The organism is Sphingobacterium athyrii (assembly GCF_003071065.1).
GTDB classification, from domain to species: Bacteria; Bacteroidota; Bacteroidia; order Sphingobacteriales; family Sphingobacteriaceae; genus Sphingobacterium; species Sphingobacterium athyrii.
Genome location: NZ_QCXX01000006.1, coordinates 230687 through 288357, shown reverse-complemented (window position 1 = coordinate 288357; position 57671 = coordinate 230687). Strand labels below are relative to the sequence as shown.

48 protein-coding genes and 1 tRNA gene (2 of these 49 running past the window's edge) are annotated in these 57671 nt (G+C 40.4%); 14 read left to right on the top strand and 35 right to left on the bottom strand.

Annotated elements, in window-relative coordinates; all coding sequences use genetic code 11:
- Positions 1–908, bottom strand: the start of a protein-coding gene (locus DCO56_RS21095) for a TonB-dependent receptor (RefSeq protein WP_108635718.1). 1966 nt of this gene lie to the left of the window's left edge; only the first 908 of its 2874 coding nucleotides appear in the window; its start codon is at positions 906–908; its stop codon lies off the left edge, out of view.
- A gap of 373 nt (positions 909–1281) precedes the next feature.
- On the opposite strand from DCO56_RS21095, the gene DCO56_RS21090 reads away from it, so the two are divergent.
- From DCO56_RS21090 to DCO56_RS21080, 3 genes are all read left to right on the top strand, one after another.
- Positions 1282–1923, top strand: a complete 642-nt coding sequence (locus DCO56_RS21090) for an ABC transporter ATP-binding protein (RefSeq protein WP_108635717.1) — start codon at positions 1282–1284, stop codon at positions 1921–1923.
- A 47-nt stretch (positions 1924–1970) separates the two neighbouring features.
- Positions 1971–3368 (top strand): ABC transporter permease, encoded by a 1398-nt coding sequence (locus DCO56_RS21085; RefSeq protein WP_108635716.1) that lies wholly within the window; start codon positions 1971–1973, stop codon positions 3366–3368.
- Between the two features lie 186 nt (positions 3369–3554).
- Positions 3555–4031: a hypothetical protein gene (locus DCO56_RS21080; RefSeq protein ID WP_108635715.1), complete on the top strand. Its 477-nt coding sequence runs from the start codon at positions 3555–3557 to the stop codon at positions 4029–4031.
- Positions 4032–4108: 77 nt separating this feature from the next.
- On the opposite strand, the gene DCO56_RS21075 is transcribed toward DCO56_RS21080, so the two are convergent.
- The 9 genes from DCO56_RS21075 to DCO56_RS21035 all read right to left on the bottom strand — a co-directional run bounded on the left by DCO56_RS21075 (position 4109) and on the right by DCO56_RS21035 (position 13122).
- A complete protein-coding gene (locus DCO56_RS21075) occupies positions 4109–4822 on the bottom strand; it encodes a 16S rRNA (uracil(1498)-N(3))-methyltransferase (protein WP_108635714.1) in 714 nt (237 codons plus the stop codon).
- Between the two features lie 18 nt (positions 4823–4840).
- Positions 4841–6154, bottom strand: coding sequence for a hemolysin family protein (locus DCO56_RS21070; RefSeq protein WP_108635713.1), 1314 nt, complete (start codon positions 6152–6154; stop codon positions 4841–4843).
- Positions 6155–6162: 8 nt separating this feature from the next.
- Positions 6163–6705, bottom strand: a complete 543-nt coding sequence (locus DCO56_RS21065) for an inorganic diphosphatase (protein WP_108635712.1) — start codon at positions 6703–6705, stop codon at positions 6163–6165.
- 8 nt (positions 6706–6713) lie between these two features.
- Positions 6714–7364 carry a DedA family protein gene (locus tag DCO56_RS21060; protein WP_108635711.1) on the bottom strand — a complete coding sequence of 217 codons (651 nt, stop codon included), beginning with the start codon at positions 7362–7364 and terminating at the stop codon, positions 6714–6716.
- A gap of 140 nt (positions 7365–7504) precedes the next feature.
- Entirely contained in the window at positions 7505–7921 is a 417-nt protein-coding gene (locus DCO56_RS21055; protein WP_108635710.1) for an HIT family protein, read from the bottom strand.
- A 284-nt stretch (positions 7922–8205) separates the two neighbouring features.
- Positions 8206–8679 carry a transcription elongation factor GreA gene (gene greA, locus DCO56_RS21050; protein ID WP_108635709.1) on the bottom strand — a complete coding sequence of 158 codons (474 nt, stop codon included), beginning with the start codon at positions 8677–8679 and terminating at the stop codon, positions 8206–8208.
- 132 nt (positions 8680–8811) lie between these two features.
- Positions 8812–9510 (bottom strand): response regulator transcription factor, encoded by a 699-nt coding sequence (locus DCO56_RS21045; RefSeq protein ID WP_077438378.1) that lies wholly within the window; start codon positions 9508–9510, stop codon positions 8812–8814.
- Between the two features lie 102 nt (positions 9511–9612).
- Positions 9613–11271 carry a sensor histidine kinase gene (locus tag DCO56_RS21040; RefSeq protein ID WP_108635708.1) on the bottom strand — a complete coding sequence of 553 codons (1659 nt, stop codon included), beginning with the start codon at positions 11269–11271 and terminating at the stop codon, positions 9613–9615.
- Positions 11272–11280: 9 nt separating this feature from the next.
- Positions 11281–13122: a S9 family peptidase gene (locus DCO56_RS21035; RefSeq protein ID WP_245935888.1), complete on the bottom strand. Its 1842-nt coding sequence runs from the start codon at positions 13120–13122 to the stop codon at positions 11281–11283.
- A 183-nt stretch (positions 13123–13305) separates the two neighbouring features.
- On the opposite strand from DCO56_RS21035, the gene DCO56_RS21030 reads away from it, so the two are divergent.
- Positions 13306–13596, top strand: coding sequence for a DUF4286 family protein (locus tag DCO56_RS21030; protein ID WP_108635706.1), 291 nt, complete (start codon positions 13306–13308; stop codon positions 13594–13596).
- 35 nt (positions 13597–13631) lie between these two features.
- Here DCO56_RS21030 and DCO56_RS21025 read toward each other — a convergent pair whose 3' ends face one another.
- The 6 genes from DCO56_RS21025 to DCO56_RS21000 form a co-directional block, all read right to left on the bottom strand.
- Positions 13632–14039 carry a DUF983 domain-containing protein gene (locus DCO56_RS21025; protein ID WP_241254797.1) on the bottom strand — a complete coding sequence of 136 codons (408 nt, stop codon included), beginning with the start codon at positions 14037–14039 and terminating at the stop codon, positions 13632–13634.
- A gap of 30 nt (positions 14040–14069) precedes the next feature.
- On the bottom strand, positions 14070–14333 hold the full coding sequence (locus DCO56_RS21020) for a hypothetical protein (RefSeq protein ID WP_108635704.1): 264 nt from the start codon (positions 14331–14333) through the stop codon (positions 14070–14072).
- Positions 14334–14360: 27 nt separating this feature from the next.
- Positions 14361–15062, bottom strand: coding sequence for an RluA family pseudouridine synthase (locus tag DCO56_RS21015; RefSeq protein ID WP_108635703.1), 702 nt, complete (start codon positions 15060–15062; stop codon positions 14361–14363).
- Positions 15063–15199: 137 nt separating this feature from the next.
- Positions 15200–16204, bottom strand: a complete 1005-nt coding sequence (locus DCO56_RS21010; protein WP_108635702.1) for an MlaD family protein — start codon at positions 16202–16204, stop codon at positions 15200–15202.
- Between the two features lie 5 nt (positions 16205–16209).
- Entirely contained in the window at positions 16210–16983 is a 774-nt protein-coding gene (locus DCO56_RS21005; protein WP_108635701.1) for an ABC transporter ATP-binding protein, read from the bottom strand.
- Positions 16984–16989: 6 nt separating this feature from the next.
- The gene (locus DCO56_RS21000) at positions 16990–17748 is read right to left on the bottom strand and encodes an MlaE family ABC transporter permease (RefSeq protein ID WP_108635700.1); all 759 of its coding nucleotides are present in this window, start codon (positions 17746–17748) and stop codon (positions 16990–16992) included.
- Positions 17749–18005: 257 nt separating this feature from the next.
- Between DCO56_RS21000 and DCO56_RS20995 the strand changes: the two genes are divergently transcribed.
- The 3 genes from DCO56_RS20995 to DCO56_RS20985 all read left to right on the top strand — a co-directional run bounded on the left by DCO56_RS20995 (position 18006) and on the right by DCO56_RS20985 (position 21663).
- Positions 18006–19529 carry a DUF6600 domain-containing protein gene (locus tag DCO56_RS20995; protein WP_108635699.1) on the top strand — a complete coding sequence of 508 codons (1524 nt, stop codon included), beginning with the start codon at positions 18006–18008 and terminating at the stop codon, positions 19527–19529.
- A gap of 258 nt (positions 19530–19787) precedes the next feature.
- The gene (pncB, locus tag DCO56_RS20990; RefSeq protein WP_108635698.1) at positions 19788–20969 is read left to right on the top strand and encodes a nicotinate phosphoribosyltransferase; all 1182 of its coding nucleotides are present in this window, start codon (positions 19788–19790) and stop codon (positions 20967–20969) included.
- Positions 20962–21663, top strand: coding sequence for a class I SAM-dependent methyltransferase (locus DCO56_RS20985; protein ID WP_108635697.1), 702 nt, complete (start codon positions 20962–20964; stop codon positions 21661–21663). The genes pncB and DCO56_RS20985 overlap by 8 nt, the downstream gene beginning before the upstream one ends.
- A 124-nt stretch (positions 21664–21787) precedes the next feature.
- Here DCO56_RS20985 and DCO56_RS20980 read toward each other — a convergent pair whose 3' ends face one another.
- The 8 genes from DCO56_RS20980 to DCO56_RS20945 all read right to left on the bottom strand — a co-directional run bounded on the left by DCO56_RS20980 (position 21788) and on the right by DCO56_RS20945 (position 31835).
- Complete coding sequence (locus tag DCO56_RS20980) at positions 21788–22669, bottom strand: DUF4097 family beta strand repeat-containing protein (protein ID WP_108635696.1); 882 nt, start codon at positions 22667–22669, stop codon at positions 21788–21790.
- A 104-nt stretch (positions 22670–22773) separates the two neighbouring features.
- The gene (locus DCO56_RS20975) at positions 22774–23592 is read right to left on the bottom strand and encodes a HEAT repeat domain-containing protein (RefSeq protein ID WP_108635695.1); all 819 of its coding nucleotides are present in this window, start codon (positions 23590–23592) and stop codon (positions 22774–22776) included.
- Positions 23582–24139: an RNA polymerase sigma factor gene (locus tag DCO56_RS20970; protein WP_146191107.1), complete on the bottom strand. Its 558-nt coding sequence runs from the start codon at positions 24137–24139 to the stop codon at positions 23582–23584. The genes DCO56_RS20975 and DCO56_RS20970 overlap by 11 nt, the downstream gene beginning before the upstream one ends.
- A gap of 245 nt (positions 24140–24384) precedes the next feature.
- On the bottom strand, positions 24385–24867 hold the full coding sequence (locus tag DCO56_RS20965; protein WP_206531793.1) for a hypothetical protein: 483 nt from the start codon (positions 24865–24867) through the stop codon (positions 24385–24387).
- Positions 24868–24937: 70 nt separating this feature from the next.
- Positions 24938–26533 carry a SusD/RagB family nutrient-binding outer membrane lipoprotein gene (locus tag DCO56_RS20960; RefSeq protein WP_108635693.1) on the bottom strand — a complete coding sequence of 532 codons (1596 nt, stop codon included), beginning with the start codon at positions 26531–26533 and terminating at the stop codon, positions 24938–24940.
- Positions 26534–26545: 12 nt separating this feature from the next.
- Positions 26546–29803 (bottom strand): SusC/RagA family TonB-linked outer membrane protein, encoded by a 3258-nt coding sequence (locus DCO56_RS20955; RefSeq protein ID WP_245935887.1) that lies wholly within the window; start codon positions 29801–29803, stop codon positions 26546–26548.
- Positions 29804–29990: 187 nt separating this feature from the next.
- Positions 29991–31094, bottom strand: coding sequence for a FecR family protein (locus DCO56_RS20950; protein ID WP_108635692.1), 1104 nt, complete (start codon positions 31092–31094; stop codon positions 29991–29993).
- 183 nt (positions 31095–31277) lie between these two features.
- Complete coding sequence (locus DCO56_RS20945) at positions 31278–31835, bottom strand: RNA polymerase sigma factor (protein ID WP_104385537.1); 558 nt, start codon at positions 31833–31835, stop codon at positions 31278–31280.
- Positions 31836–31942: 107 nt separating this feature from the next.
- On the opposite strand from DCO56_RS20945, the gene DCO56_RS20940 reads away from it, so the two are divergent.
- From DCO56_RS20940 to DCO56_RS20925, 4 genes are all read left to right on the top strand, one after another.
- Positions 31943–33091, top strand: a complete 1149-nt coding sequence (locus DCO56_RS20940) for a hypothetical protein (RefSeq protein ID WP_108635691.1) — start codon at positions 31943–31945, stop codon at positions 33089–33091.
- Positions 33092–33198: 107 nt separating this feature from the next.
- On the top strand, positions 33199–33717 hold the full coding sequence (locus tag DCO56_RS20935; RefSeq protein WP_108635690.1) for an NADPH-dependent FMN reductase: 519 nt from the start codon (positions 33199–33201) through the stop codon (positions 33715–33717).
- 86 nt (positions 33718–33803) lie between these two features.
- Positions 33804–34025: a VF530 family protein gene (locus tag DCO56_RS20930; RefSeq protein WP_108635689.1), complete on the top strand. Its 222-nt coding sequence runs from the start codon at positions 33804–33806 to the stop codon at positions 34023–34025.
- Positions 34026–34079: 54 nt separating this feature from the next.
- Complete coding sequence (locus DCO56_RS20925) at positions 34080–34532, top strand: KTSC domain-containing protein (protein ID WP_108635688.1); 453 nt, start codon at positions 34080–34082, stop codon at positions 34530–34532.
- 166 nt (positions 34533–34698) lie between these two features.
- Here DCO56_RS20925 and DCO56_RS20920 read toward each other — a convergent pair whose 3' ends face one another.
- From DCO56_RS20920 to DCO56_RS20910, 3 genes are read right to left on the bottom strand one after another with little or no spacing between them, the layout of a single operon-like run.
- Positions 34699–36393: a peptidase associated/transthyretin-like domain-containing protein gene (locus DCO56_RS20920; protein WP_108635687.1), complete on the bottom strand. Its 1695-nt coding sequence runs from the start codon at positions 36391–36393 to the stop codon at positions 34699–34701.
- 47 nt (positions 36394–36440) lie between these two features.
- The gene (locus DCO56_RS20915) at positions 36441–37556 is read right to left on the bottom strand and encodes a FecR family protein (RefSeq protein WP_108635686.1); all 1116 of its coding nucleotides are present in this window, start codon (positions 37554–37556) and stop codon (positions 36441–36443) included.
- On the bottom strand, positions 37553–38086 hold the full coding sequence (locus DCO56_RS20910; protein ID WP_108635685.1) for an RNA polymerase sigma-70 factor: 534 nt from the start codon (positions 38084–38086) through the stop codon (positions 37553–37555). Before DCO56_RS20910 ends, DCO56_RS20915 begins: the two co-directional genes overlap by 4 nt.
- Positions 38087–38418: 332 nt before the next feature.
- On the opposite strand from DCO56_RS20910, the gene DCO56_RS20905 reads away from it, so the two are divergent.
- Both DCO56_RS20905 and DCO56_RS20900 read left to right on the top strand, forming a co-directional pair.
- Positions 38419–38982 (top strand): porin family protein, encoded by a 564-nt coding sequence (locus tag DCO56_RS20905; protein WP_241254800.1) that lies wholly within the window; start codon positions 38419–38421, stop codon positions 38980–38982.
- A gap of 231 nt (positions 38983–39213) precedes the next feature.
- A tRNA-Pro gene (locus DCO56_RS20900) sits at positions 39214–39287 on the top strand.
- A gap of 95 nt (positions 39288–39382) precedes the next feature.
- Here DCO56_RS20900 and DCO56_RS20895 read toward each other — a convergent pair.
- From DCO56_RS20895 to DCO56_RS20885, 3 genes are all read right to left on the bottom strand, one after another.
- Positions 39383–41254: a hypothetical protein gene (locus tag DCO56_RS20895; protein WP_146191106.1), complete on the bottom strand. Its 1872-nt coding sequence runs from the start codon at positions 41252–41254 to the stop codon at positions 39383–39385.
- Between the two features lie 583 nt (positions 41255–41837).
- On the bottom strand, positions 41838–43403 hold the full coding sequence (locus DCO56_RS20890; RefSeq protein ID WP_108635682.1) for a RagB/SusD family nutrient uptake outer membrane protein: 1566 nt from the start codon (positions 43401–43403) through the stop codon (positions 41838–41840).
- Positions 43404–43444: 41 nt separating this feature from the next.
- Positions 43445–46429 (bottom strand): SusC/RagA family TonB-linked outer membrane protein, encoded by a 2985-nt coding sequence (locus DCO56_RS20885; protein WP_108635681.1) that lies wholly within the window; start codon positions 46427–46429, stop codon positions 43445–43447.
- 436 nt (positions 46430–46865) lie between these two features.
- Between DCO56_RS20885 and DCO56_RS20880 the strand changes: the two genes are divergently transcribed.
- Positions 46866–50822, top strand: coding sequence for a hybrid sensor histidine kinase/response regulator transcription factor (locus DCO56_RS20880; RefSeq protein ID WP_245935886.1), 3957 nt, complete (start codon positions 46866–46868; stop codon positions 50820–50822).
- Between the two features lie 171 nt (positions 50823–50993).
- Here the strand turns inward: DCO56_RS20880 and DCO56_RS20875 are convergent, their stop codons facing one another.
- From DCO56_RS20875 to DCO56_RS20855, 5 genes are all read right to left on the bottom strand, one after another.
- Complete coding sequence (locus DCO56_RS20875) at positions 50994–52319, bottom strand: MFS transporter (protein ID WP_108635680.1); 1326 nt, start codon at positions 52317–52319, stop codon at positions 50994–50996.
- Positions 52320–52417: 98 nt separating this feature from the next.
- A complete protein-coding gene (locus DCO56_RS20870) occupies positions 52418–54727 on the bottom strand; it encodes a family 65 glycosyl hydrolase domain-containing protein (RefSeq protein WP_108635679.1) in 2310 nt (769 codons plus the stop codon).
- Between the two features lie 106 nt (positions 54728–54833).
- Positions 54834–55481 (bottom strand): beta-phosphoglucomutase, encoded by a 648-nt coding sequence (pgmB, locus tag DCO56_RS20865; protein WP_108635678.1) that lies wholly within the window; start codon positions 55479–55481, stop codon positions 54834–54836.
- Positions 55482–55520: 39 nt separating this feature from the next.
- Positions 55521–57380, bottom strand: a complete 1860-nt coding sequence (locus DCO56_RS20860) for a glycoside hydrolase family 13 protein (RefSeq protein ID WP_108635677.1) — start codon at positions 57378–57380, stop codon at positions 55521–55523.
- Positions 57381–57386: 6 nt separating this feature from the next.
- On the bottom strand, positions 57387–57671 hold the 3' end of the coding sequence (locus tag DCO56_RS20855; protein ID WP_146191105.1) for a SusE domain-containing protein. 735 nt of this gene lie beyond the right edge of the window; 285 of the gene's 1020 nt are visible here — the last part of the coding sequence; its start codon lies beyond the right edge, outside the window; its stop codon occupies positions 57387–57389.

Here is a 57671-nt window from a genome sequence, read left to right as displayed (position 1 = left end):
AAACTTGTATATGATTCTTTATTCTTGGGAAAACTTGAAGGTAGATTATTATCTGGATTTTTCAATCCAAAATAATTCCCTACAGTTCTTTTGCTTCCATAAAAGTCTTTAAATGTAGTTTGCGTATTCCCTCCCAAACCTACACTAAACTCTACCGTCTTTTTATCCGGAAAATCTTTCGTTTTGATATTAATAGCTCCCCCCGTTAGGTCACCAGGCAAATCTGGGGAGGCTGTTTTACTGATAACAATATTGTCAACTAGGGAAGAAGGAATAATATCAAATGAAAATGCTTTACGGTCTGGCTCAGTACTCGGTAGTGGGCTATTATTTAATAAGGATGAATTATAGCGATCACTCAAACCACGAATTACAAGAAATTTATTGTCCTGAACACTAGCCCCGCTAACGCGTTTTAATACCTCCCCTGTATTTTTATCTGGTGTCTTTTTTATTATTTCGGCTGAAATACCATCAGAAATAGAAATACTATTCTTTTGTTGTGCATACAATGCACCAATTGATTCTTTTTTAAATGTTCCGGTAATCACAACCTGATCCAATACTGTACCTTCAGAATTGTCAAGAACCACATCTAAATTGGTAACATCCTTATCTTTAATCTCAACATCAGTAATTTGCTTAGTCGCGAAACCCAAGTAGCTAAATTCTAATGTATACTTTCCTGCCGGTACAGCAGGAATATTGTAATTACCTGTTACATCTGAACTTCCTACTCTTGAAGTACCAAGTACCTTTACCGTCACCCCCGCGATGGTTTCTCCTGTTTTAACATTTGTAACTTTACCCGCAACCTTCCCACTCCCTTGTGCATAAACTGTTGTTGACGCAGCTACGACGAACGTAATGGCAGCAGCGATTCTTTTAAGTTGTAATTGTGGTTCCAATTTATTTTGTTTTTTGTTTCTGCAAAGCTATTGGCACAATATTATATTAACATTAACAACCAATTACCATTACGTAAACCACTTGTTAATTTAATGTTACCTTGGAAATTCTAGATTAAATTTTTCGATAAAAACCCGCCTGAAGGAGAATTTGAGCGAATATTTCATCATTTTCAAAGTATAATATTAAAGAAGTGTAATAAAATTATTAAGCCGAAAAGTTATTAACATATTAGGGACGATATTAGGTTTTATCAGAAAAAGTATCACCTCTGTGTGAGACAAAATGCCGAGAATCATCTTATTATTGCAATTATATTGCATATACAAAGCAATTTCTCTAAGTTTGAATAGATTTTCAATTTTTGAGCATATGAGCAACCCGATCGTATCTACTGAACAGCTAACATTCCAATATACGAATGCTAAAAGCATCGCATTTCCGGACATCCACATCGAAAAAGGACAGCACACGCTATTATTGGGCGATTCAGGAACTGGAAAAACAACCTTGCTGAACATGTTGGGCGGCTTATCTAAACCCGAAACAGGTCACGTTAAAATTAATAATCAGGATCTTTCCCTATTATCTAATAGCAAACTAGACAAATTCAGATCTCAATATATCGGTTTTATATTCCAGGAGGCACACCTTCTCAAAAATTTAACTTTGCTGGAAAATATCAAATTGGCACAGTCCCTTGCAGGAAAAAAGGTGGATGTGAATCAGATTCATCAGGTCTTGAAACAACTGCAACTGGATCACAAAACTGCGGCTTATCCAAATGAATTAAGTCGTGGCCAATTACAACGTGCCGCGATTGCTCGTAGTGTGATCAATAAGCCTGCCCTGCTCATCGCGGACGAACCCACAGCTGCTTTGGATGACAGCAATACAAATCGTGTGCTGGAACTACTTTTGGATATTGCAGATACCGCCGGCTCAACCCTCTTGATCACCACACATGACAAACGGATTAGAGATCAGTTCTCAAAAATGTATATCTTAAAATAATTGAATACGTCATATAGTCATTCACCCTTTTAGCTTTAGAATTTGTTATGAATACGATACAGTTGGTTTGGAAAAATTTAAGTAGACAATTTGGCGCTGTCTTTCTTAGTATCTTGCTGACGGCTTTTGGAATTTCCATCTTAGCTGTGCTTTCTATCACAGGTGATACATTTGAAAAACAACTTGACAATAATAGCAGGAACATTGATCTTGTTGTCGGAGCTAAGGGCAGTCCACTTCAATTGATCTTATCCAGCGTATATCATATCGACAACCCAACTGGAAATATACCTTTGGATGAACTCGAACCTCTACGCCAAAACCCGCTTGTTCAACTCGCGGTCCCCCTGTCATTAGGTGATAACTTTAAGGGACATCGAATTGTGGGGACAGACTCTTCTTTTCTGACCATCTATAATACCAAAATAAATGAAGGCCGCATCTGGCAAAAAGACTTTGAAGCCGTTATCGGTGAGCAGGTCGCAAAAAAGCACCATTTGAAAATAGGTGACCAGATCAACAGCTCCCATGGACTCAGCAAGGATGGCCATAGTCACGACGAACATCCTTTTACCATCGTAGGTATTCTAAAACAAAATAACAATGTAACCGATAACCTCATATTGACCAATCTCGAGAGCGTCTGGGATGTTCATGGTATCGCCCATGCTCATGCTGACAACGAAACTGCAGCACAAAAAGAACAACGTGAACGGGAAGAAGACCGTCAGGAAACAGTCAAAGCACATTTACATCACCATGGAGAAGACTTACCGGAAAATTCTACCGGACAAGTGGCAACCAATGAAAAAGAACATCATGATCACGATCATGATGACCACGAACACGAAGAGGAAGGGGTGTTTGTCAAATCCATTGGCGCTGATATGGTAAAACAAAATGGTCTTGAAATAACAGCTATTTTAATAAAATACCAGTCACCGGCAGCTATCGGTATATTGCCTAAAATGATCGACCAACAAACAGATATGCAAGCTGCTTCTCCTGCTATGGAAAGTACACGTCTGTTTTCACTCCTAGGCGTAGGAATAGATTCTTTAGCGATCCTTGCTTATGTCATCATGCTCATTGCTGGACTGAGTGTATTTATTAACCTCTACAATGCGCTGAAACAACGTAAATATGATCTGGCCATTATGCGTACACTCGGTGCGTCTAAAGGAAAATTATTTACCATTGTCCTATTGGAGGGCCTGACCATAACAATCGTGGGCGGACTGGTCGGGCTGTTATTGGCACATCTGGCATTATATTATATCAGTAACCAAACGAGCCAAAGTGCTGACTTTATCGAAGCTTTTAGGCTACATCCAAAAGAATTGGTATTTTTGCTTGTTGCTTGCCTCATCGGCGTGCTAGCAGCGCTGATCCCCGCTGTGAAAGCGTATAGGACAAGTATAGCGGGTACTTTATCAAACAAATAGGACGACTGCGTATTGGAGTTAAAAAACGTAAGAATAGCATATACAAGATAAATTCTGGATTTGCATCGGCAAAATCTCAGTACGCAATACAATATACTCAATACTAAAACAGGTGAAACCATTATGATTTATTCATCATACAGAATAAATCTAATCGCTTCACCGCAACTACAAAAAATTAAACAGATGAAACAAATTATCACAGCATTCGCCTTTATATTTTTCTATATCATGCAAGCACAGGCACAGATCGGCAGCAATCCCGATGTGCCTGATCATACACCCATGATGAACAAAACATGGGATGCCATTGATAAAATGGCTTATAAAGTAACCTATAATGGTGCAAAAAAAGTATATACTCCTTTTTATCCGAAAGAGCTCAAAGCGCTTGAAAACAAAGTGGTCGAATTACCAGGCTATATGGTTCCACTACACAGTGGCCGTAATCATAAGAACTTTATGATGTCTGTGCTACCTGTCATGCAATGTCAATTTTGTGGTTCCAATGGAATACCACCTATGGTAGAAGTGACCTTAAAAGGGGGAGCAATAAAATTTTCCGAAGATCCCATCAAGCTCAAAGGAAAGATGATTTTTACAAAGGACCCACTGAAAGGAAATTCCGAAATTCAGATCGTCGATGCTGAACTTGTAAAATAAACATATCCTCTTCTATGCTGAATCTTATCTATATTATTAGATCGGATTCACATAGAAACACTAAAAGATAGCTTAAATTATCTATTGAGTAGCGAGGTCTCAAGACAAGCCGCCAATGCCGCTGTCTCGGTCCGTAAACGTGCTTCGCCAAGCGATATTGGCCGAAACCCCGCAGCTATTGCCAGATCGATTTCCTCGGCTGAAAAATCTCCTTCTGGACCTATCAAAATGATATAATGTTGTCCGGCTTCAAATACTTCGTTCAAATACTTCTTGTCCGAATCAACGCAATGTGCAATTGCTTTTTGAGCACCTTCCTTTGGAAGGTCTTTTAAAAACTGTTTAAAGGGTATCGCAGGATTAAGTTTTGGCAAATACGCTTTCAAAGATTGTTTCATGGCTGACACAATGACTTTGTTCAAGCGGTCCAACTTCACCTCCTTGCGCTCGGAATGCTCACAAATAATAGGTGTAATCTCCTGAATCCCTACCTCCGTAGCTTTCTCCAAAAACCACTCGATACGATCGATGTTCTTGGTCGGTCCAACAGCAATATGCAAATGATAGTTTGGCTGTTGGTAGTTCTCTTTGACACTTAATATGCGAAGTACAGTACGTTTCGGATGTGGATCTATAATTTCAGCTTCGTACAGGCCGCCACAACCGTCAATTAAATATAAACGATCTCCCGTATTCATACGAAGTACACGGACAGCATGCTTGCTTTCTTCCTCAGAGAGGATAAAATTTTCTAAAGAAGGATTTAATTCCGGTGTGAAAAATAACTGCATGTACTGTTCGTTGTGATCTTATTCCGCTAGATCGTCATCCGTCGACTCGACCAGTTCTAATTTAACAAATTCAATATTCTGCTGCGCCTTGCGGATGATTGTAAATACATAACCGTATTCCTGTTTCCGCTCGCCTACCTCAGGAATTTTATCAAAGATTTCACTGACCAATCCGGCCATTGTATCGTAATCCTGACTTTCAGGTAATTCTATCGGAAGAAACTCATTCACATCATGAATACTAGCCCCCGCATCTACCATATATTCTGTTTCAGATATACGTTCCACAACTGGTGTTTCCTCATCGTACTCATCTTGGATCTCCCCTACCAATTCCTCCACAATATCCTCCAAGGTAGCCATCCCTGCTGTTCCTCCAAATTCATCCAGTACAATGGCCAGTTGCAGGCGTCGCTGCTGAAACTCGGCCATCAGATCATTGATTTTTTTGGTCTCAGGGATAAAGTATGGTTTACGCATGATATTTCTCATCACCACCTCTTTGCCTTTGGCCAATAGCGGAAGGATGTCCTTGGTATGCACAATACCAACAATCTGATCAATGTTATCTTCGTAGATCGGAAGACGTGAATAGCCTTCCTCCGTCATGGTCTCAATCAATTCTGAAGCGTCTGCCGTTATTTCGACCGCGACAATTTTCGTCCTCGGCACCATAATATTCTTGACGATGCGTTCATTAAAATCAAAGACATTTTTAATCAATTCATGTTCAGAAATATCCAATGCTCCGGATTCTTTTCCTTTATCCAAGAGGTATTGTAATTCCTCAGAAGAGTGGGCAGATTCACCTTTAGTGACTTCAAAGCCTAAAATTTTAAGCAGAAAATTAGCAAAACCATTTAATATCCAAATAAAAGGTCTAAAGATAAAGTAGAAAAATTGCAGTGGAACCGCAATCTTCATGGTTGTTGCAACAGGTTTTTGAATGGCAATTGATTTGGGAGCTAGCTCCCCAAAGACAATATGCAATACGGTAATAATTGTAAATGCCAGCACATGTCCTGCGTTGGTCGCTATCGTACCGGTCAATTCAACACCAAAGAAACCTAAAGCCCCCTGCACAATCTGGGTCATTACAGCCTCTCCTACCCAACCTAAGGCCAGTGAAGAAAGTGTAATACCCAATTGTGTAGCGGCCAAATAACCATCCAAATGCTCCGTTATACTTTTGGCTATTGTAGCAACTTTACTACCTGTTTTTGCCTGAACTTCAATTTGGGAGATTCGGACTTTGACAATAGCAAACTCGGCCGCAACGAAAAAACCGTTGGCCAGTACTAAAAACAATGTCCAAAAAATATCGAGCGCCATGCTGGGGGTTATTTGTTAACAAATTCTGTTTTGTACAACTCAATAGCCTCTATCAAGATTCTTTGTGCTTCTTCACGTCCTTTCACCCCTTCAACGATAACATGTTTCTTTTCTAAAGCTTTGTAACTTTCAAAGAATTGTACAATTTCCTTCATGGTATGCGGCGGCAATTGATCGATGTCTTTAATGTAGTTGAATATAGGATCATTTTTGGCAACAGCAATGATTTTATCATCTTGCTCTCCGCCATCAACCATATTCATGACACCGATAACTTGTGCTTCCACCAATGTTAATGGTAAAATATCAACCGAACAAATTACCAAAATATCCAAAGGATCTTTGTCATCGCAATAAGTCTGTGGAATGAAACCATAATTGGCTGGATAGACAACAGAGGAACTCATTACTCTGTCCAAAAGCAACAAACCTGTTTCTTTGTCTAATTCGTACTTTCCTTTGGATCCGTTTGTAATCTCAATGATAGCATTTACGGCATTTGGCACATTCTCACCTGGAGAAACCATGTGCCAAGGGTTTTGTTTACTCATTTTTTATTTTACTGTATATTTTGTTTGTTTCTTTTGTCTTTTATTCGCTTTTTGAGCAAAGTTATTGCAATAGGCAAAAATGCGATCACGATCATCCCAACCACAACGTATTCCACATAATGGATGATCCAAGGGAACTCTATTCCTAGGAAATAACCCGAAAGAGTTAATACCAAGACCCAAATTAAAGCTCCACTGATATTATATAAAACGAATTTTTTGAAGTCTAATTTTACAACACCGGCAAAGATCGGAGCAAAAGTACGAACTATTGGAACAAATCTACCTATAATTAATGCGGTTCCCCCATATTTATGGTAAAATTCTTCCGCCATGACCACATATTTCCGTTTAAAGATAAAACTATCCTTTCGCTTGAATAACATGGGGCCCGCTCGATAACCGAACCAATAACCTGTAAAATTACCCAATATTCCTGCTCCCAATAAGCCCAGACAAAGCGTATAAATGCTCACATCGATCTTATTGAGCGCGCAAAATAGTCCTGCTAAAAATAATAAATAATCGCCCGGTAGAAAAAAACCAAAAAACAGACCCGTTTCGGCAAATACGATTAATATAACTAAATAAAACCCGCCTGAACTCAGGAGCTCTTCGGGGTTCATTAGTTGTTGAAATGACAACAAAAGTTCATGCATAACTTTCAGTAAAAATCAATGTTGTTTTCTCCATTTTAGAATCAAAATCTACTTTTTTCCCTGTATAAATTTAAAACAACAAAGTACAAATATAGTATTCTTCTAAAAAACGAAAGTAAATCAAGTGTAATATAATCTTGTTATTGATTTTGTGCAGTTATGCTGATAATGGACTCCCGGATTGTTTCAGCGATCTGATGTAGTTCATCTTCGCCTAAACTCAACTTAGGCCCAGCAAAATTTAGGTCACTTATTTTATTGATCGGAACAAGATGGATATGTGCATGCGCAACTTCCAATCCCACAACAGCCACGCCAACTTTAACACACGGAATTACTTTTTTTATCCCCTGCGCAACGATTTTTGCAAATACCCAAAGTGCCATGTACTCATCATCTTCAATATCGAAAATGTAATCTGTTTCTTTTTTAGGTATCACCAAAACATGGCCTTTCGCCAAAGGACTGATATCCAAAAAAGCCAGAAAATCATTACTCTCCGCAACTTTGTAAGCTGGAATCTCTCCAGCGACGATTTTTGAAAAAATTGTTGACATATTATTCTATATTGGAATAAACTCTTTTTGTAATAAAGTATTGAGATATGAGTATGGCATGGGAGACTTCGATTCTACCGCCCATCGGCTTGCAGAAAGATAGTCTAACGTCTACCATTTACTATCTAAATACATTTGATAAAAAACGACCATAAGTAACATTAAGTATGATGTTCTCAACAAATATAAACAAAAAAGGTCGCGATTGCTAGAACCCGACCTTCTTAATATAAAGTTAATTTGCGGATGTGCGGTTATGGCGTACCGCACATAACCGACATATGTTATCTCGAAATCTCTACAATTTCAAATTCAATCTTACCTGCAGGCACTTCGATCTCTGCCGTGTCACCTTTCGATTTGCCCAATAATCCCTGAGCAATAGGAGATTTAACGGAAATCTTGCCCAACTTAAGGTCCGCCTCTGATTCGGCAACCAATTGATAAGTCATCACAGCACCATTCTTTTTATTTTTGATCTTAACGATAGACAAAGCTAGCACCTTAGATGTATCCAATTTGGATTCGTCAATCAATCGGGCTGTCGCCAAGGTATTCTCCAAGTTGGCTATTTTAGCTTCATGAAGTCCCTGAGCTTCTTTAGCAGCATCATACTCCGCATTTTCAGACAAATCTCCTTTGTCTCTTGCCTCTGCAATAGCATTGGCAATTTTAGATCTTCCTTCCGTCTTCAGATAAGCTAATTCCTCTTTAAGCTTACGCAATCCTTCTTCCGTAAAATAAGTTACTTCTGCCATAATTTTATCTTTTTCTTATTTTCTACATTTAAAAAAAGAAACAAGACCATATTACCCTCTTCGGGTAACATGGTCTTGCTTTCAATCTATACGAAGATAATAATTGTTTTCAACAAAACAAATTCTTATCCATCAAATCTCTTCTTCATCAACAAATTTATAGCCCAATCCGCGTACTGTCTGCAAATAATGCGGTTTGTCAGGATTTGTCTCTATCTTCTTCCGCAGACGTACGACGTGCATGTCCAGCGTCCGTGTATTCACATTGGAGCTATATCCCCATACCACTTCCATCAACTCCTCACGTGTGATCTCCCGACCTAAGTTTTGAAGAAAATGTAATAAGATTCTATTCTCTAAAATAGTTAATTCGACCTTTTTGCCATCCCGTATCAAGGAATGGATATTCGGATGGTGTTCTGTCTGTCCAAACTTGTAGATTTCGGGGCTGTTCTTAGGCAGGAAAAACTTCACCTTATTATCTATCATTGCAATCAACACGTCCATATTGAACGGCTTGCTAATATAGTCTGTCACACCAAAGCTATACGCTTCAATCTTGTCCACATCCTGGGATTTGGCTGTCATCATAATAATGATATTCTCAAATCCTGCTTTACGTACATCCTCGCAGATCTCGTTACCTTCTTTTCCAGGGAGCATCCAATCTAAGAGGACCACATCTGGTCGTTTCTCCAAGATTAAACTTTCTGCTTCATTCCCATTTCCGCTTTGGATGACTTGATAGCCCTCAGATTCTAATCGATGTTTTACCAAGAAACGTAAGTTCTCATCATCTTCAATAACAGCAACAGTGATGTCTTTATTCATAAGTAAATAATTTGTCTTTTAAATGTCTTATGGAATATCCAGTTTATAACTATAAGTTTTCATGTTTTCTAAACATGGATATTTCATATTTAAATTTATTTTTTAAACCGGAAATACTAACGTGAAGGTAGTGCCTTGCCCCAATTGGCTTTTTACCGTAATCTCTCCACCTATAAACTCGGTGATCTCCTTACAGAAAGCCAAACCTAAACCAATACTTCCTTGCTGATTATATTGACTTTTTATTCTATAAAACTTTTTGAAGATATTGTTAAACTCTGCCTTCTCTATCCCAATTCCTTCATCCTTAAAAGTAATAACAAAATTCTTCTTATTTTGTTGTATTGCAATATCCAAGATTTTATGCCCATTTTTCGAATATTTGTAGGCATTGTCTATCATATTTTGAAATACGCTGCTCAATAACACCGGATCCGCAAGCATCGATGTTCTTACATCAATTTTTGTGCTAATTTTGAAGTCAGCGTATTTTATTCTCGAGGAAGCAACCAAATTTTCGGTAAATTCCTCCAGATCTACCTCCTCCTTATTTAATTTGATGGTTTTATTTTCAATTTGACTAAACGACAATAATTTATTCATCAGATTATTGAGCCGGTCGGCTTCCTGATCCAAAATATTACCATACATCTTTCGCTCCTCATCGGATAAAACTTGTGCACTCTTGATGTTATTTCCAGCAATTTTTATGACACTTACAGGCGTCTTAAACTCGTGGGTCAAATTGTTGATAAAATCATATTGCAATTTAAAAAGTCTCCCGTTAATTTCTAAATTTCTATAAATTAAATATAGAATAGCGATCAAAATAATATAAATCAAGGATATACCGCCCAATACGGGCCAAAAACTGCGGTTTATTTCCTTCGAGAGAAAACTTTTACTTGACCTAAAGAGCAGTTTATAATCCGCCAAAGCTCCAGGCAAAGGCATTTCTGTAGAAATTTCATCATTTTCCGGTGTAATCGGTGCCCCTACCAAGGGGACGATCTCCACTTTTTCATAGAGATTTGCATAACTATTTTTCACCTCCAGATACATTGGGTCGATCTGAAAATTGAACATGTCCTGCTCATAGCCGACAGTATGGTCCAGATTCCCCTCCATAATGGTTTTATAAACGATCAAATCATTGACCCTTGGTATATTTAAATAGGTAATCTGTCCGGGTCTGATCGTATAGAATACCTTTAAAATATCCTTGTCAGAAAGTTTCGCATTCGGCTGCAACTTGTCAATATAAGTAGCGAGCTTAACCCCAATGTTATTGATTTCCTCCGAATGCAGGCCCATCTGACCACGGTCACGGATCGTATTTTTGTTCAGCCCCGAGCGGGATACCGTAAAAAATGTAATGGTCTTAGGCTGAATTCTCAAATTATTGACTATAAAACCGTAATTTAAATTATGATCATTGTTAAATTGTAAATCAAAAAAACCGATTTCGCGCACAAAAGGATAAGAACTTAAAATACTGTAGGCATATTTGCCGGCTTGTACAGAGTCCAAAAAGCCCTGATAAAACGAGACCTCAGGAATTCTATTTTGGAAAAAGTCATTGAAAGGAATTAAGGTTTGATCAAAAATTTCCGATTTCCTATTGGTAAATTCATTCTTTATATGGGACTCGGTATAGCTTCTGGATAGAAAAAGCGCAAAAATATACAAACCACTGATGACGATGAAAAACATCAACAATAGTCCATAATTTTTTCGATAGCTGTATTTCTCTGCTTTCATATAATGCCCCTAGTCCGCTAGATATTTTTCCAAAAATCGCTCCAGTTCATTATAGTAGCCAAATATATTCTCATCTTTTTTAAAAGTTCTATCCTCATCTTCCTTCAGGACATATTGCACAGGAACATGGTTATTCTTCAATTTCTGAACAAATTGGTTTGCATCTGTCACCGAACTAAATCGGTCTTTGCCCCCTTGGACTAATAGTACAGGAATCCGTACCTTATCCGAATGGAAAACAGGAGATATATTTTTAAACAACTCCGCTTCCCGAATAGGATTCCCTACGATCTGATACATTTTCTGTACATAGGACTTAAAATACGGTGGAATATCCCTAAAATAGGTAAATAGATTGGTATATCCGGAATAAGAAACAGCGCATTTATACAGATCTGAATTGAAGCAAGCAGCATGTAGTGCCGAATAGCCCCCAAATCCTTTCCCCACAATGGCCACACGATCTTTATCGGCAATCCCCTCTTTGATCAGCCATTTTACCCCGTCCGTTATATCATCTTGAATTTTCCCACCCCATTCCTTAAATCCAGCAGTCCAAAACTTCTTTCCAAACCCCGTTGAACCTCGATAATTCATCTGAAAAACCAAATATCCCCTGTTCGCTAAAAATTGTGCTTCATTGTCAAATCCCCATACTTCGCGTCCATTGGGACCATCGTGTGGCAGTACCACCATAGGCAGATCTTTCCGGTTGGAATGTATTGGATAGGTCAAATACCCTGAGATCGTCATGCCATCTCTCGCTTTGTAGGTAATAAATTCATTGGGAGACAATTCCTTACTTTTGAGATCCGAGTTATTGTCGGCTAATTTGGTCAATTTTTTGGACGTAAAATCGTAAAAATAAATCCCCCCGGGATTAACATCTGTATAGGTCTTAATAATGACTTTCTCTCCCGAAACATCGGTATTGAGTACCTGGAATTCAAAACCATCAATTTGCTTAGACAGTTCATCATATTTCCGTTTTGTTTGATCGTCAAAAAAATGCCGGCTCTGTCTCGAAGTTGTATAATTAACAAACAACAAGCGGTTTTGCTCCGGAAAGTAACCTCCGGGACTTACATCGACCTCTTTATGGCTATACAGCTCCCCCAATTCTCTTTCATCAACCAGATCATAACTAACGAGAGCCAGCTTGTCACGATTTATATTTGAAAGTGCATAAATAATACGATCTGAACTATCCTTATATCCCAACGGAGTGAAACTACTCTCGACATCACAGCGTATAATCTCCTTAAAAGGTTCTTTCTCAGAAGCCCGGAAAAGAACAGATTGCTGTACCGAATCATTTGCAATTGCTAAACGCACCTGCCCATCGTTGGATGCAATCCAAGAACTCATATTACCGGGGTTTTGTAAAATCCGTTCCCGGGGTCTACCGTCCAAATAAATGCGATAAAGATCAAAAAACGAGGAATCACGGTCATTGATTCCAGCAACAAAACTATCGCCGTTGGAAACCATCGGATGAACCCACCTGAATCTTGCACGGGCAGGTTTAATTAGGGGCCAAATCTTTTCTGTGTTAATATCCACAGCATATAAACGTAAACTGTCCTGGGCAGATTGCTCGGTCAAAAAAGAAATTTTGGAATCGTTATTCCAGACAAAGGATTTTACATTGATATCATTCTGATAAGTGAGCTGCTTGGAGCTGTCCTTGTCCATCAAATCTATCAAATAAATATTTTTGCAATGGTTGTCCATACCGATATAAGCAATGAACCGACCATTGGGAGAAATTTTAAAATTTGATTTTTCAGGTGTGGAAAAGAATTGATTAATGGGTATAGGGTCAACCTTATGTTGTTGGCACCCTAACATAGTCAATGCACAAAAAAATAAAACAGTCCAAAATTGCAACCTCATAATCCCGAATACGTCCTTATCATTTAACCCAAATATTGTAATTAAATACCAAATTGCAGTCAATGCAACCTTATTTTTACAAGATATAGTAATTAAACGTAATATTCAAAAATAGCGTATAAAACCGTATTTTTGTTTATGTTTTTATACAATGTATCTGTTATAGCAGAAGAAACAATCCATCGCGAGATCGTTTCCTGGATTGAGGATAATATCGTACAATCCCAAAAATTCCAAGTGCATTTTCTGGAAATGCTCCAGTCCCCGCACGAAGGAATGACTTATTGTATTCAAGTCGTCCTGCTTTCCGAAGAACATATCACGGATTTTCAGCAGGTGCATTTGATACCATTACAACAACTTATTTCGGAGTCGTACAAGGATAAAGTTTTCCTGTTCGACAGTACAATGAAATATTTAAAAAAATAAAGAGCTATAAAGCTCTTTATTTTTTTTAAATATTGTTAATTCTTTTTATTACCCTGCGCTTCCTTATCTTTCTCCCCTATTTCCAAAGCGAGCTCATAGCGAGGTTCATAGCTTATTTTTGGCGTTAAAAAATGTAATAGGATCAAGCGGGAATACCTAAAATTAAAGGGAGCGAAAACTAAAATGGTCACAGCCAGACCTCCCAAATAGAACCAAGGCGACTCACTTCCCGTCAAAATCGCAATAGCAACAGACACTGACACAATTTCTGCTACAGAAAGCGCATAGCTAACATACATTGCGGCATAAAAATAGCCGGGCTCGACCTCATATTTAACACCACAATGTGGGCACACTTCATTCATATGCTGCTTCCGCAAACTGTATACCTTTCCTTCAAATACATTTCCAACATGACATTTAGGACATTTGGAATGTATCATTGCATGAAATTTAGATGTCGGCATTAGATTCTATTTTATCTCGTTAATAAACTTTTTGGTTGGCGGATTCTTTTTTCGGTATTTTTTATACCATAGATAGCCTAGTCCTGCAGCTGCCAGATAAGGAATTACCAATAGAAATAAGATACCGTCGTTCAACCCCTTTCCCTGCATATTGCCTTCTTTCGTAGCATTTTCGGCATTCAATGTACACATGGCACACTGTGCTCGAGAAATAGACACCATCGAGCAGCTTAAGGTAAATATTAAGAGTAGATATTTAAACCATTTCATAGCCCAAAGTTACTGAAAATTTAACGATTAGCGTACCAATGCTTCAAATTTGTCCCAAAAGCCATCTTGCGGCAATGACGCCACCAATGTCATCTGCTCTTTTTTGATGGGATGCATAAACGCCAACGATCGCGAGTGCAAACAGATACTTCCCAATGAACTTCCTCTTGGATATCCGTATTTGTTATCGCCAACAATGGGGCAACCCATCGCCGCCAGCTGTGCACGAATCTGATGTGTACGGCCTGTAAGCGGTTCAACACGCAACAGGTAAAAACCGTTCAACTCACCTATCACCGCATAATCCAATTCAGCATAGGTACCGCCCTTCACTTCACGTGGGAATGCCTTGGTCACTCGCGTCTGTCTATTTCGAATTAGCCAGTTGATCAATTTACCCTCGGCATTTCGCGGACGTTGGCGCACAATGGCAAAATAAGTTTTCTTTACCGTGCGATCTTGAAAAAACTTATTCATGCGCTCAAGGGCTTTGCTCGTTTTCGCGAAAAGAATCATACCGCTAACCGGTCGATCCAAACGATGGATAACCCCAACATAAGCATCATTGGGTTTATCATACTTCTTTTTCAGGTAGATCTTTACCATATCTTCCAATGAAAGGTCTCCGGTTTCGTCAACTTGTACAATATCCCCTGCCCTTTTATTGATTGCTATCAGATGATTGTCTTCAAAGATCACCTCTTTATCCGTAATTTCAGGTTTATTCATTTCCTCTTAACTAAAAGTCATTCAAACGTTCGCTATAAACCTAAGTTTCGTTTGAAAACCCGTATGATTTGTTATTTATTAAAGAAAAAAAGGCTCTACGCAAGCGTAAAGCCTTTCGATAATATGTTTACGACAATTTACTGTGCACTATCTGCCTTAAGTAATTCGGCTTTCTTCGCATTTTCCTTCATTTTTTTCTTAAAGAAGCCACGTAATAGAAAGTTATGTTGCAAGGCCTCCATATTTTCATCCAACTTTTCGGTACTTGAATTCAAGTTGTTAATTGCCGACTTAATCTGGTCAGCCGAAGCAGGATCATTCAATAAGACACCTACGGCATTATCCTTATCGTTCAATCTGCTTGAGGCGTTATTCAAATTATTGATCAATGCATTTGCGGTCTGCGAAACGCCCTGCAATTGAGCAGCAGATTGACGTAAATTGGAGAATATCGCGGTATCTGTGGTCAGATCATGGATCAAACCTCTGTTGCTGTTCAACGAATTTGTCAACGTCACCAAGTTAGCCGATGCCTTGTTTGCATTGTTCATTGCCGCACTGATGGACAATAAACTCGCACGTAAGGTATTCACCATAGCCGTATCGGTCAACATCGCACCGACCATCCCCTTGCCATCTGCCAATCCACGTGATATCTCGACAAAGTCCGTGGTAATCTTAGCTAAGTTTTCGTTATTCACCTGCAATGTCTCCATCATCGCTTCCATATCCGCAGTTTTGGCCGACCGCAGGAAGTCACCTGTTTCTACGGTAGGTGCGTTTTGAGATCCCCCTGAAATAACAACAATCTTATTACCGATCAGTCCATCGGAACCCAATTTTGTGACTGCATCCTTACGGATATATTCTGCAGATTTCTCTTCAATAGTCAAAACAACTTCGACATCCTGTACACTTTTAAAATGAATATTTTTAATAATGCCCACCTTAACTCCAGAAAACCAGACATTACTTCCTACTTTCAATCCTGCAACATCAGGAAATGAAGTGGTGATCTCGATGTTTCTTGTAAATTTCTTCTGTTGACTGCCTAAAATAAAAATCCCGGCCAAAAGAATCAATACGCCTAAAAAAACAAAAATACCAACAATGATTGCTCTTTTATTTTCTGCCTTACTCATGTATATTATAGAATAAAATTATAATTATAAAACGCCCTTACCCGTGCGTCATCTGTATCAAAAATTTCCTCAAAAGACCCCTGTCTTTCAAATTTACCGTCCAGTAACATCACAATACGATCACCGACTTCTTTTGCACAGGCCAAATCGTGTGTAATAATAATTGACGAAGTCTTATACCGCTCCTGAACCTCATTAATCAACCCATTAATATCCAAACAGGTAATCGGATCCAAACCCGCCGTGGGCTCATCGTACATCATAATCTCCGGCCTAAGGATTAACGTACGCGCTATACCAATCCGCTTACGCTGGCCTCCCGACAGTTCAGATGGCATCTGGTTGATTGCCTGGGATAAGCCTACCCCATCCAACACTTCTTCCACCGCATAATTAATCTCAGATCGTGTCAGCTTCCGTTTGTTTCTCACCAAAGGAAACTCCAAATTCTCACGAACCGTCATACTGTCATAAAGCGCGCTATTCTGGAAAGAAAAACCTATTTTTAACCTTAATTCACGCAGTTGACGATCGTTTAATTCAGTAACAGATTCACCCAATACATCAATTGCCCCCTCATCCGGTTTTAATAAGCCAGAAATCAACTTAATCAGAACCGACTTACCCGTACCTGAACGGCCTAAAACGACAAGGTTTTCTTCTTTATATAAATCCAGATTAACATTCTTCAGTACATGGTTATCTCCAAAAGATTTACTCACATTTCTGATTTCAATAACAGATTGAGAATGATCTATATTTAATTTCGCTTTTTCCATATACCACTATCCAAAGAACGACAAAACCTGAACAATAATTATTTCCTCAATAAATACAAGGAACATTGAAGCGACTACAGCAGCGTTGGCAGCTTTACCTACCCCCTCGGTACCTTTCGAAGAAAAATAGCCGCAATAACAACTAACAGCTCCAATGGTAAAACCAAATATCACCGCACGCAATACCATAGCCCCCAAATCTTTGAAAGCAATGGTTTCAAAAACCTGTGTAAAAAAACTCAAAAAACTCAGGTCATCTTTACTCATCATACTCAGGTAACCGCCCAAGAGACCAATACCGGCCACATAAAAACAGAGGACAGGAATACCGATGGTTGTAGCTAAAATTCTACTTACAATCAAATACTTATAAGGATTCGTACCCGACACCTCCATCGCATCGATCTGCTCGGTCACATTCATCGAACTTAATTCAGCACCGATCTGTGACCCCACTTTACCGGAGGCAATCAAAGCCGTTACCAAAGGGGCCAAAGCCCGAACAATTGCAATGGAGATCAAGGATGGTAACATCGAAGTTGCACCAAATTCTTCCAACGAAGGACGGGACTGTTTTGTAAAAACAAAGCCAACGATAAATCCGGTTAAACTGATCAAAGGCAACGACTTATAGCCTATCTCATAGCATTGGCGTATAATTTCCTTGAATTCGTATGGTGGTGTTACTAATTCGCGCCAAAACCGCAATAAGAAACGGTGAATGTTCGCGAATTCTAGAAAAAAAGTCTGAAGTTTTTTAGCCATTTAAAAATATGTCTATGTCAAATCAATGTGTCATAAAACACCTTATATGCTCAACAAACACGTAACAATTCGAGCGGTAAAGGTAAATAAAAAATATGTATCTAAAATTGTCGTTTATGTAAAAAGATCATCAATTTGACTTTTATATAAAAAAAATCAGATTTATAGTGTACTGATTAAACCATTTAATACGTTATGCTGTCATAATAACAACGACAAGCGCATAGAGTTTTGTCATACTTTAAAATATTACGAAGATGAAAAATTTAAGGAATATAAAATATTGGGCATTGGGTTTGATCGGTGTTGCTTCTTTCACAAGTTGTACAACTTCCATGGCCCAAAGAGGGGGATACAACACAGGGTATAACAATTATAACAATTCCGGTGTTTCATTTCAAACGTTCTATGATGAGCTTTCACCATACGGACAATGGGTCAATGATCCGAACTATGGATATGTGTGGATTCCGGATGCTGGCCCTGATTTCCAACCTTATGCAACCAATGGGTATTGGTCGATGACGGATTATGGTAATACATGGGTCTCCAACTACGATTGGGGCTGGGCTCCTTTCCACTATGGTCGTTGGAATTACAATGACCGCTATGGCTGGGGTTGGGTTCCTGACTATGAATGGGGACCAGCATGGGTAAACTGGCGTCAAAGCAATGATTATTATGGCTGGGCTCCATTAGGTCCCGGCATGAATATCAATGTTTCTGTCAATATCCCCATGAACTTCTGGACCTTTGTTTCAGTCAATCATTTTATGAACCGAAACATGGATAGATATTATGTGAATCGTCGAAATTATAACAGCATCTATAATAGAACTACTGTTATCAACAATACGACTATCATCAACAATAATTACTATGTCGGTGGACCGCGTCGATCTGATATCGAACGTTATACAGGCAGAAGTGTTACGGTCAATCGGATTGCCAATGCGGACAGACCCGGATCTGCGCGCAGCAGCAACAGCCGTACGAGGACAAACGAAATCAGTATGTACCGTCCGACTGTAGACCGCAACACACGGTCATCTGCACGCCCGACCAATGTCGTCGATGCATCGACCCGCACACGTAATAATAATAGTGCGATATCGGACCGCAACAACCGTGTCATTTCCAATCGGGATAACATCAATTCCAGATCTGGAAACCGGGAGTTATATATAGACAATAGTGGTAATGCCTCGGTCAGATCACGTAATGATGCAAACAGCAACGGGTCTACACGTAGCTCTACTGACAATAACAGTAGAACAAGAGACAATGGAGCAACCAACAGAAATAATGTTGGAACAACGCCCAATTCAAATAATTACGATTTCAGAACACGATCCGACAGGCAGTCGAATCCAGCAAATAATAACAACCCTACTTCTACCGGTAGAACCAGACAAGGAAACACTGTTGACGCCATTTCTTCACGCGGTTCGCAGCCAACAACGACACCGCAAAGAAATGGAAACTATGAATCGGGTAACAGCAGAACCCGTTCTAGCCAGCCCGTATACCAACCTGCTCAACCGGCGCAAAATAGGAGTTATGAAACAAGCAACAGTAGAACGCGTTCTAGTCAGCCTGTAAATCAAGCTACCCAGCCAGTACAAAATAGAAGCTATGAGAACACCCGTACAAGGTCCTCGGCTCCTGCGGTGGATAGATCAGGTTCGGCACATGGCGGTAGCTCTTCAGCGCCAAGATCAAGATCATCTGAAGGAGCTAGCCGTTCAAGCGGCGGTTCTGAAAGAACACGTACACGATAATAATAGATTAAATTTAGGATAAAAAGCGGGTCAGTGAATCACTGACCCGCTTTTTTGTCATCCGGCCGCTTGTTGATTCTTCTTTATTCTCTTTAGACTTCGAGAAATTTCCTTTACTCCCCTATTCATTCCATTAAAATTTCCGGCGCTATTCGCGCAGCCATTGAACCGCGAAAGTTTTATTTATGATGAACAATCCGCACAATTTCATGTTAATTAGTAAATTTACAAACTCAAACAAAAATCAGATTAATAAAGATGGCTTCATTCACCTCTATATTAGATAACGACTTTTATAAATTCACGATGCAGAATGCGGTAGTTAAGCTCTTTCCAAAGGCAAAAGCGCGCTACCACTTTATCAATCGGGGCCATCACAAGTTTCCGGAAGGGTTCGATGTCCTTTTGAAGGAGGCTGTAAACGAAATGGCAGACTTACGGCTTACCAAAGCTGAAAAAGCCTTTTTCGCGAGAAACTGCCCCTACATTGATCCAACCTATTTTGATTTTCTGCAAGGTTATCGTTATGATCCCGATGAAGTTAAGATCACACAGGATGGACCTGATCTAGAGGTTATCATCGAAGGGTACTGGTATCGCACTATTCTTTGGGAGGTACCGTTAATGTCACTTATCTGTGAGCTTTTCTATGAATCACAAGGCTTAATCCGTGCATCAGATGAAGGAGTCATCGCCACAGCTAAAGACAAAATTGAAAAATACAAAAAACTCCATATCACCATCGCTGATTTTGGCACCCGCAGAAGGCATTCTTATGAAGTTCACGATTTGGTTGTCCGTACATTAAAGCAATACGGAGAAAGAACCTTTATCGGAACCAGCAACGTTCATCTGGCCATGAAATATGAGACCAAACCCATCGGCACGCATGCACACGAATGGTTTATGTTTCACGCCGCCAAATATGGTTATAAGATGGCTAACCTGCTGGGGCTGGAACACTGGTCTGATGTATATCGAGGCGACCTTGGAATTGCGTTATCCGATACCTATACCACGGAAGTTTTCTTTCAGCAATTCGACAAAAAGCTCACCAAATTATTTGACGGTGTACGACACGACAGCGGCGACCCGTTGGAATTTACGGACAAGGTTATTGCACATTACAAGAAAAATGGCATAGATCCGCTGTCAAAGACAATTATATTTTCCGATGGGCTCGATTACGATAAAGTTGAGCGGATAGCGAATTATTGCGAAGGCAAGATATTACACTCCTTTGGTGTTGGCACCAACTTTACCAATGATGTGGGACTTAAACCTATGAACATCGTCATCAAAATGACCGATGCTCTTCCAGAAGACGACCAATGGACACCTGTCATCAAACTTTCGGATGAGCCAATGAAACACACTGGTGATGAAGATTCCATTTATATCGCAAAAAAAGTATTAATGATCGATAATGACAATGTTTAGAGACGTATATGGTGAGGCATTGGACGATTACTTTGTCCACCAGGAAGAAAAATTCCCATTAATGCTTTATACAAGTTATGGGGAAGAAGAAGAAATGCCCGTAGAAGTTTTTTTTAGGGATGCAGATGATTTTCCAGAACTGGAGTTTATCGCATTATCGCTCTGTGACGGACGGGTATTGGATGTAGGAGCGGGAGTAGGCAGTCATAGCTTGTATTTACAGGATAAGGGATTTGAGGTTGATGCATTGGAAATATCACCAACTGCCTGCCATATTATGCAACAACGCGGCGTACAAAATATCATCTGTCAAAATTTTTATCAATTTAACGGACAAAAGTATGATACGCTTCTGTTTCTTATGAATGGTGTCGGTATTTCTCGTGACATTGCTGGTTTTAAACAGCTATTGCACCATAGTAAAGAACTTCTAACTGAAAAAGGGCAGCTTATTTTCGATTCTTCGGACATCACTTATCTCTACGAAGATTATAATATCAAAAAGCCGCCCTACTATTTTGGAGAGATCCAATATCAATATGAATATAAAGGACAAAGGGGGTTTCCCTTCAAATGGCTGTATTTAGATCAGGATAAACTGATCAACATATCCCATGAACTGGGCTGGGTAGTCCAGATTCTATATGAAGATGAAAATGATCAGTATTTGGTACGCATGGAACCGAAAAAATAACAGACCTATTTCAAAACTTTAGGCACAACTGAAAACACATCAAAAAAACCTTAACTACCTATCGGTAGTTAAGGTTTTTTGCATTTGTATGCTAAATGTGGTCAGCCTATTTCAACTTCATCTACTATTTTTGGGATCTAATATAGATATCACCCATAGAAGTCTTCAGGATCACATCCTGTCCGCCACCATTCATTTTTCCTTTAACAGTATTTGACATGTTGTAAGGACTACTTTTAGGTTCCTCAACAGGCTTTTCAAATTGAAATTCATCTGCCGCATAGATATTGCCCATTGAGGTCTTCATATCTACGTTGGCGCCGAATTTTGCGGGGAAGGCCACATCCACCGCACCCATTGCGGCAATGAGCGAAATAGGCCCTTTGACGGGCTGCACAAATTTGGCAACAACATCACCCTGAGCAACCTTTACATTAATCGGTCCTGTTACATTGATCACCTTGACATCGCCCATCGTGCTGGAAATCTCCACTTCAGCTTTAACATCCTTTATCTCGATACCACCGCCATTAAAAAAACCGCCGCGGCCTTTTACGCTAATAGGAAGATTAAAAGGAACACGCACATGTACCGAATCCTCCATTGGCATGCCGACCATGCTGATTTCGGTCACGCCAGCATTATTCTGGATATTCATCCCCATTCCCGAATTATCGGACAAACCCGAACCGTTGACTACGCGTAAACCTTTAGCACGGTCGTTTTCTTCCTGCTCCTCTACATTCGCTGTAATTAAAACTTCTTTGCCATTATAGCCTTCGATAGCCACATTATCAAATTTTAGCAATAACTTCTCTCCTAAAGCAGGTACTTTAAACTCTTTCCAAACTTTCTTTCCACTATTTTCAACAGCACTTCGAATTGCTCTTGGTGGTCTGGGAGGCTTCGGCGGTACAGCCCCCTCCACATGCTCTGATATCTGAGCCTGCAATGCATGTGCAAAAATCAGCGCCATTCCCATGATGATTATTCTTATCCTTTTCATTTCCTTAATTTTATTGTTTCTTTATCTAATTTTTTTTAATCTCCTCCTGTATTCGCTGGCCCCGCCTATCCCATTTGTTTCATAGTCCTTATCGCTTTGTTCCCTTATTGATGCAGCAGCACGGCATAGGCCTGTTCTTTCACAAACTTCAATGTAAAGGGATCTTCCACGATTGCATTCAGTTTATCCTTTGTGCTGTTTTTCATTTCCAGCTCATCTCGCTGCCCGATCATTTGCATCAGTTCGACCTGCAATGTAGGGTCATTCTGTGCGACAAAAAAATCCTGAACTTTCTGTTGTCTGGCTTCCGGTGTCATTCCTTCCAATAAGGTCTCAATGGCTGCCATACGTACATTGCTGCTTTCATCAGAAACTGCCATTTTCTCCAGCACTCGTGTTGCATCGTCATTCAGATCTCCTTGTTTTTGTAGAGCAAGTATGGCTGCGAGACGTGTACTTGCCCAAGTGGAATCCTGAAGCATTTCCATATAATCCTGTTTTTTGGCCGACCGATTCTTGTCCTGAACTATTTTTTGTCCCTTCACTTTAGCCACACGATTTATTTTTTGAACATTTGACATTGTTTGTATGGTTCGAACCGGCTCCTTCTTTTCAATTTCTACAGAAACTCCCTGCTGTGCAGGTGTCATTGTTTCCGATGCATCCTTTTGGACAGAAACTGGTCTTCTATCTGCTACTTTGGTCGCGTGATCTTCTTGCTCATTAAAAATCAGTAATGTAGCAGTACCAGCCAATAATGTCGCTGCTGCAATGCTTGCCCATCGCCATAATGGTTTAATTTTCTTTTCCTGTACCGGAGGAACTACCTGTGGTTTGATTTTATTCCATAAATCCGCAGAAGGTTCTCTATGGTCAAATGCATCCCGATTCGCATTTACAAAATCTTTCAAATTATCCCGCATAATTATACCTCTCCTTCAATTGTTCGTAAATTTTCTTTTTGGCACGATGGTATTGACTCCTTACCGCTACGGCCGTCATTCCCAAAGACTCAGCAACTTCATCATGGCTCATATCTTCAAAAAGATAAAGATTGATAATCATTTTGGGTATCCCGCTCAACTGATCAATGACCGATTCCAGGTCAGTTAATCGGCATTCCCGCCATTCCTTTTCCAATAACTCATCTTCACCCTCGTCCCGGATTTCCAGATCATCAATCGGTGTGTGATATTGCTTATTCTTCCGTAAAAGAGAGATCGCTTTATTCACCCCCATCCGCCGCAACCAAGCCTCAACATTTAGTACCGCATGCCACTTATCGGATTTTGAGAAAAACTCCACAAAAGTCTCCTGTAAAATATCCTCGCTCTCCTCCTGATTGGACAAAATCCGATAGATCGAGTTAAAAATCTTCTTCGCATAGCGATGATAAAGCTGTGCAAACCCTGATTCGTTACCGGACTGGCACATCGCTAATAAGTCTCTATCGCTAAGTTGATTCTGCACGTGTACTATTTAATACTGTTAATTTTCTATGTTTCTATTCTATAGTCGGAAAGCGTTGAAAAATGTTGCAATATAATTTTATTTTTTTTCTAAAATAAATAACAAAGCACTCGTAAACCGCAATAAACAACTTTTTTCATTGTTTTTAAGCAATAAAAAAAACACCCAAAGAATACCTTGGGTGCTTGCATTAACAAAAAATACTTTATGAAGTTTTATGAGATCTTCAATAAGCCAGTGTTATATTATTTTATTTTTAGATAGGTTTCAATAATGGTATGTTTTACACCAAGTTCAGGCAAGTTCTCCTCCCCCCTTTGAATAAGTGTATCCCCCTTAAATTCCAATTCGAAATCGAACTTATTGCTTTCCCAATCGCGCAGACTACAGTATTGTAGCCGTTCTTGGTAATTTTTACCGTCAAATGAATAAGTCCCCCCACCAGCAAGAAAATGAGGCTCTTTCCCTTTACCTTTTTCCTTGTCGTGGTTGAAAAACGAAAAATGATCTTCATTAAACATTTTAAACATTTCGGTTTTACTGGTATCCGCGAATGCAGTCACTGTATCCTTCCCTTTGATTGTCTTACTTTCCAGGAGTCTGTAAGTCCCGGTCAATGATTTGGCTTTTGCAGCCTTATTTTCCTTCTGTTGTTCACCGGCATTATTGCAGGAAAAGACTATGCATGGCATAACCGCAATTAGCAAAATTTGATTTTTTAGGTTCATAGTAATTTATAAGAGGTTTAAAGAGGCCAAACTACGAAAGTTCAGCCTCAAAAAAAACAAACCATTGTGATTATTTGTCCCACCAAACCCGGCCTGCAAGATTATCACCGCCGGGTACTGCCGCAGCTGCTGCTTTAAAGTTTTCGCCATTGATAGCCTCTTCCGTAGAAGGATATGGAAAACGACGTGGAATAGTTCCTGAAGTGGCGTTTCCAGGGTAGTTTACTGGCGTCAGTTTTGGAAACCCTGTACGTCTCCAGTTGGCCCAAGTTTCATAAAAATCCAGCATGGTAATCGTATGTGCCCAATACTGCATATTGATCTGTTCCAAGCCCTTGCTCGCATCATAAGGATTCGCAACAGCAAATGCCTCTGCTAGTGCATCCGAAACAGCTAGTTCTGGATCATATTGATTCAAATAAGTAATAGAGGCCTTCAGTCCATTTTTGTAATGTTCAGCAGCCGAACCTCCAACCCCCCAACGCTCTGCGGCTTCAGCCTTCAACAACTCTGTCTCGGCATATGTCAGTATAAATGTCACACCATTTCTCTTGATCATCTTCGGATTCGGCGATGAATAATCAGGGAATGTGGTAAAACTTGGATCACTGCTAATTTTATACTTAGGATCAGAACTCAAATCCTTTCCATTAGGCATTCCTTTTTGAACCGCGGGATTACTTACATAATCCGGATTCTGTGCCTTAACATCGTCTTTTAAATATAATTTAGTCACAGCCACTAAACCTAAACGAGGATCATTATTTTTCTTTAGAAAATCAATAAATGTATTTGACCACTTCACATAATAGCATTCTTGTCCTCCATCCCCTAATAGTACCTGTGAATTTCTATTCTGTGTTACACGCGAACCACTTTCATCGTGTGAGATGTAAGCGTTTTCAGTATTATTAGTCAATGTATTTGCTACAGCTTTGGTCGCATATTGTTTTGCTTTGGTCTCATCTACTTTCACTAGGCGCATTGCCAGGCGCAGCAAAAAAGAATTTCCAAAACGTTTCCATTTATCAATATTCCCTTTGTAAATAACATCTCCAAAAACATTGTCCCCATCTGTCTTCAATGCTGCTACAGCTTCATCAACTTCCTTTAGCAAATCATTGTAGATATCCTGTTGTTTATCAAACTTGGGTTTATAAATTTTCTCATAGTACCCAACACCAGCTTCCGAATATGGTACATCGCCATAAAGGTCAGTTAGTCTTGCAAAAATAACAGCGCGCCAAATTCTTGCTATTTGATATAAATTATTTAATTCGGGTTTACCTTTTGTATTCATCACCACATCCTGAATATTCCGCACCTGCTCGATATACGCTCCTACAGTTCCATTTCCCCAATAAGCTGCTGTGTAACCTTCATTTAGCAAATATTTATCGCCTGCCCAATAGCTAATTACTGTAGATAACCCCTGCATCATAGTGGCTGAATAAATCAAATTTCCACGCCAGGTATCATAGGCGAAGTCAAAACTGCCTGTATAGAATAATTGGGATGAAGATAAAGTATAATTAGGATCCCATTTTTCCTTATCATAAGCTATGGGGTCTGTATTTATTTTTTCAAAATCCTTGGTACAGCTACCTGTCAAACAAATAAGACCAACAGCTAACGTAGATATAATTGGTTTAATCATTGCTTTCATTTCAATTTAGATTTAAAATTTAACACTTAGGTTTGCTCCAAATGTGCGTATGGCTGGCACACCTCCCAATTCAAGACCGGGGAATGTTGCATTGTAACTTGATTCTGGATCAATATTATCGGTTTTACGCATCAATGTAAAGAGATTCCGTCCTACAACACTTACATTTAAGGATTTTATTTTATTATTAAACATTGCTGTTGGGAAGGTATAACCGATGATTAGTTGTCTAAATTTTATAAAGTCGGCACTGTTGACAAAGTTTTTCGAAACGTTGTTCGCCGTATTTTCATAATATTTCGCCGCTGCCCTTCCTATCTCTTCGCGTCTTTCCACCGTATTTTGATGTAGTCCCCAGATATATCCATAATAATCGGTTGCTGAGAATAATTTTCCTCCCCATTTACCATCAATAAGGAAAGACAGATTGAAATTTTTATAATTAAATTCGTTGTTCCAACCCGCAAACCATTTATTCATTGCTGATCCATAGGATCTAAGTTCTCCGCGTGCCGGCGACCCGTCTTCCAGTGTTACTATCTTACCTTCACTATCGTATTTATTATCGTAGGCCATCACCTGAAATGCAGACATACCCACTTTGTTCATAATAAATCCAACGTTAGAACGTGAAGTTGCCACGAGTAGGTCTTTTAAGCCATCTGCCAACGATATAATTTTGTTGTCATTGTAAGAACCATTTATCGAAGACACCCATTTGAAACTCTCCGATTTCACGACGGTCGCTGAAATCAGTGCCTCAAAACCCTTGTTTTGCATTTCCCCAGAATTCAATACAGCCGCAACATATCCTGTTGCGGGGGTTGTTGTATTAGATATAATTTCATCTTTTGATTTCTTATTATACCAAGTCAAATCCACATTTAAGCGATCATTCAACAAACGAAGTTCAGCACCTACTTCCAATTCACTCGCAATAGAGGCTTTTAGGGAAGTATTCGGAATCCCTCTGTTGCTAATTGATCCCAAGGGAGCTCCATTTAAATTCTCGCCTCTAAAATTATAAGTTAACATTGTCTGATAGGGATCAGTGGCCTGTCCCACCTGAGCGAAACCCGCTCTCAATTTACCGTAAGACAACCAAGATGGTTTAAAATACTCCGAAAATATGAATGAACCTGAAACTGAAGGATAAACCGAATTCAATTTATTATCGTAACCCGGTGTTGCCAAGGTGGAATACCAATCCGAGCGCAAGCTACCTGTCAGATAAAACACATCTTTATAGGCAAACTCCGCTGTACCATATGCAGACTGAGTTTCCGACTCGCTTTCCAGGTAATTAACAGATTTATTTTTGGCATTTAATATATTATAAACGAACGGGATAATAAAATCGGTTCCTGAGTTCGTTAACTGCGACATTTTTGTATTGCGATAGCTGGCACCGATATTCGGTGTTACTGTATAATCACCAAAACTAAAAGCTTTGCCCACTAAGATATCCGCATTTATATCGGCAAATTTTGTTTGTTGTTCATTTATTTTTCCATACTCATAATAGGCTGTTCCGGTAGGCAAAACATTTCTGTAGTGATCATTATAAGCATCACGACCAGCACGTCCTTGAATAAATAGTCCATTTTCAAGCGTATATTTCGCCGTCAAAGAAGCAATTGAACGATCTCTTTTTGTGTTATTCTGAAACTCGTAAGCCGCAAACCAAGGATTGGTTGCATAGGTATTACCTGTTGTAAACGGAAGTTCAAACCCGTTTTCTTTCTTCCAAGGTTTTAAATCGTTCACATTGATGCTTGTTGGCAAAAACATTGCGTTAAAATTGGCATTACCTGACATGTCGGACACCATGGGTCTGTTTTTCACTTGCTCCAAGATCATATTGTAACGCGCATCAATGGTCAACCTTTTCAATGGTTCAAACAAACCGACTAGATTAAATGATTGTCGATCCAATCCCGAATTAGGAACAACAGATTTATTTTTTACATCCGTACCAGAGAAACGGATTGAACCACCTTCGAATGTTTTATTTAATGCCAAGGTATTTGTCCATGTAGAACCTGTACGATAAAAACGTCCCAGATTACCTGATTGATAGGAATAAGGTCGCGATACACCGTCAAACTGGGGCACTGGACTGCCGTCCAATTTCGCTCCCCAACTAGAGCCCCCAACTTGTGCTGCGGCCTTACCATCGGCAGGTTTTTCACCGTTTGCCCCCTGACCATATACCGTTTGCCAGTTCGTTTGATCGATAATTTTCTCAGCGACATAATTGCTGTTAAAATCTATTGAATTTCCTTTTCCGGATTTGGTCGTAATCAAAATAACACCTGCTTTAGCCCGTGAACCATATAATGCTGAAGCCGCAGCGCCTTTTAATACCGAAATACTTTCGATATCGTCAGGATTGATATTACTGATTGCGTCTCCCAGATCCGGTGCGTTGTCCCATTGGCTACCCGAGTTTCCTCTGGAATTAGCATTTCCAACACCAACAGGCTTGCTTTCCATTGGAATACCATTGATCACGTATAAAGGTTGATTAGACTGTGAGATACTGGAAACCCCGCGTATTGTTACATTCGATGCAGCGCCTGCCCCACCTGAAGTTGAGCTAATATCCAGACCAGCAACTTTTCCGACAAGTGAATTCATCACATTATTTTCACGCGCTGTGGTTAGCGATTCCCCAGCAACCTGTGTAACGGAGTATCCTAGTGAACGTTTTTCCTTTTTCATCCCCAAGGCAGTCACCACCACCTCATTTAACATCCGATTGTCTTCGATTAAGATGATTTTCATATCACCGTCCTTTGTCACGGCCACCTCTTGCGATGCATAGCCCGCAAAAGAAACAATCAACGTATTACCTGTAGTCGCTTCGATGGAAAATCGCCCATTGATATCGGTCGCCCGTCCGACAGCAGTTCCTTTAACACGAACACTGGCTCCTGCCAATGGATTCCCTTTGTCGTCTGTTACTAAACCCGAAACGGAAACCTGTTGCTGCTGACTCACCACAACAAGGCCTTCTTTTGATACCGAATATACCAGTCCACTTTTATTGAAAAGCTTCGCCAGAACGTCCAATACTTTCGTATTATTGACATTGACGGATACTTCTTTATTTAAATTTTCGTTGGTCGAATTATAAACAAAGTAATAATCACTTTGCTCTTCGATCAGCTTAAGTACCTTGCTCAGTTTTGTCTTTTGGACATCCAAGGAAACTTTTTGTTGGGAAAATACAGATGCTGAGACATTGATTACAGCACACGTAGTCATAATTAAGGCTAGTTTCATCCGGATAATGAATCTAAAATGCACAATATATCCATTGCGCATTTGCAATAAGCAATTTTTAATCATATTTTAGTGTTGGTTAAAATTAATATTAAGCAGCACGCCCCAATGTTGCTGCTTTTGGTTAATCATTTTTTCAATGAAGGATGGTGTTGGTCCACCATCCTTTTTATTTTTCTGAGATAGTTATTTTTTTCCCATATATTTCAAATTTAAAAGGTTCGACTTTTTGTAAAGCACTCAGTACCTGAGTAATGTTTTCTTTGCTAAAGGTTGCCGTGAAGCGATATTGCTTTAACTGGTCACTTTGAAGCTGAATATCCACGTCATACCAACGCTCCAGCGTGCGCCGTAAAGTTTCGAAATCTTGGTCCACAATTTCTAATCTATTTTCCTTCCAGGCGATATCAGGTATTTCGGTGGCATCTGACTCCACTACGGGGATATTTTCGATGGCAATTTCCTTAATGGGCAATTTACTTAGGGTTGGTTTATTTCCCTGAGATGAATTAACTAAAAGCGCAGCCTGATTTTTGAATATTGTAATTTTTTGATTTGGCTTAATGACAACGGAATTCTCGCGCTGCCCTTTGCTTTTCATCTCAATAGATCCTTCTACCAATACGGCTTCGGCTGTTGGCTCTTCGGGATAACTTTTCACATTGAAGGTTGTTCCCAAAACTTTGATATCAAAATCAGAAGCCTGCACCATAAATGGTTTTTCTTTATTCTTCGCGACCTGAAAATAGCCTTCACCAACTAATTTCACGAGGCGCAATTCATGGTTAAAATCCGAAGACACCTCCAATTTACTCGCAGAGTTTAAAGTGACAGTACTACCGTCAATTAACTCAAAAGTCTTTTTCTCACCCTTCTTTGTCTGGTAAACCTGACCAATATCGGTAAGCTCCTGGGGGACAATATGTTGTGTCAGAACTGTATAATACCATATTCCGCCCGCCATTAAAGCGACGAATACCGCAGCAATAGCAGCCCATCTTTGCCATGCTATTCGACGGATAGGTGAAGATTCAACCGGAGCATTTTGAAGATCAGTTTTCAATCTTTCCAACTGCTCATGGACGGATTTTCGGTTTCCGACCAATATTTGGTAAAGACGTTTTGCTTTTAAGATCATTTCAGCCTGCTCGGGATGATTTAAGCTGTATTGTTGCCAGTAAAGGATACAGTTTTTATCCTCTCCGGAGCAATACTTCTGAAAAGTATCGTCAATCAAAAAATCCTCTAACTGTTTATAATCTTTTTGGCTCATTCTAATGGGTATTTAACCTATAGTGCCCTGAAAGCAGTTTTTTTCCTAAGAAAAAAATGAAATATTTTATAATAACCTCATTATAAGCATTTTATTTTTCAGAAAAACTACCCTAAAACCAGCAAAATTCAATCCGACAATCCTTTAATGCTTTACATCTGTCAACCCCCGTAGGCGATCGTATTAAATATCCTTTAGTTCCTCCCGCAAGATTTTCAATGCATCATAAAGCGTATTGTAAGCGGTTTTGACAGACATCTGCGTGATTTCTGAGATCTTCTCATAAGAATAGCCTTCAAAAAACTTCAGATTGACCAATTGTTTCTGGCGAAAAGACAGCTTCTCCAATGCTTCTTTTAAACGGATCTGAATAATCTCATTGGTTTGTACTTTGATCACAAACTCTTCGTAAGGCATCTCGATCCATTCATCCTCTGCTTTGACGTTTTGAAGTGCCGTATTAATTTTATGCTGCTTTTCGATCAGACGAAGAATACGTCTTTTTAGAAAGGTAATAAGATAGGACTGTACGTTTTCAACGCGTTCAAGCTGTGCCCTTGTTTCCCAGATCTTGACAAAAACCTGATCAGTTGCTTCACTTGCCAGGTCGCTGTCACCACAGGTGCGGATTCCAAAATTAACAAGCTCCTGATAGAGTGCCGCATACAGATCAAAAAATGCTGCCTCGTCACCCGTACGAATACGCTCCCACAACAGGCGGTACCCCATTTTATTTCTCATAACAAAGCATATAATCCGTATTAAAGCTAATATAAGTCCTTATTTCCAAAAGTATAAACTTAATCCGTAAAAGGAAAAAGTTTTTATCTTTAGGTATAGTTATCTGTATGTGGTCTGAGATTATAATTACCTTATTTATCTGTATTGTATTGAACTTCTATGTGTTGAAGTGGCTTAAAGACCGTCGGAAGATGCGTCCAAAAGGTATTTTAGCTTATTTAATCACACCAATACTTTACTTATGTATCCGTTTATTAATGATAAAATGGGTATTTTTGACGGTCTTTGCTTTGGCATGGATCGCTATCATTATCTTTTTGCTCCGTAAGACTATCATCTATTTTACACCGCAAAAATTTCGTTCCGAAAAAGAAGAGATCATAGATACCGAAATTGTTGATCCCAAAATTGACGAAAACAGTGTGGTTTCGCTGAATCCGAAAGACGCTGAACAACCAGCAGCTCTTTCCAATTTCCAAACAACGTCTTCACAGTCCATAAATAAAACAGACCAAGATCAAGGTTCACGACAACCCAATCTAGTCGCCCCTTCCAATATTTCTGCTGTCGAAATGACGGAAATTCCAGATGAACGCCATAAGAAAGACCGAAAGCTTTTATTGTTACAGCGTATCTCTTTCTATGCGACGATTTATAATCTTATTTACTGTCTTTTTCTTCTGATCCGAAAAGCTTATTTGCAGACAGACCACGATGACAATATTATTGGACTTTTTGGCACCTTTCAAATCAACAGTATTGTTTGCCTCGTTATTACAGCGATCATCTGCAAATTATTTGATACATTAAATAAACTGACCAACCTGATCCAGCTCGAAAAAAAAGGGTACAGACTATTTCTTTTCATTATACTTGGAACGGTATCCTTTTTCTATTTCCGGAAAGATTTTATCGGATTAGAATCGTTAATCATGCAATCTTATACCAATCAGGGTATCTTTTTTCTTATTGGCACAGTAACCTTTCTACTCAGCCAGCTTGCCTTTATGACGATAGATTATCCCAGTTTCATCCAATATCAATTTTCAAGAAAAAGGGACTTAAGGGTCATTATCATACTCAACCTATTTCTGTTAGTTTTAGTGATGATAATTTGTGAGGTTCTATTAAATGGACATGAAAACAGTTTCGATAGTAGTCATCTTTTCACGCTATATCCTACCGTATTGCTATTTTTTCTGGAACGAAAAAATTACATTCAGGCTAAAAACTATGTCAATCGTGTGGATCTATAATCGTAAATTAGCGGTTTCAAAATCTTATAGGGCACAACTGAGCTCCAGTATTGAAAATTATACATTAAACAATCAGGGCCTTAGCGTCCAACAAGTAAATATATTCAATGAAAACCATTTTCGCGATAATAGGTAGTGCAAGTGAACATTCGTCCAATCACCAGCTCATAGGGCATCTTCAACATAAGGTAAATCCAGAGGTGAAGCTGATTGTCTTTGACCGTCTAAAAGAGCTGCCTCATTTCGATCCTGAGGAAAGCACGTCCCGTCCACCAATAGAAATCATTGCCTTACGTCAGGTTATTCAGGATGCAGATCTGGTATTGATCAGCAGTCCAGAGTACATTTTCAGCATTCCCAGTGGGTTAAAAAACCTGCTTGAGTGGTGCGCTGCGACGACTATTTTTACCGACAAGCCTGTCAGCATTATTACCGCGTCAGCGCAAGGAGAGACGGGCCACGCCGAATTGCAACGCATCATGCAGGGACTTGGAGCACAGCTTGACCCCGAGAGAAACCTGCTTGTCCAGGGAATAAAAGGCAAACTCGACGCGACGGGAAATATTTGGGACGAAAAACTTGAGCAACAGCTTGATAAACTTGCCGAACAGCTCAAGAAATTCTAATAAAAAATATTGTTGAATCCATCTACTTGCTATGGAAATGCAATAAAAAGTCATTTAAAATATACAAAGATTGCTAACTTTACAACATGCAAGAACAAGTCAATAATCCATTACATGGAAAACGATTAGATACCATCATTGAGTATCTGGTCGACTATTATGGGTGGGAAGAACTCGGGCAAAGGATAGCCATCCGATGTTTCAATGAAAATCCGAGCATAAAATCCTCATTAACTTTTCTACGGAAAACACCTTGGGCGCGTGAGAAGGTTGAACAACTCTATGTCAAAACCCTGGGTAAAAAATAATCTTATTTCCCTGATAATACAAATAATCTGATTATTAAGCATATCTTTGCCGCCATGAAAAAAATTGCCGACTACCGAAAGTTGTTAAATGTGGATAAATCAGCGGATCTCAAAACGCTCAAATCCACCTATCGGACGATTATGAAAGAATGTCATCCGGATAAATTTGTCAATGACGAAGAAGGTCGTTTGGCTGCTGAAGAAAAGAGTGTAGAAATGATTGAAGCTTATCATTTTTTGGTCAGTATCTGCCCGGAAACTATTGAACAACAATTACCGATCTATACAGAAACTATTACGAATTCGGTTATTCAGGATATCGACTGGAAGGCCCAAATATTGACAATTACCTTCCAGGATGGCAGTCAATATGAATACTTTGGCGTCCAACGAAATGATTATGTAAAATTTGTCAATGCTGATTCTTTAGGACGATTTGCACGTAGACATGTTTTTCATTCTTACCCATACCGGAATGTACTGAAAACAGCCACGGTTGTTGTCTAGTTAAAACATAAATTTCAAACGGTCACTATACATACTCGTATATAGACGATATATCCGTTAAAGCATAAGCGCCCTTTGTTGATACAACAAGGGCGCTTATGTAAAATGTTAAATGTTTAAAAGCTATTTGTATAACACTTGTGTACCCAAAATAGTTTTAATTAAATTATAATTTTAACATTAGCCCGGCGATACCGCCACCGTAGAACGTATTTCTGGTGCGGTCTCTTCCCCAAGTTTTCCAACGGGTGCCGGTCCCAGAAATAGTGTCTTCATCCCGTTCAGCATAGTTGAAACTTGGTGCTACAAAAATGGACAGGGTTTCAGTTAATTTATAGGCTGGTATAATACGGAAAGAAGACTGGTGATTATCCAACAATTTAAATTTATCAGTCAGATGATTACGTGTCGTAATTTCCGTGCGAAGCGCAAACTTAGAAGTGTTCAGCAGAACTGCCCCCAGACCTACTTCAAAAGCATATTTAGAAGGTCCATCATCAACAAGAGCTGCACCGACAGATAACACACTATAAAGCACCCTGCCTCCGGAACGAAACTGCAGTCCAAGGTACCGATTCTCGTCTATTGCCAACGAAAGGCTTTTTTCTCCGTTTTTGATTAGATTTAATAGACCGATCGGGTAATCACTACTATCAGCAATATTAACAATTCCGGCCAGTTGAAATCCCTTTACTTTTTTTGCCTTATTTGCAATCCCCGCTATTTGGATGCCCACATTTCCGCTGCTATTGTTTAATACACCCGCTAATTGGGTTGTTCTGGCAGCTTCCTTTGCGGTATTAGCAACACCAGCGATCTGTACGCCCCTTACCGTATCAACCTTATTCAATACCCCGCCAATCTGGACACCTTTAACGGTTCCAAAAACCCGATTACCTACCCCCGCTAACTGTACTCCACCTACATTACCGCCGACAGTATTAAATACCCCGGCCACCTGGAACCCTTGCATATTATATTGGTTGATATTGAATACTCCGCCGAGCTCAACACCACTCACCCCGGCGGTTGCACCGCCGATGATATTTAATGAAAACTTATTGACAATCTGTGACCGAATAAAACCATGTGAGCTTAATCCGGGTGTCATAGATATTTGATAAGGACTATACAAAAACATACCACCGAGATTCATGCTCTGTATCTGTTGGGCAGGAGACAAAAAGACCCTTCCAAAAAATGAGCGATAAAGGCCATGATCTTCCTCATAGCCTTCAAAATAACCATACTCACGTTTCTTTTTGTCACCTATTTGTGCTTCAATAGGGAAAATAACCATTACACTTGTATCCCGAAACATCTCCTTGCTCACATTAACGGCGATCAGATTACTTTTTTTCTTGACATCCAATTCAAAATAACCATTCTTATCTGTCAACGTAGATAGCAACGCGCTTCTGTCAAAAATACTGGCATTGGAAATCGGGTTATTGGTTCGGATATTTTTGATATACCCCGTGATCACAACCTTATCTTTCCTCGGGGTCTGTACTTCAAAATCAACCGACATCCGTTGCGGCGTATATTGAACGATAATATGTTTGCCTAATTCCTTAAAGCTATATTCTTTACCCAAAATCCCGTCGAGATAATCGTATAAATTTCCCCTATATGCCCTGGGATAGATGACACTATCCATCTGTAATATATTTCCATTAAAGGAAAAGAGCACATCCTGCCGCTCTTTTAGTAGCTGAAAGACTTCGCCGACCGTAGTTTTTGAGAAAGCGGGCATTTGAATTTCCGCAGCGAGCTTTTGCTGTGCTAGCCCCCAATGAAAGGAGCATAACAGAGAGAAGAGGATATAAAACCTGATTCGCTTTATAAAAAATAGTATCATGCTGCTATCTGTACAATTTTGTTTCGAAAACATGTTATCGCTTTTGATTATCTTGTTAAGTGAATTTCTTTATCCCGCACTTCGACCTTTAAGTCGAGGCTTTTTGCCATTACCTTAAGTATTTCTGCCAAGCTATTTTGTTTAAATTCGGCAGTATATGGTATTTTTTCAAGAGCAGGATCATCGATCATAACTTTATAGTCGTATGCTTGACTAAGCACCTCAGTAACCCTTTTTAAAGGTGTATTTTCAAAATTAAACTCACGGTCTACATAATATTTATAGAATTTATCCTGAACAGGCTTCTTTTCAACTTTCATGGTATCTGTATCTCTAATCGTAAGCATCTGATCGGGCCGTAGGAAAATCTCTTTATCTGCATAGGCCACTTTGACCAATCCCGTGGCGACAATGACCTCCGTTGCATTGGGAATGCGACGCACATTAAAACTTGTGCCCAGCACTGTTATATGCGTATTGCCTGTCGCGATCACAAAAGGATGTTTTTTATCTTTTTGCACCCGAAAAAACACCTCTCCTTTTTTTAATTCCACATTTCTGTTTTTATTACTCCATGTGCTGGAATAGGCCAGTTCAGTATTCTTATTGAGCGTGACTATAGATCCGTCAGGCAATGCATCCTGACGTACGGCTTCTTGGCTCGCAAGGTGCATTTCCTTCCGCTGTGAACGATCAAACACATAGAATCCCACCATGCAGACCAACAAAATGCTCGCCGCGGCCCACCAGTTCCATTGGATCACTTTTGTTTTTCTTTTGGGGGTTTCAGTCGATTCCAATGCTCTTCTGTCCCTAACAATTTTAAAATCCATCCAAGCCTTATCCACATCCACTTCTGGAACCTCCAGGGGTTTAGGCAAGCTATCCCATAACTTTTTCATTTGCAAATATGCCTCCCTATTATTAGCATCTTTTTCCAACCATTCCTCTACGATCATACGCTCAGCTTCATTCGTTTCCCCGACCATATGTCTTTCTAGTAATTCCTTATTCATAGCGTATAGATAAGATAGAAATACATTTTTCACTTTTAGGTATTCTGCTCTGTTGTCGGGATCTTCCTCCAACCAGCGCTGTACTAAATTATTCTCTACTTCATTGGTTTCCCCAACGATATATCTTTCCAGTAATTCCTTATTCATAACATATAGATAAGATAGAAAATAATCAATGTCAAATAATCCATAAGTTCGACGCGTAAGTGACGCAAAGCCTTACTCATGTGCCCTTCTACTGTTTTTATGGACAGATCCAATGTTGTTGCAATATCCTTGTATTTCATTTCCTGAAAACGGCTCAATTCGAATACAGTCCTGCTTTTTTCGGGCAGTTCGGCCAAGGCGACCCTTAATTTATCATCCAGATCCTTGCTGCTCTCATCTACAGCCGGCTCCAACTCCTGCCTATGCTGTTCATAAGACTGATATTTAAACTTCCGCTGTTCCTTCTTAAGGACATTCATGCTTTCATTATAGATAGCACGGTATAGGTATGCTTTCAGCGAAGTATGGATCTGCTCTTCCCAATCTTTCTCCCATAATCGTAGAAATACTTGCTGTACGACCTCTTCGGCCCCATCACTATCCCCTAGATATCTAAAAGCATAACGATGCAATTCCTTGTAATGCGCTCGAAAAAGCCGCTCGAAATTCTTTTCTTTATTTTCCGACATTGGTTACTCTACCATATTGATTAAACAATCTACTTTATTACTAAGACAACAGAAGTAGTTATTACCCTTATTATTTTTTTATTTTTTTTTACATAAAATAACGGTCTATTGCACAATCCTATATATGATTGTCATGCCGACTAAATTAAGGGCCTTTGGCCAATTTGTCCTGTCACCTTTTAAATTGCGAAGATGCCCCCTCTATCCCAGATCGGTGCTAAAGTTAATTATCTAAAAATAGAAAAATGTTTTTTTTCTAAGGGTATACTGATTTTCCGTTGTCATAAGATAAAAGTGCATTAGAAAATAGATAACGAAAAATAATATCAAACATGAAAACAACCTTCAAAGCGGCCTTATTGGCATTGACAGTCTTAGGAATAACAGGTACGGCACAAGCACAGGAAGTGACCTATGGTATACAGGTAGGAAGCAACTATCACATGTCATCATTTGGAAACAAATCTGTTAAAGACAATAATGGCAAAGTAGGCGTTTCTGTCGCTGCATTTGCACGTGTCGGGGATCGCATCTTCTTTCAACCCGGCATTGGCGCCAGTTTATTGCGAAAGGAATATACTTTTGAAAATAATCAGAAGACACCTAAATTTTACCAGGTCAATCTTCCCCTGCAAGTTGGCTATAAATTTTTAGAAAACGGTGATTTCAGCCTTCGCGGTTTATTAGGACCACAATTAAACTATGATCTAAAAACCGTCAAATCCAGTGCGGCTACAGATTATAAGAAATTCTCTCTTGACGGCAGAGCCGGAATTGGAATAGATGTCAGTCGCTTTACCGTAGACGCTTATTACAGTCATGGATTTACGAGTGTGGACAAAACTTTAGACGCTAAGAACAAAACTGTTGGCATTATGGTCGGCTATAAGTTTTAGACAATGCTCATTAAACAAAAAAATGCCTCCCCCGACGATTGAATATTTGGAAAGAGCATGCAGGGGGAATACGAATAAAGCTTAAAAAAATGGGATGTCAAAAAGTCGGACATCCCATTTTTTTTCAATTAGATTTTATTTTTTGTCAATAATTATTATTTTAGCGCTACCAAAAAACTATTCTTAAAAAACGAGTTTAGGATTATCCTGCACATTCGTATTGGAATATTTCGGGATGTAGCGTAGCCCGGTATCGCGCCAGCATGGGGTGCTGGAGGTCGTCGGTTCAAATCCGGCCATCCCGACAGAAAAAGAAAGACCACTTCATTTTAAGCATGAAGTGGTCTTTCTTTTTATAGCCTGGGATTCAACCCTAGATTCAAACGGATCCTATTGTAAATCAAATTTCGGCCACAATCAGTTTCTGTTCCAACATAAAAGTAACTATCCATTTCTTTCCGATTTTAAAAGCTCTTAAATTATTGGGCGTATTGTCACTGGATTCCGTTTCCAATGGCACATAAGAATAAACAAGCTCAGCTTCTCCCTCTTGCCTAAATGTAGAACCATTGATTAAAACCGTCTTTATGCCATGCGTGAAAGTGTCTCCATATTCATAAAAGAAACGAAAATTATCCCCATCTGGAAGCATGATATACCGATCAAAAAGATGGTCCTGTAGTTTGATCGATGGTATGGACTCTTTTTGACCGATAGGATAAAACAATAGTTCATTATCGGTTTTATCAAAATAAAACGACCGTTTATCAGCAGACAGATAACTGGGGTGCCATGGTAAATTAGCGGGCAGCTTCACTGTTTCAACAGGTATCAATTTAGCATTGAGCGATAGGTGATAGATGACCTCATTTAATTTAAACAGCAACGGAAAGTCCGGGGAAGTGTTATTCATTGTTGCGAAGGGTAGATACTCGATTGTTCCTTTGGCAATATGTGCTTCAGCCAACAACCTGTCTACTGTTTTTTGCGCTATTATTGTCCCTGTCCTACTATTGATACATAATATTTCATAATTTACGGTCCGGTCCTTATGATAAAGGATATAACTATGCTCCGGAGTCATATAAGTATGATCAATAATCATATCCCGTACCATTGGCAACAACTTTTTGGAAGCCCGTTCTTTATAAAATGTGGTCTTTTCATTGCTTGGTTCCGCGCTATATTGCCCCCATTGAAATAGCTTATTGATGCTGAATAGCGTTCCATTTTCAACCCTAAAATCAACAAATTCCGCTGCATTTGGTTGTTGTAAAGAAGCAATTTTACCGACCTGTATACTATTGTCCGCAGGATTGATAGACAACAGCTGCTGATCCTTAAAATTCAGGTAATCCGGCTGTGGGTGCAAGCGGATGATCTTGCCCTTTGTTTCATCTAAGGCAAATAGCCCATTGGTGTTCTCCTGAAAGGTCTTCGTCCATACTTTTGCCCCCCCTTTTGAGAACTGATCTTTAGGATTAAGACTGATTACCTTATCTAACCAGGTTTTCCATTCATGCTGCGAAGCCTCGGCCCCCGGTACGCCCAAAGATTCCATCTGATTACTGACATCATTCAACCTTTTTCTCGCAAGGTCAGCCACTGTAGTAGGTCTGTAATCATGTATGGCATACCCTCCATTAGTTGTTTCAGCGCAGCCTACATAGTGAACGATAACCTGCTGATTATTGTCTAAATGATCTATCCACTGTGGTACATGGCGCAGGTCGCGATAATCAGAAAAAATCGACCATTCGATAGTATCTTTTAATGTAGGCTGATTAAAAATAGTAGCTGGATAACGGTCGTTTTCTGACGATATCTTGTCTTTATTATGTGCATTGAAAAACGTAACATTCTTTGTATAATAACAATTTTCCATGCCTGGCATAGGGACTATCTCAAACGTAAAATCCTGGTCATAGGTGAAAAATAAGTTTTCTCTATCGGGAAAAAGGGGAATCAATAAAATATATGCTGTCCCCAGCCGTTTGGCGTCTACCTGACTCAAGTGTAAGAAAAAACCGCTTTCAGGAAGATAGATGTCACCTTTATTGAGCACGAAAAGTAATTTTTCCATTGCATCACTTAATTGAATAACCTGATTATTCGACTTGAACTGCCCCGTAACAGATTCCACTTTTTCCAACGTATCCACTCTTGACATAAGTTTTTCACGATTTGCTACCGTATTGCTATTGCCATGGCATTGGCAAAATGCCATGATCAACAATACCAAATAGAGCTGCCTAAAGATCATTCTTACCATTTATTTCATCTCTTGTATAATTAATTCAATTTACACCTTTTTTATTGAATATAAAATACGGCGAAATCTCCCTGCTTTTATAGCAATCAACGACAAAAAGAATTAAAACATACGCTGGTCTTGCTCGAAATAAATGTGCCGGATCAACGCTGGCCAATACGCTGTTACAATAAAACACATACCTGTTTTATAAATGGCTCATATAAACATAGTCCATGTAATACAGCCTTTCGGCATTGATTCGAGTCTGCTTCGGGCCTGCGATACCCCTTCTTCGCCCCATAGTGCAGGTATATGCGGGATAAGACCCTCTTGCTTAAACCATGAGTCCGTGTTTAACTCGGACTCATCACGGACTCAGTACGGATTCATGGCGTTCTCATGGAGAATCAGGGGCGACTATGGCCCGAAGGAGTCCTAACTATAGCACGACGGAATCCCGAACCACACCATGGTGAGCCATTCATCTGTCTATCTAAAGAAAAAAGGTATTTAGATTATAGGGGGAAATTCCTACAATCTAAATACCTTCGATACAAAATCGTTCAAGCTACTTTTTTGCCAGCACCTGAGCTATTCTTTATTAATAACCTGGATTTTGCTTCAGGTTGGGGTTAACTGCTATCTGTTGACTAGGTAATGCATAGACAAGCGTTTTTGGATCCGGATCAGCTTCTTTTTCTTGCCAAGCCTGCAAAAATTTACCAAATCGGATCAAATCCTGTCTTCGCCAGCCCTCCCAATACAGTTCCCGTGCGCGTTCATCCAATAGATTGTCCAAAGTTAGGGCTGTAAACGCTGCAACACCTCGATTTGTGCGGATACTATTAACCAAGTTGAGCGCTTCTGACGCACCTCCGGTTCCCCCTCTGAGCATGGCTTCGGCTTCCATTAACAACACGTCAGAATAGCGGTAAACCACCCAGTCATTATTGCGTTGGCCAGTAACAGCATAATCAAATGCATATTTCATAGGTCTTATACCTGCTGTTTCTAAGGTAGCTCCCGACGTCCGAATGGTTACTTCTGGAGTAAAAACCAGCGGTGCAGTTCCAGGATTTCTGGCCTTCAAAGGTTCATTTGTTTTCCAGTCATATTGCTGTCCCGCAAAAAAACCTACGTTTTGACGATGATAAGACTGGGTTCTATTTTCTGTGGTATCCGAAGGATAGTCATAATATATCCCTCTTCTTTCATCAGACGCCGCAAACTTATTATAATAATCTGACAACGTACACCAGCCATTCCAGCCTCCGGGCCTCATATTATAGTGGGCAATAGTATTCCACGTACGATCAACATTACCACCTCTTTCTCCATTTTTATTAAACAGCGTAAAAATATTCTCCGTTGATTTCAGGTCATTGTCCGGCGCAAAGTTATCAAAGTACTTACCTGCGGGCGACACACTGTATGAGCCGCTTGTTCTGATTTCTTTTGAAAGCGCAATTACCTTGTTCATATCTTCCGCTGCAAAAGTAGGTGTCTGTCTATTCAAAAACGCTCCCTTATTCAGGTAGATTTTCATCAACAAAGTTCTTGCAGCATTTTTATTCGCAATAAAGGCGGGCCCTTTATTAGGCAGGCTTGCCATGATTTCATTTAGATCTTTGATGATATAATCTATGGCCGCCTGCGGCTGTAAAACCTCGGGCGCTATTCTAAAATCATCCATCGCTTCTCCTTCACGGATAGGCACCACACCATATAGATCCAAAATATCAAACATTGCCAACGCACGGATAAATTTCGCTTCAGCAGCTTGCTGGGCACTGGGCTTATAGCGCAAAACATTGCTGGCATTGTAAATTGCTGTTCCCAAGCTCACGTAAGTATCATTCATATAGCCGTTATCAGCATTCCATGTATGGAGGTGAATTGCCCTGTGCATCCCATTGTCATCCCAGTCGCCCCCACGCGTAGGCGCTATTGCAGCATCCGTTGATATCTCCTGCATTACCCAGCGCTGATCTTGCTGATAAGGTGTGTTTAAAGAGGTATAAGCTGTAACAAGTAGGCCCCCTGCTTCGACGTTGGTATTGCCTTCGCCCAGTTCTCCATTAAATTCTTCTTTCAGCTTTGTGCAGGAGAATGTGCTTGTCACAATAGAACCTGCAATTGTTATATATAATAAAGTCTTTAATTTCATCTTTCTTTTTTTTAATGTAGCCCAATAACTTATCTATGTGCTTATAATGAGAAATTGACTCCCAATAGAATATTTCGAGCCGGCGGATAAGGCAAATACTCTATACCTAGTGACGGAATTCCATTTGTTGCACCATCCGTATTTACTTCAGGATCAAATCCCGTATATTTGGTAATGATAAACAAATTCTGTCCGGTCAGTGAAACACTCAGATCTTTAAGTGTTTTCCCAACATTTCCCACTTTATAACTCAATGTGAGGTTAGCCATCTTTAGATAATCACCTTTTTCAAGATACCGGGTAGAAGCTGATGCTGAATTGGATGTGGATTCTTTTACTGAGGTATCAAAGAAGGCCGAACCAATATTTCGCGATGATAAATTACTTAACCCCAATGTGGTCGCAGCCGTATTATTGAATAAATAGTGACCAAAAGCACCATTCATATTAGCCGCCAAAGAGAACTGTTTATAGCTTACATTTGTCGAAATACCTAGTAAAGTTGTTGGATTCGGGCTGTTCATATAAAACTTGTTCATCGCCGGATCATTTTTAGAGGAAATACTACCATCTAAACCACGGTACATACTCATGCCTGTCTGTGGATCAATCCCTTGATAATCGGCTAAATACCAAACATTCAACGGCTGATCATTTACCATCCGTTGTCCCAATACCCCCGAAAAGCCTTGTCCTCTAAGTGCTCCGGTCTGATAATAACCAATCAGGCCACTGACGCTATTTTTTAGAAATGTCGCATTTCCGGTTAAATCCCAATTCCAATTGTCATTTTTAACGATTGTACCCGTCAAAGCTACTTCTACCCCTTTATTAACGATCTCACCGCCTAGATTCACCCAAATCCTACCTGCGGGTGCTGGCTGTGCTAAAGTTTGCTCAAATAGCGCATCCGTGGTCTTCTTATTAAAGTAATCGATCGAGCCATAGAGGCGGTTGCCCAGGATACCAAAATCGATACCCGCATTTATGGTGGTGGAGGTTTCCCATTTCAAATCCGGATTACCATAGTTTGCCTGACTAATGCTTTGGTTTCCAAAAACCAAGCGGTCCTGTGAAGCTCCGGAAGGGAATTCTTGATTACCTGTTTTTCCCCAGCCCAATCTTACTTTTAATTGATCAAAAATGCCGCTGGATTTTAAGAATTGTTCTTCAGCGACATTCCATGCGACTGCAAGAGATGGAAATACTGCATATTTGTTATTGGAACCAAATTTGGTCGATCCATCCCGTCTGACTGTTGCTGTCAATAAATAACGATTCAAATAGTTAAAACCCCCACGTAAAAATAGCGATTGTAATTGGTTGGTCGGGCTTCTGTAAGAAGCTACCTCTCTTAATGCCGCCGTGGAATATTGCATGTAATCGAAATAATCTAGTCCCATGTAACTAAAACCTCGACCGAACATAATATTATTATTGAATTTGTAATCTAGGTACTCATAACCAGCGACTGCATTCACGCTCCAATCTTCGTTAATTTGTTTGTTGTAAGAGAGCATATGCGTCATCTGCAAATTGGTTTCGCCATTATTGGAAATAAAAGCTTGCTCATCTTTATTTGTGGACGGATCGATCAGTCCCGCGCGATACATTCCCTGACGATTACCTGTCTGACGCATCGCACTATAGATGAATCGGTATTCCAGGTCATCGGTAATTTTATAATAGGGTGCCAAGTTTATCACCATGGTATTGGTGGTCGCTATATCTTTGAATGCTTCAATACTTGTCAATGGATTACGTGTCGTTGTACTAACAAAAGTCAGATTACCTTGTTCATCACGTAAAGGTCTGGTCGGGTTCCACTGCAAAGCTTGCGAAATAACATTACCTTCCGAACCAACCATTGCATTGATCGGTGCATATTTATTATCCATTTGAGTCAAGAATACCGCAAAATCAAGTCCCAATCGCTTGTTCTCCAAGAAACGGAAGTTGCCTGTAAAATTAGCCGTATATTTTTTCAATTGTGAACCCCGAATAATACCGTTCTGATTTAGATAACCACCAGATAGGCGATATTTCCCATGCTCGGTTCCTCCGGCCACGTCAGCATAATAATTTTGTGTGATTGCTTTTTGTGTGATCGCCTTAAACGCATCCTCATTGCCTCCAAAATCGGCATTAGTAGCATCAGATGGTGTGTAGTATTTCAATGCTTCTCTAAATCTTGCCGCATTCAGTACATCTGGATATTCACGCATGGAAGATACACCTCCCGATGCACCAACAGAAACTTCTGGAGAGCCTACTTTTCCCTTTTTTGTAGTAATGATGACAACCCCATTTGCTCCACGTGAACCATAGATAGCTGTAGCGGATGCATCTTTTAGAATATCCATGCTCGCAATATCACCCGGATTCAAATAGGTTAATGGATTACCTCTATCCGAAGAGAACCCGCCTCTGCCTTCCGGCAACGGCGAATTACCTGACATTGGCACGCCATCCAGAACAAATAGCGGATTATTGCTTGCACGAATAGACGAATTACCACGGATCCGTACGGTTGTCGATCCGCCGGGTTGCCCAGTGTTGTTAATAACCATTACGCCAGGTGTCTTTCCCTGGATCAATTGATCGGGACTTGTCATAATGCCTTTATTGAAATTCTTTGCTCCGATGGTCACCATAGAGCCGGTCAGATCCTTTTTTCTCGCGGTACCATAACCAATGACAACAACCTCTTCGAGCCCCTGATCTGTACTGGGTTCAAGAGCAATCGTCATGTCATTTCCGGCAATGGGGACTTCTTTCAGTGCGTAACCGATATACGATACTTCAAGGAATTTGGCATCATTTGAAATATTCAACAAAAAGGATCCTTCAGGATCCGTCGTTGTTGCCGTGTTCGTTCCCTTTACTTTGATCGTGGCGCCCGTCAATGGACTTTGGGTCTCATCCACGACCTTTCCTTTCAAGATCCGAGTCTGGGCTGCTGCTACAAAAGTAACAAGCATTAAAGTCGGTATCATGAAACATTGCGCAAGTAGTTTGTTTTTCATACGCGTTTAAATTGATTGGTTTAATTGATTCATTATTTCTGGGCGATCTCTCGCTCAAATAGTGTGAAGTGATTTCAATGTTTACAGTACAAAATATAGACTGAGATCTACGGACACCTTCGTGCGACTGTCGTTGAGTCTGCATACAAATACCTATTCTGAGACCTGAAAACTGTCGTAAAAAACAAACTCCCCGCTGATGCTCGCATCAGGGCAAGAGATGAACAAGTAACGCGCTGAAAAATAAGAATACAGCAATTTGCTGTCATAATTTTAGGGCAAGGCATACGTTTATCTTTGGTTATTTATTGTACTATAAAAATCGCCAAATCCCTACTGTAATTCCAATCACAGCGTCTCAATTTTATATCAAAGCGTATCAACAAAACTCTTTTTTATCTTTTAATTGACTATTTTTATATAGATATTATAAATTTTGCGCGGAATAACCTTTATACCTATCCTATACCTGCTACTCGTATGGACTAACTTACGGGCTCAATCGCTCTATTTCAAAAATTATCAAACCCACGATGGTCTCTCCAATAGTTCTGTTAAGTGTATTACTCAGGATGTACAGGGCTTTCTATGGTTAGGGACAAGGAATGGCCTTAATCGTTTTGACGGCAATCAATTTAAGGTGTTTCGGCACAGCGCTTCGGATTCCACAAGTATCGGGAGTTCATCCATATTAAGCATCCTTACCGACAGCCAAGGTATCCTATGGGTCGGAACGACATGGGGGACCTATTGTTACGATCCCGTTAAAGAAAATTTCAGACCATTTAAGGGTATACCGATAGGTGAAGTAAATGCGATACATGAATACGCCGGTTTTATCTGGTTGCTTTCCAATGGAAAACTCTATCGATATAATCCTTACACGACAGAGATCGTCTCATTCGACCAAAACAAAAACACCTTGGTGGCCATTACCAGCAGCAAAAAAGGCGGCCTGTGGACAACAGACAATAACAGTACGATCGAACGGTATCAAGTCAACACGGGCAAATTTGTTCAAATAGCGCTCAAAAAAACAGATCGGAAAGCACTGTCCAATACCAAGACCGTCTATGCCATTAACGACTCGCTGCTGATGGTAGGCACCATCAATTCAGCTTATTTATTTGATTTTAAAAACGGAACGCTAAAAAATCTATTCGCCAGCCATTACCCCAACAAAGTCATTCAGGCGAATTGCATTATTCAACAAACAGAGTCGGTCTACTGGATCGGAACAGAGACCGGAATATATACGTATGATATTCACACAGGTCGAAGCCAACATATCAAAAAAGATCTGCTCAATCCATTCGCCATATCGGACAACGCTGTTTTGAATTTCTATCGGGACCGCGAAGACAACATCTGGTTCGGAACATTTTTTGGCGGCTTTAATCAATACAGCAACCAATTCGACAATTTCAAAAAATACTTATCCGGATTTGGGAAATCAGCCTTATCGGGAAATATCGTACACGACATTAACAAAGATAAATATGGAAATTTTTGGATAGGCACAGAAGATGGAGGCCTGAACAAAATAGATGCTCAGACGCAGCAAATCCAACATTTTGTTGCCAATGGAAAAAAGGGAAGTATTGCACATAATAATGTTCATGGCTTGGCCACGATCGGCGATGATCTCTGGGTGGGTTCCACAACGCATGGCCTTGATATACTTGACGTAAAGACCGGAAAATTAAAAAAACACTATGACCGCATCGGTAAGGGTTCTTTACAAAGTAGCTTTGCCGTCTGCATCTATAAGTCCAAAGACAACAGTATGTTTGTAGGGACAGACCGCGCATTATACGTCTACAACAAAAAGAGCGACAGTTTTGATCTCCTTCCCATTACGGCTTGGATCCAGGGTATTTATGAAGATGAATATGGCATACTTTGGGTCAATACCTATGGTAGCGGGGTCTATCAATATAACCGCAGCTCGGGACAGATACAGCATTTACTGTCCGAGCAAGGCAAACAAAATACGCTCGTCAATAACTACGTGAATGGCTTATTTGAAGACAGCAAAAAAAACATCTGGTTTTGTACTGAAAGTGGGCTTTCAAAATACCGACGTGATGGACATTTCACCAACTATCTAACCGAATCGGGCTTACCGTCAAACCAAGTATTCAAAGTCCTGGAAGACGACAATAAGAGTATATGGATATCAACCGGTGGTGGATTGGTCAGACTGGATGAGGGTGTTCCCCGGAGGGTCATCTATACATCAAGGGACGGGCTTCCCGCAGATCAGTTTAATTATAATTCAGCTTTTAAAGATAGCGACGGAACCTTATATTTTGGCACCATCAAAGGAATGGTCAGCTTCAACCCCACAAAATCCATTAAGAATAGTTTTATTCCGCCTATATTCATCAGCGGTATTCAGATCAACAATGTGAGCATACCTGTTCGTGAAAAGGGCATACTGAAGCAGTCCATCTCCCTATCAAAGGAGATCCACCTCACCTACGATAACTCCAATATCAGTTTCAATATTGCAGCCTTGAGCTTTGTGTCCCCAAAAAGCAATCCCTATCGTTATATCATGGAAGGCTATGACAAAGACTGGACCGATATTACTGGCAATCAAAAGATCTATTACAATAAACTCCCACCGGGCACTTATACGTTTAAGTTCAGGGGCGCAAATAATAACAGTGTCTGGAATCCGGCCGAAAAAAAACTGCTTATCATCGTTTCACCCCCCTGGTGGTTGTCAGGCTGGGCCTATTTACTTTATTTTATGAGCTTCGGTACGATTGCCCTGCTCGTATTGCGCTATTATTTTTTGCTATTAAAGGCCAACAATACGCAAAAGATGGATAGTTATGAACGAAAAAAAGAACAGGAAATCTATAATCTCAAGCTGGAGTTCTTTACCAACCTGGCCCACGAAATCCGTACACCACTCACGTTGATCAAAATGCCCCTGGAGAAAATAATAAATAATCAAAAATTCACCGACCGCGACACGGTTAAAGATCTCGCACTGATTGAAAAAAATACAGCGCGATTAATTCGCCTGACCAACCAATTACTGGATTTTAGAAAAGCAGAAACCAACAATATGAGTCTTATTTTTACGAAAACGGATATCAACGCCTTGCTATCCGAAGTATTCCACGATCTAAATTATCTGGCGAAAGATAAACAACTGCACTATGACCTCAGCCTTCCACGCATTAGCCTCACTGCTTATGTGGATGAAGAAGCTTTGCGAAAAATTTTTACTAACCTTATTCACAACGCAATCAAATATGCGGATGAAGAAGTCCATGTCAAACTCCTTCCTTTTAATAGCGATGATATTATGTTCAATATTGAGTTTAAGAATGACGGTGAGCCCATTCCCTTTGAGAAAAGAGAAAAAATATTTGAACCATTTTATCGGTTAAACGAATCCGATAAAGATACGGGAACTGGCATTGGTCTTCCTCTATCCCGCTCTTTGGTCGAATTGCACCGAGGAACCTTATCCCTTGTACATCTGGAGGAAAACCGCAATATATTCCTTCTTTCTCTGCCAATTTTTCAGGAGCAATCGCTGGATATCAAATCTTTTCAGGAAGATAGCGATGATAACCTGTTGAATGATAAATTGGATGAACAGGAGGAAGAAAAACCAGTGATTCTGCTCGTCGAGGATAATAAAGAAATACTGGCTTACCTCAATAAAGAATTAAAAACCAGCTATACGATACTACGGGCCAGCAATGGTGCCGAGGCGCTCGAAATATTAGATCAAGAGAATGTTCAACTCGTACTGACAGATATTATGATGCCTATTATGGATGGGCTCGCCTTATGCAAACGCATCAAAACGGACATTCTGTATAGTCATATTCCCGTGATTTTCCTGACGGCAAAAAATGCACTGGATTCAAAAATCCAAGGTTTAAAAAATGGTGCCGATGCCTATATTGAAAAACCTTTTTCGCTTGAATTCCTGATGGTACAAATACGCAATATCCTCAAGAACCGCAAAATTATCAAGAATTACTTCACCAATTCTTCAAGTTCCAATTTAATGGATATCAATGTATCTGCACCGGACAAAGACTTTATCAGCCAGCTCAATTCGGTTATCTACGAAAATATTTCAACGATAGACCTCAATGTCGATGAACTGGCCAAATTGATGCATATGAGCCGTCCAACCCTCTACCGCAAAATCAAAGGGCTCTCTGACCTAACGCCCAATGAATTGATCAATATTTCACGATTAAAAAAGGCGGCAGAACTGCTCACCAAAAAAGAATATAACATTACCCAGGTGTCCACTATGGTCGGTTATACCGTGCAATCCAATTTTTCAAGGGACTTTCATAAGCATTACGGCATGTCACCGAGCAGCTATATTCTTGAAAACAGCAAGTGATGGATACTCGTTTTTAAGATGAATATCCCGATGGCGTAGAAAACTGCCCAAGATAACGAAAGAATGTCAGGATAGATTCAGGAAGCGAATAAAATCCAATTGAGGGACTCGAGCGAAGTGAGAAAAAAATCGTAGACGTAGGCTAGATCCAATACGTCTACGATAATGACCTTAGTGTTTACTTTTTGGAACGAAAAATGCCGCAAGCAACATAAATACACCGGCCAACAATAATCCATAAATCGATTGGCTATGAAAAAAATATTTGATGATCATGCCACCGAAAAAACCACACACGATCTGAGGCAGGGTAATAAAGAAATTGAAAAGTCCCATATAAACCCCCATTTTACCCGCTGGCAAATGATCGCTCAAAATTGCATACGGCATCGCCAGAATACTCCCCCAAGCGATACCAATACCGATCATGGGAAGGATCAGGAGATTAGCATCTTTGATCAGGAACAATGAAATTAAAGAGAGTCCGCCAATGGAAAGGCCGAGGGCATGCGTTTTTCCACGCCCGAAGCGTTTGGCTATCTGCGGAATAAACAAGGCATATATTGCCGAAACCCCATTATAAATACCGAAGAGCACACCTACCCAGTTGGCAGCCTCCATATAGAGATCCTGCCGATTGCCTTCGCGCAAGTAAAAAACCGAATCTGCAATCGCCGGAGTTGTGTATACCCACATCATAAAGAGGGCAAACCAGGAGAAAAACTGCACCCAACCCAACTTACGCATAATCATTGGCATTTTACCGATGTCGCTAACAATGGATCGCAAGCCAAATTTTGGTGCTGCTTCCTGTTCAGCTGCAATAGTATCCGAAAATTTCTGGAGTTCACCCGGCGAATACTCCTTCGTTTTGAGCACAGACCACAACACCGTCAGCAGTAGTACGAAACCGCCCAAATAAAAGGAGTAGATGACATTACTGGGTACCTGCCCAACTTCGGAAGTTCCCGCTACATGAAAATACTTCGTCAATATAAACGGAAGCAGTGATCCCAAAACAGCTCCAATACCAATTAAAAAAGTCTGTACCGAAAAACCCAGACTCCGCTGACTGCTGGGGAGATTATCGCCGATCAAGGCCCTAAAGGGCTCCATCGTTACATTAATGGACGCATCCATAAACATCAGTAAGCCTGCTCCTATCCAAAGTGGCGCCAGTAATGTTGTAAACAAAGCCGCATTGGGCATTAAAAATAAAGTCAAAGTGGTCAACAGCGCCCCCACCAAAATATAGGGTCGACGACGGCCCAATCTATTCCAGGTTCGATCGCTATAATGCCCTATAATTGGCTGTACAATCATCCCCGTAATCGGAGCCGCAAGCCAAAATAGCGAAAGGTGTTCCACATCGGCACCAAAAGTCTGTAGAATACGGGAGGCATTGCCATTTTGCAAAGCAAAACCCATTTGTATCCCCAGAAACCCAAAACTCATATTGACGACCTGGCTAATGCTTAATTCAGGTTTATTTCCCATAATAGGCTATCAAAATTTAAGACAAAATACAATTAATTATCATTTAATCCCGATTTCCAGCAGCAAAAGAATCCATTTCTGCTGCTGAAAACAAGGGTTTATCTAACCTGCGGCACCTGTTTTTTGCTCAGTCCACTGAGTATGAAAGTTTCGGTTGCTGTTTGGATATGAGCCGCTGTACCACTGATATTTTCGATCGTATAACCATCGGCATGTACCGCGATCAACAAGGTAGATCCACGAAATAATACACGGAATTTATACCCTTCCCATTCTTTCGGCAACATGGGATTGAGGTAAAGTTTTCCAGCCTTGATCCGCATTCCCGCAAAACCTTCCACGATCGTCATCCACGTACCGGCCATGGACGTAATATGTAAGCCATCTTCGGTATCGTTGTTATAATCGTCCAGATCCAAACGCGAAGTCCGCAGATAAAACTCGTACGCTTTTTCCGCTTTATTGAGTTTAGCCGCCAATATCGCATGTACACAAGGAGAAAGTGAGCTTTCATGTACTGTCAGTGGTTCATAGAATTCATAATGCCTGCTTAGTGTATCTCGGTCGAATTGATCCTCGAGGAAATAAAAACCCTGCAATACGTCAGCCTGTTTGATATAACAGGAACGCAGAATCCTATCCCAGCTCCAATGCTGATTAATGGGGCGTTGTGATGAATCGAGTTGCGCCACAGGAATCAGCTCTTTGTCCAGAAAACCATCTTGCTGTAAATACACATCGCGTTGCGCATCAAAAGGATAATACATATTATCAATGATATGCTGCCATTTTTGTTGTTCTTCAGCTCCAATTGCCAGCTTAGCTTTCAATGCACTAAGGTTGTCAGACTTCGGCTGCGCCAGCTTTTTCAAACATTCGAGCGTATACTCCAGACACCAGGAGGCAATGCGGTTGGTATACCAGTTGTTGTTCACATTGTTTTCATATTCATTCGGTCCCGTTACGCCCAACATGACATATTGCCCACGTTCGGCGCTCCAGTTGACACGCTGTGCCCAGAATCGGCTAATCGCCACCAACACTTCCAAACCATGTGACCAAATATAGTCTTCATCGCCTGTATAACGGACATAATTGTAGATGGCAAATGCGATGGCCCCATTGCGATGGATTTCCTCAAAGGTGATCTCCCATTCGTTATGGCATTCCTCCCCGTTGATCGTAACCATGGGATAGAGCGCTGCTCCTTTGTCAAATCCCAGCTTGGCGGCATTTTCAATGGCCTTATCCAATTGTTGATGGCGGTAAATCAATAGATTGCGTGCTATTTTTGGTGATTGTGTAGCGAGGTAAAAAGGGATACAGTACGCTTCAGTATCCCAATAGGTGACACCGCCATATTTCTCACCCGTAAACCCTTTCGGACCGATATTGAGCCGCTCATCTTCTCCGGTATAGGTTTGATTGAGTTGGAAAATATTATACCGTATCGCTTGCTGTGCGGCGACATCACCACTAATTTCAATATCACTTTCTGCCCAGACCGTTTGCCATGCTGCTGCCTGCTTTTCCTTTAACTGATCAAAGTCAAGCCCTCTAAACGCTCGTAAATGCTCATGAGCAACTTCTTTTAGCTGAGCTACCGCATGATTCTGCGATGTAACAATGGCGACACGTTTTTCAATACTACAAGTCTGTGATTTAGCCAGATTCACGCTATAGACCTCAGCCATACAACCTGAACTTATGATCGTATCCTGTACGCCGTATGTTGCTGTCGCAGTCTTTATGCTAGTCTCGAGCATAGCATATACCTCAAAACCCGTTTTCTTGGTCCGCGCAGCCACAAAAATACCATCCCCATCCCTACCTTGGCCTACACTTTCCCAGAATTTTTCGTCGTAGTTGCTATCACGGTTGGTTACTTCGGCATTTAATCGCGAAGTGACCGTTAGTGTTATGTCGTCCGAAAGTGCCGCTATCCTGTATTGCAAGGAAGCCGTTTCGGAAGCAAACAGATGATACATTCGACTTGCCTCAACCTTAATCTGCGCACCATCTGGCATTTCAACAACGAAACTGCGGTATAGCATACCCTGCTGCATATCTAAGCGGCGTTCAAAAGCTGTGACCTTTGCTTTAGCCAGATCAAGTACCTGACCATTGACAAGGATATGCAGGCCAATCCAATCCACGGAATTGATGACCTTGGCAAAATATTCAGGATACCCGTTTTTCCACCAGCCCACGCGTGTTTTGTCGGGATAATAGATACCAGCCAAATATGATCCCTGCAAGGATTTCCCGCTAAAGTCTTCTTCAAAATTAGCCCTTTGCCCCATCCGACCATTACCAATTGCAAAGATACTTTCCGAAAATTCGTTATGCTCCGGACGAAATGTATCCTCAATAATTTGCCAAGGGTGATGTTTGATATATGTTTTCATTGATTTAATTTTTTCAACGGCCGATGACAGCCGCTATAAATAATTATTGTTTTGTTTACCAATGTCATTTATAGCGCCGTATCATCACCTAAATTGCTACTACACGTTAAAATTTACCGACTAAGCACCCTAAATCAGCCACGACCAAATCTGCTCCTTTTAGATGTTCGGCTTGTCCTATCCCTATCACTTGCATACCTGCAGCCCTTGCCGCGTCAATTCCAGCCTGCGCATCTTCCAAGACCAGGCAATCCGCTGTTGCTATCCCCAATGCTTCCGCACCTTTGAGAAATACTTCGGGGTTGGGTTTTGACAACTGAACCGCATTTCCATCAATCAGCGCATCGAAATAACCAACGATTCCAGTTTTCTGGAGAATTCCCAATGCATTCTTACTGGCCGAGCCAAGTGCAATCTTAATTCCCTTTTCCCGCAGCTTTTTTAGCAGTTCGAGGCTTCCGGAAAGCAAATGGGCTGGACTAAGCTGCTCGATCAGTTCCAGATACCACTGGTTTTTCTGCCGTAGCAAATCTTCCTTTTCCGATTCGGACTTTTCCAGTCCTGCCCATTTCAAAATCAGCTCCAGGGATTCGATGCGACTGACCCCTTTCAGCTGTTCGTTGTCGACAATGCTGAACGAATAGCCCAAGCCTTCTGCCAATCTATGCCAAGCTTGAAAATGGTAGATTGCCGTATCCACCAACACACCGTCCAAATCAAATATTACGGCTTTTATAGTATTATAATTAATCATTGAAAAATGAACTATATAGAATAGAATTTTTAAATTGTGTTAAAACTTAAGTTCCAGCACCTTAGTCTCATAAGCTTCCAATTTCAAGGTATTGTCAGCCGGACTAGTCTCCTGCTTTTGGATAATATCGAAATAGGATTTTACTTTGCTATTTCTTTCCTTAAAGCGATCCAGTTTGATCTCCTTGGCCACATCATTGCAATTCATCACAACCATGACGGTCTGCTGCTCGTTATAACGGAAATAAACATAAATTCCATCCTCCGGTACATATTGCATTGTTTTACCGGTTTGTAAAACAGCATGCTGTTTTCGGTAATTGGCTAAGGTCTGCACATAGCTCCACATATCCTGCTCGGGCTTGGTTCTCCCTTCGGGGCTAAACTTATTCATTTTGTCACCTGCAAAACCACCCTGAAAATCTTCCCGTAATAAGCCATCGGGATTGGAAAAGTTTTTCATCAGAATCTCCGCGCCATAGTACAGTTGTGGGATCCCCCGCGTGGTCATCAGCCAAGCCATGGCTGATTTGTATTTCTGTACATTTTCGCCCACAACGGAGAAAAAACGATCCTTATCGTGGTTATCCAGAAAAAGCACATTGCGCTCAGGCGTGGGGTATTGATAGTCTGAGGCCAAGGTAGAATATAATTTATTCGCGCCTGCGGTCCATTCAGTCTTTTGATTGAGCGCATCACCTATCGCGTAATTAAGCTGAAAATCCGTGACACCCATCAGCTTGGAATCCACCTCTTGACCTACGTGTTTTCCGCCCAGAAAATAAGCTTGATTAGCTACGCCATGCACCCAAGTCTCGCCAAAAAACGTAAAATTGGGATACTCCTGCTGGATCCGATCGGTCCATTTGGCCATAAAATCAAGGTCATTATAGGGATAGGTATCGATACGGAATCCATCAATTGCCGCAGTCTCTATCCACCAGATGTGACTTTGGGTCAAATAGTTTTGGACATACGGGTTCTGCTCATTCATATCAGGCATGGTCGGAACAAACCAGCCTTTGACCATTTTCTTTTTGTCATCTGCCGAGGCATAGGGATCGAAAACAGTTTGGTCTTTGTAAGACGTCTGTGTATAGCTTGGCCATTCATTGAGCCAATCGGACATGGGCTTATCTTTCACCGTCCAATGATAGCTTCCAATATGATTGGGCACTACGTCAAAAATCAATTTCATCTGACGCTTATGCAGTTGTTCGCCCAATTGCACATAGGTATCGTTGCTGCCAAAGCGCGGATCGATATGATAGGTTTCGGTATTGGCATAGCCATGGTAGGAAGCTTGCGGCATATCGTTGGTCAACACGGGCGTTAACCACAACGATGTCACGCCAAGATCTTGTAAGTAGTCCAGCTTACCGATGATCCCCTCCAGATCACCACCATGACGGAGGTACATCGAATCCCGGTTTAAGCTCATATCCAGCATCCCCTTTACTTGGTCGTTTGCCTTATTGCCGTTTGCAAAACGATCCGGCATAATCAGGTAGATCAAGTCCGCACTGTTCACCCCTTGCGCTTTTACTTTTTGGTCTCTTTGTTTTAATTCATAGCGGTAAGTTAACTTTTTCTTTCCCTGGCTAAAGGTCAAGGTTGACCAGCCCGGTTTAGCCGAAGCGGCAACCTTGACATCCAAAAATAAATAGTTCGGATTCTCTACCCGGTTAATTTTCACAAGCTCTATCCCCTTATCCTCAATCTGCACATCGGTTTTTCCAATCTCAGGTCCATAGATCACCAGTTGTAGTGTCGGATTTTCCATTCCTACCCACCAGTTTAAGGGTTCTATGCGTTGGATGGATTGCCCCTTTAAGGGGCTCCATCCAAGCACTGTTAGTGCCACCAATACGGTGGTAATCTTTCTATTGCTCTTTAACATAATGTGCTATTTCTTCGTCAGCGTATAGGTATTTGCATTGAAATCCACGACAATATCATAGGTACCTGCACTTGCAACAGTGATATTGGCACCACCAGCTTCCAAGGTTCCATTTGCTCCACCAAAATTAGTTCCCCAATCGTGGTTTTTACGGAATTTGATTTCCCCCGCCGTCAAACTAACGGTCAGCTTCCATACCTGATTAGCGTTGTCGTATTTCATATCCGTATCCGCATCCCAACCTTTCGGTGTGGCACTACCGATAATGCCCCAGCTATGGTCTTTGTATGA

Coding starts and splice junctions, on each gene's coding strand:
- greA (WP_108635709.1), bottom strand. CDS start 8,679: ATGGCAGAAGTAACTTATTTTACGGAAGAAGGATTGCGTAAGCTTAAA.
- DCO56_RS21080 (WP_108635715.1), top strand. CDS start 3,555: ATGAAACAAATTATCACAGCATTCGCCTTTATATTTTTCTATATCATG.
- DCO56_RS20910 (WP_108635685.1), bottom strand. CDS start 38,086: ATGTCGGAAAATAAAGAAAAGAATTTCGAGCGGCTTTTTCGAGCGCAT.
- DCO56_RS20920 (WP_108635687.1), bottom strand. CDS start 36,393: ATGATACTATTTTTTATAAAGCGAATCAGGTTTTATATCCTCTTCTCT.
- DCO56_RS20950 (WP_108635692.1), bottom strand. CDS start 31,094: ATGAGCCAAAAAGATTATAAACAGTTAGAGGATTTTTTGATTGACGAT.
- DCO56_RS21060 (WP_108635711.1), bottom strand. CDS start 7,364: ATGCATGAACTTTTGTTGTCATTTCAACAACTAATGAACCCCGAAGAG.
- DCO56_RS21055 (WP_108635710.1), bottom strand. CDS start 7,921: ATGTCAACAATTTTTTCAAAAATCGTCGCTGGAGAGATTCCAGCTTAC.
- DCO56_RS20980 (WP_108635696.1), bottom strand. CDS start 22,669: ATGAAAAGGATAAGAATAATCATCATGGGAATGGCGCTGATTTTTGCA.
- pgmB (WP_108635678.1), bottom strand. CDS start 55,481: ATGATTAATTATAATACTATAAAAGCCGTAATATTTGATTTGGACGGT.
- DCO56_RS21015 (WP_108635703.1), bottom strand. CDS start 15,062: ATGAATAAACCTGAAATTACGGATAAAGAGGTGATCTTTGAAGACAAT.
- DCO56_RS20885 (WP_108635681.1), bottom strand. CDS start 46,429: ATGAAAAACAAACTACTTGCGCAATGTTTCATGATACCGACTTTAATG.
- DCO56_RS21005 (WP_108635701.1), bottom strand. CDS start 16,983: ATGGAAAAAGCGAAATTAAATATAGATCATTCTCAATCTGTTATTGAA.
- DCO56_RS20895 (WP_146191106.1), bottom strand. CDS start 41,254: ATGGTAAGAATGATCTTTAGGCAGCTCTATTTGGTATTGTTGATCATG.
- DCO56_RS20975 (WP_108635695.1), bottom strand. CDS start 23,592: ATGCGGGATAATTTGAAAGATTTTGTAAATGCGAATCGGGATGCATTT.
- DCO56_RS21010 (WP_108635702.1), bottom strand. CDS start 16,204: ATGAGTAAGGCAGAAAATAAAAGAGCAATCATTGTTGGTATTTTTGTT.
- DCO56_RS21070 (WP_108635713.1), bottom strand. CDS start 6,154: ATGGCGCTCGATATTTTTTGGACATTGTTTTTAGTACTGGCCAACGGT.
- DCO56_RS20915 (WP_108635686.1), bottom strand. CDS start 37,556: ATGAATAAGGAATTACTGGAAAGATATATCGTTGGGGAAACCAATGAA.
- DCO56_RS20925 (WP_108635688.1), top strand. CDS start 34,080: ATGAAAAAAATTGCCGACTACCGAAAGTTGTTAAATGTGGATAAATCA.
- DCO56_RS20860 (WP_108635677.1), bottom strand. CDS start 57,380: ATGTTAAAGAGCAATAGAAAGATTACCACCGTATTGGTGGCACTAACA.
- DCO56_RS20965 (WP_206531793.1), bottom strand. CDS start 24,867: ATGAACCTAAAAAATCAAATTTTGCTAATTGCGGTTATGCCATGCATA.
- DCO56_RS21090 (WP_108635717.1), top strand. CDS start 1,282: ATGAGCAACCCGATCGTATCTACTGAACAGCTAACATTCCAATATACG.
- DCO56_RS20905 (WP_241254800.1), top strand. CDS start 38,419: ATGAAAACAACCTTCAAAGCGGCCTTATTGGCATTGACAGTCTTAGGA.
- DCO56_RS20995 (WP_108635699.1), top strand. CDS start 18,006: ATGAAAAATTTAAGGAATATAAAATATTGGGCATTGGGTTTGATCGGT.
- DCO56_RS20930 (WP_108635689.1), top strand. CDS start 33,804: ATGCAAGAACAAGTCAATAATCCATTACATGGAAAACGATTAGATACC.
- pncB (WP_108635698.1), top strand. CDS start 19,788: ATGGCTTCATTCACCTCTATATTAGATAACGACTTTTATAAATTCACG.
- DCO56_RS20945 (WP_104385537.1), bottom strand. CDS start 31,835: ATGAGAAATAAAATGGGGTACCGCCTGTTGTGGGAGCGTATTCGTACG.
- DCO56_RS20955 (WP_245935887.1), bottom strand. CDS start 29,803: ATGACTACGTGTGCTGTAATCAATGTCTCAGCATCTGTATTTTCCCAA.
- DCO56_RS20985 (WP_108635697.1), top strand. CDS start 20,962: ATGTTTAGAGACGTATATGGTGAGGCATTGGACGATTACTTTGTCCAC.
- DCO56_RS20935 (WP_108635690.1), top strand. CDS start 33,199: ATGAAAACCATTTTCGCGATAATAGGTAGTGCAAGTGAACATTCGTCC.
- DCO56_RS21045 (WP_077438378.1), bottom strand. CDS start 9,510: ATGAATAAAGACATCACTGTTGCTGTTATTGAAGATGATGAGAACTTA.
- DCO56_RS21030 (WP_108635706.1), top strand. CDS start 13,306: ATGTTTTTATACAATGTATCTGTTATAGCAGAAGAAACAATCCATCGC.
- DCO56_RS20875 (WP_108635680.1), bottom strand. CDS start 52,319: ATGGGAAATAAACCTGAATTAAGCATTAGCCAGGTCGTCAATATGAGT.
- DCO56_RS21040 (WP_108635708.1), bottom strand. CDS start 11,271: ATGAAAGCAGAGAAATACAGCTATCGAAAAAATTATGGACTATTGTTG.
- DCO56_RS20940 (WP_108635691.1), top strand. CDS start 31,943: ATGTGGTCTGAGATTATAATTACCTTATTTATCTGTATTGTATTGAAC.
- DCO56_RS20960 (WP_108635693.1), bottom strand. CDS start 26,533: ATGAAAGCAATGATTAAACCAATTATATCTACGTTAGCTGTTGGTCTT.
- DCO56_RS21075 (WP_108635714.1), bottom strand. CDS start 4,822: ATGCAGTTATTTTTCACACCGGAATTAAATCCTTCTTTAGAAAATTTT.
- DCO56_RS21020 (WP_108635704.1), bottom strand. CDS start 14,333: ATGAAATGGTTTAAATATCTACTCTTAATATTTACCTTAAGCTGCTCG.
- DCO56_RS21065 (WP_108635712.1), bottom strand. CDS start 6,705: ATGAGTAAACAAAACCCTTGGCACATGGTTTCTCCAGGTGAGAATGTG.
- DCO56_RS21025 (WP_241254797.1), bottom strand. CDS start 14,039: ATGATACATTCCAAATGTCCTAAATGTCATGTTGGAAATGTATTTGAA.
- DCO56_RS20890 (WP_108635682.1), bottom strand. CDS start 43,403: ATGAAATTAAAGACTTTATTATATATAACAATTGCAGGTTCTATTGTG.
- DCO56_RS21085 (WP_108635716.1), top strand. CDS start 1,971: ATGAATACGATACAGTTGGTTTGGAAAAATTTAAGTAGACAATTTGGC.
- DCO56_RS20870 (WP_108635679.1), bottom strand. CDS start 54,727: ATGAAAACATATATCAAACATCACCCTTGGCAAATTATTGAGGATACA.
- DCO56_RS21000 (WP_108635700.1), bottom strand. CDS start 17,748: ATGGCTAAAAAACTTCAGACTTTTTTTCTAGAATTCGCGAACATTCAC.
- DCO56_RS21035 (WP_245935888.1), bottom strand. CDS start 13,122: ATGTTAGGGTGCCAACAACATAAGGTTGACCCTATACCCATTAATCAA.